This is a genomic window from Aeromonas sp. ASNIH4 (assembly GCF_002934425.1).
In the GTDB taxonomy this organism is placed as follows: domain Bacteria; phylum Pseudomonadota; class Gammaproteobacteria; order Enterobacterales; family Aeromonadaceae; genus Aeromonas; species Aeromonas hydrophila.
Map to the genome: position 1 here is coordinate 3,352,770 of NZ_CP026217.1, position 57,415 is coordinate 3,410,184.

The following is a 57,415-nucleotide window of genomic DNA, read 5'->3' on the forward strand; positions in this document are numbered from 1 at the left end:
CACAGCTATCGTCTCCCTGTTTAGCTGACCCATCAATATTAGTGGATAAAAAACAGCCTGCCGAATTCAGATAATATTTTTCTGCTGACAACATTCTCGGCCATGGCTATTCCAAGGCTATTTTCAGCACGATTGGTGACATGATTTGGTTATTTCACCGGCCCATGGCGGGAATGATTCACCCAAATAGGCTCGCGGCAGACACGGGTTGCTGCCAACAGGACGTTCAAACCCAGCAAGCAAGCTCCACAAGAAACCTACCTCCAATTTTCATAAACAAGATCGCGATCACACTATTTACTTAGCCTGCTAAACAACTACAATGCTTAGCAAGCTAAGTAAATGGAGAGCCTCATGATGAAGGATCTGGAAATGCTGCGCGAGCTGTCCCTCGCCGAGCGGGTCGGCCGACTGCATCGGCTGTGGCGCACCGTGGCCGATCTCGAACTGGCCCCCCTCGGCCTCACCCATCCCCGCTGGACGGCGCTGTGGAAGCTGAGCCGGCTCGGTGGCCACCTCAGCCAGAAGACCCTGGCCGAAGCGCTGGAGATCGAACTGCCCTCCCTGATGCGCACCCTGGGCCAGCTGGAAGAGCAGGGGCTGGTGGAGCGCCACTGCTGCAGTCAGGACAAGCGGGCCCGCATCGTCACCCTGACCCCGGCCGGCAAGACGCTGCTCGACCAGATTGAAGATCGCATCATGGAGATACGCCGGGAGCTGCTCGCCGGCATCAGCCAGCGGGAGCTGGAACAGTTTGAAGATATCGTGCATCGCATCTGCGCCAATGCCCTCGGCAAGATAGGTGCACAGAGTGAAGAGAGAGAGTGAAATGACCCCGGATCAACAATTCAAGCGCTGGATAAAATGGGCCATGGGCGCCTTCGTACTGGTCTTTGCCTACTTCCTGCTGGCCGACCTCAAGATGCCGCTCACCCCGCAAGCCATGGCGACCCGCGTCGTGACCAAGATGGCGCCCCAGGTCAGCGGCAAGGTGGTCGAGGTGGCCGTCGGCAACAACCAGCACGTCAAACAGGGCGACCTGCTGTTCGTGCTCGATCCCGCCCCCTTTGAGCTGGCGGTGGAGCAGGCCCGCCTCGCCCTGGCCCAGGCCGAGCAGCAGAATCGTCAGCTTGATGCCACCCTCAATGCCGCCAGCGCCGACTTCAGTTCGCTGCAGACCCAGGCCGCCCTCAAGCTGCGGGAAGCGGAGCGCATCGATGCCCTCTATCGCCGCCACATGGTCTCCGAGCAGCAGAAGGATGACGCCGACAGTGCGTTTCGCACCGCCCAGGCCAACCTGCTGGCCAGCAAGGCCCGCATGACCCAGGCCAGGGTCAACCGTGGTCTGCCCGGCGACGACAACCTGCTGCTGCGCCAGGCCCGCAACCGCCTCGCCCAGGCCGAGCTCAACCTCGCCTACAGCCGGGTCCACGCCAGCCAGGACGGCATCATCACCAACCTGCAGCTCAAGCCGGGCAGCTTCGCCGCGGCCGGTGCACCGCTGCTGGCGCTGGTCTCCGAGCAGGTGGACGTGATCGCCGATTTTCGCGAGAAGAGCCTGCGCCACGTCAATCAGGACAGCCAGGCACTGGTCGCCTTCGATGGCGAGCCGGGTCGCCTCTATCCGGCCCGGGTCACCAGCCTGGATGCCGGGGTCAGCGCCGGCCAGTTCGATGCCAACGGCCTCCTGGCCAGCCCCACCGAGTCGGATCGCTGGGTGCGCGACGCCCAGCGTCTGCGCCTGCACCTGGCGCTGGAACAGCTGCCCGCCCATCTGCCGGCCGGTGCCCGCGCCACCGTGCAGCTGCTGCCCGACAACGCCCTGACCGGACTGCTGGCCCGCGCCCAGATCCGCCTGCTCAGCCTGCTGCACTACATCTACTGAGGTGACGGCAATGACGTTATGGCACAGGCCCCTCACCGCCAACGAACTGCGCCAATGCCTGCGCATCGCCTTTGGCAGCACCACCGGCTTTCTGCTCTGCAAGCTGTTTGGCTGGAACTACGGTGTCTTCTACACCGTCACGCCGGTGCTGCTGCTGGGCATGGTGCCGGTGATGAACGGCCATGCCGCCCGCCAGCTGATCGCCGCCGCCGTGGTCTGCGGGCTGGAAGTGGGGCTGCTGGGGGGGCTGTTTGGCGGCCATCCCGGCCTGATGGTTCCCATCGCCTTCCTGCTGTTTCTCTACCGCTTCGCCGCCATGTCGCGGGGCAGCCTGTTCCTGTTCGGTGCCAACGGGGTGTTGAGTCTCAGCATCATGCTGCACTTTGCCAGTTACCCGCAGACCGATCTCAACGACCTTATCTTCAGCAACCTGTGGGCCAGCGTGCTGTCAGTGCTCATCGCCTACCTGATGACGGCATTGATCCCGGACGTGGAGGAGCGCCCCAAACCGGCTCCCTCCCCCAAGGCACCACACCGGATGCGGCACGAGGCGCTGCTTGGCGCCAGCATCGCCACCCTCTCCTTCATGGTGTTCCAGATCTTCGATCTGCGGGACTCCATGTCGGCCCAGGCCACGACCCTGCTGGTGCTCTTCCCCATGCATTGGGACGGCGCCCTGAGCTATGCCCGCAAACGGGCCATGGGCACCCTGCTCGGGGTGAGCTTCGGCCTGGTCAGCCAGCTGGTGCTCTACGACTGGTCGGGACTGCTGTTGCTGGTCGCCCCCATGCTCTGGCTCGGCGCCATGCTGTTCAGCCATGCCCACGTGAAGGAGGCGAGCGGTTCCGGGGTCGGCTTCGGTGCCCTCACCACCCTCGGCATCCTGTTCGGCCAATACCTGACGCCGGGCAACGATCTGGTGTTCAGCGCCCTCTACCGGGTCAGCAGCATCTTGTTTGCCATCGTCGCCACCCTGCTGGCCTGTTACCTCATCCACCGACTGCTTAACCGCTTCGAGGCCACTCGGTTCGGTTATTGACCCCCTGTTGTTAGCTCAAGGATGTGCTGCCTTTCGCCCCGCTATGCCTACCGGGGCGTTTTTTTGCCTTCCGTTTGGCGGCACCTGCGGCCAGCCCCAGCAACTATGCTTGCTAGGGCAGTCGGCAACAGGAGAGAGACCATGGCACGAGCAGCATACATCCACTGGTTGGCAATCACTCTGCTGCTGGGGATGACCTGTGCCCGGGCAGAGCAGGTGCTCATTGCCGCCGAGGATGACTGGGCCCCCTACTGCGCCCTCGACAAGCAGAGCGGCCAGCCCCAGGGGTTGGCCCCCGAGCTGGTGAAGGCGGCCTTTGCCGCCGAGGGAGTCGATGTCGAGTTTCGCACCATCCCCTTCGCCCGCTGCATGTACGAGGCGCGCAGCGACAAGGTGCTCGGCTGCTTCGATGCCACCATCACCGAGGAGAACCGCTACCAGTACTTCTGGCACGAGACCCCCATGTTCGAGGAGGATCTCGCCATCTTCGCCCTGGCCCGCGAACCACGCCGGGATCTCAAGCTCACCTCGCTGGAACAGAAGACGGTGGGCATCACCCTTGGCTACACCTACCCCACCGACTTCATGGAAAACCCCAGGATCACCCGCTTCCAGGCCAAGTCCGACGCCCAGATCATCGAGATGCTGGTGCGCGGCCGGGTCGACTACATCCTGATGAACGAGATGCCGGGCTACCTCAAGATCCAGCAAAAGCAGCTGAGCGGGAAGGTGGTCAAGGTGGGCAAGATCTCCACCGACGGTTTCTGGCTTGCCTTCTCCCGCGCCCATCCCCAGGGCGAGGCAATGGCCAAACGCTTCGAGGAAGGGCTGCAGAAGATCCGCAACAACGGCACCTACGAGGCGCTGGTGCGCGCCTTCGAGGCCAGACTCGGTCTGCATTGAGCCACTGCTCATTAGCGCTTCTTTTGACGCCCATGGACGCATATCGACGCAAGCCGGGTCGAGGCACATTGCGCCCCTTTGGCAAGCTGTTAGGATCACGCCCGGATGACACCGATGGAGAATCAACATGAAGCACGCCAACCTTCTGCTGCTGGGTATCGCGAGCCTGACCCTGCTGAGCGGCTGCGAACGCGGCGCCGGCACCCTGAGCGTGACCGGTGGCGACCCCGTCACCTATCTGTGTGAACAGGGCCAACGGGTGCAGGTACGCTACTTCGCCCTCTCCGATCAGAGCCTCAACTTCGTCAAGCTGGCGCTGCCAGATGGCAAGGATTACACCCTGCCGCAGAGCGTTTCCGCCTCCGGCGCCCGCTACACCGACGACCATGAGGCCGTCTGGTGGAACAAGGGAGATGAAGGCTTTGTCGAGATGCGCGACAAGGATGGCGAGTGGCAGAGCGTCTACAACGACTGCAAGCAGCAGTAAACAGCAACCCCGGCCAGGCCGGGGTTGTTCATTACTCCACTTCAATCTCGTAGCGACCCACCACTCGCACCGGAATGGCCTGCGGGTTCTGCTCCGACACTCGATAGCGGGTCTTGGCCAGCCCCGACAGGGCGATCAGGTCCAGCACGCCGGGCGGCTCCGAGGCCACAATCTCTGGGCTGAACAGATTGCCGTTGGAGTCGATGAGATAACGGATCTCCACATAGCCCTTGACGGGCAGCTTGGCTGGCGCGCCACCCACCGGTTCAAACGGGGGCACCTCGCCATCCTGCACCCAGTATTTGCCAAGCTCCGCCATGGTCACCTCCAGCGGCGGCTGGTTCAGTTTCACGGTGGGACTGGGGCTGGCACAGCCCCCCAGCAGACCGAGCACGGTGCCCAGCAGCAAGACCTTCAAACCCATTCAACACTCCTTGTTGAGTCAGATCAGAGGGATCGCCCCTCCCCGGCAGGGTTGCCGGCCCATTACTGTAACAATCGGAACCCGTTTGAGCAGCATAAAAAAAGCCAACCCCATCGGGTTGGCTTTTGGCAAAGCGGCTCAACGTCAACCGCGCTTGTCGCTGACCACCAGCCAGAGCGCATGCACCATGCCGGGCAGGCCGCCGAGCAGGGTCAGCACTATGTTGATCAGAAAATGCAGGCTGAAGCCCACCTGAAGAAAGGCACAGACCGGGGGCAGAAAGATGGCCAGCAGGATCTTGAGCAGATTGTTCATCTCGGATTTCCTCGTCAACGATGTCACAGGGATAGCAATGGGCTAACCATAAACATCCCTGGCTTCAACTGCAAACCAGACAGGGAATGCGCTCACCCCCTTCCCGCCAGGCGTTGAGGTCGTGGATGACCTGATTGCTGCTGCCGCGCCAGAGCAGGCCGGGATCCGCCAGGGCCTTCTCGAACTTGCCATCCACCAGCACGTCCAGCAAGGCCACCAGCTCGCGCTGGGCCGGGCTGAGCTCGCCAAGCAGATAGCCGGTCCAGCACCAGATATCCTTGCCGGGGCACTCGGCGCGCACCCGTTTCACCAGCGCCAGCACGTGGGGCACGTTGGTGGGGTGGAGCGGATCGCCGCCGGAGAGCGACAGTCCGCGCCGCTTGATACGCGTGTCGTTGAGATCCGCGATGACGCGATCGCTCATCGCCTCATCGAATGGCTTGCCGCCATCGAGCCGCCAGGTGCTCTGGTTGTAGCAGCCTGGGCACTGATGTTCGCAGCCCGAGACGAACAGGGTGGCGCGGGTACCGGGGCCGTTGATCACATCGACCGGGTAGTATTGGTGGTAGTGCATCGCTTGTTTCCTGCCTCCTTCACGGGTGTGCAAACGGTCGCCACCCCATGAAAATGGCCCCTTGCAACAGGGGCCAGCGTTTCATCGTTACCGCACTTACATATGTTTGACGCGACGCTTCACCTCTTCCTGCTTGCCCGCATTGAAGGGGCGCGCATCCGGGCTGCCGAGGTAGCCGCAGACACGGCGGGTCACCGACACCTTGGCCGGGTCGTGGTTGCCGCAGCGCGGGCAGGTAAAGCCCTTGGAGGTGCACTCAAACTCGCCGGTGAAGCCGCAGTCGTAGCACTCGTCGATGGGGGTGTTGGTACCGTAGTAGGGCACCTTGTCATAGCTGTAGTCCCAGACGTTCTCCAGCGCTTCCAGGTTGTGCTGGATGTTGGGGTACTCGCCGTAGCAGATGAAGCCGCCGCTGGCGATGGGCGGATAGGGCGCCTCGAAGTCCAGCTTGTCGTACGGATTGACCTGCTTCTCCACGTCGAGGTGGAAGCTGTTGGTGTAGTAGCCCTTGTCGGTCACCCCCGCCACCACGCCAAACTCCTTGGCGTCGATGCGGCAGAAGCGCGAGCAGAGGTTCTCGCTCGGGGTGGAGTAGAGGCTGAAGCCGTAGCCGGTCTCCTCCTTCCACTCGTCGGTGGCCGCCTTGAGCCGCGCAATGATGGCGATGGCCTTCTGCTGCAGCTCGGCACTGTCAAACAGGTGCACCTGATCGCCAAACAGGGCATTGATGGTCTCGTGTACCCCGATGTAGCCAAGGGAGATGGAGGCGCGACCGTTCTTGAAGATCTCGCTGACATTGTCGTCCGCCTTCAGACGCACCCCGCAGGCCCCTTCCATGTAGAGGATGGGCGCGACCCGGGCCTTGACCCCGTCGAGGCGCTTGATGCGGTACATCAGTGCTGTCTTGGCTACCCGCAAGGCGGCGTCCAGCTTGTCCCAGAAGTCCGCTTCATCGCGGGATTTCAGGGCGATGCGCGGCAGGTTGAGGCTTACCACCCCTAAGTTGTTGCGCCCTTCGTGGACCAGCTCGCCGTGCTCCTCGTAGGCACCGAGGAAGGAGCGGCAACCCATGGGGGTCTTGAAGGAGCCGGTCACCTTGACCACCTGGTCGTAGTTGAGGATGTCCGGGTACATCCGCTTGGAGGCGCACTCCAGCGCCAGCTGCTTGATGTCGTAGTTGGGATCGCCCTGCTTGTGGTTGAGGCCATCCTTGATGGCGAACACCAGTTTCGGGAACACGGCGGTCTTCTTGTTCTTGCCAAGGCCGGCGATGCGGTTGCTCAAGATCGCGCGCTGGATCAGGCGTGACTGCCAGCTGTCGCCGAGGCCAAAGCCGAAGGTGACGAACGGGGTCTGACCGTTGGCGGTGTGCAGGGTGTTGACCTCGTACTCCAGCGACTGGAAGGCGTCGTAACACTCCTTCTCGGTGCGGGCCATGGCGTAGGCATCCACATCGCTGATGCCCCACTCCAGCGCCACTTCCCGGTGCTTCTCCCAGCTGATGGTCACATAGGGAGCCAGCACTTCGTCGATGCGATTGATGGTGGTGCCGCCATAGATGTGGCTCGCCACCTGGGCGATGATCTGGGCCGTGACCGCGGTGGCGGTACTGATGGACTTGGGAGTGTCGATCTCCGCATTCCCCATCTTGAAGCCGTGGGTCAGCATCCCCTTCAGGTCGATCAACATGCAGTTGAACATGGGGAAGAAGGGGGAGTAGTCGAGATCGTGGAAGTGCAGATCGCCGCTCTCGTGCGCCTGTACCACATCGCGGGGCAGCATGTGACTGGTGGCGTAATGCTTGGCAACGATGCCCGCCAGCAGGTCACGCTGGGTCGGGATCACCTTGGAATCCTTGTTGGCGTTCTCGTTGAGCAGGGCCGCGTTGGTCTGCTCCACCAGGCCGCGGATCTCCTGGGCCAGCCGGCCGCGGGCCTCGCGAGCCTGATCCCGGTCGTGACGGTATTCGATGTAGGCACGGGCGATGGCCTTGTCGTCGGAGGCCATCAGGTGGTTCTCGACCCGGTTCTGGATCTCGTGGATGTCCACTTCCCCCCGTCCTTCCAGCTCCTGGGTGACGGCGGCGGCAATGCGCTCGGCCAGCGCCGGACTGGCCTGATTGACCGCCTCTGCCGCTCGGCCCACCGCCTCGGCAATCAGCTGGGCATTGAATGGTGCGCGACATCCATCACGTTTGATCACAACCGGTTTCATGGATTTTCCCCGTTAAAAAGGCCAGGCTCTCGCCCTCGGCTTACCCTTGTTTGGCCCCCTCCTCCACGCCTCGTCCTCGGCGCAAATAAATTCAGCCGAGGCTTGACAAGCCAGGGCTGACGATGAGAAGGGAACAGCTTGTACACAGCTTAATAACACAACATATAGGGATTAAAAACGAATGCAGCCCTATATGTGGTGTCTATTAGGCACCAAAGCGTGACCGTATTTCTTGATCCAGAACAGGTTTTGAGGTGAGTGGCGCAGTTCCCGACCAGTCACAAACGGCCCCATACAAGACCCAATTCAAGCCTGATGCGGGCTGGCGCCCGATACCGGCCAGAGGGAAAAAGATTTCCCTTCCGACAGTAATTGACCGGGACAGGTTTGCACCAAGATGGACATAATGAATGACAACTCCTCTTGTTCGATGGGAAGCGACATGACCAACCCGCTATTGCTGCTACTGCTGCTGTGTGCCCTCCCGTTGCGGTTGTGGGCGGCCGAGATTCTGGTGATCAGCAGCTACCACCCCGAATACCTGTGGGATCAGAGCTACAACGCCAGCCTAGCCGCCAACCTCAAGGGCAACCACCACATCAGCCACTTCTACATGGATACCAAACGCCGCCCCGCCGAGGAGTTCGATCAGATAGCCGAGCAGGCGCTCGCCTACTATCGCCAGGTGAAACCGGATCTGGTGGTGCTCGGCGATGACAACGCCATCAACTACCTGGCCAGCGACATCGCCTCCCTCGGCACTCCGGTAGTATTTCTCGGCATGAATGAGAACCCGCGCCACAAGGGGCTGGTCGGCCACCCCAAGATCACCGGCGTGCTGGAGCGCCCCCTGCTCAAACGCAACATCAGCGAGATGAGCCAGCTGATGGGGGGGATCAAGAAGGCACTGGTGCTGTTTGACTCGAGCAACGTGGCGCTCACCGCCATCGAGGATGAGTTCAAGACCCAGACCGAATTGCGAGTCGGCCAAACCCGGGTCAACAGCCAGCTCATTGGCGACTACAGCCTGTGGCAGGAGGCCGTGCTCAATGCCAAGCAGAGTGGTTATGAAGCCATCTTCATCGGCCTCTACCACACCCTCAGCGACGAACAGGGCCGCCATGTGGATGAGAACAAGTTGCTGGAGTGGACCAGCGCCCACAGCCCGGTGCCGCTGTTCTGTTTCTGGGAGTTTTCGGTGGGCAAGGGCAAGGCCATCGGTGGCCTGGTGCTGGATGGCCGCGATCAGGGGGCCAAGGCGGCCGAGCTGGTCAACGCCATCCTGGCGGGCGCCCAGCCCAAAACCCTGGCACCGCGCGCCGCCCTGCGTGGCGAGTATGTATTCAGCAAGAGCGAGCTGGCCCGCTGGCAGCTCACCCTGCCGGACAAGTGGCGCTACAAGATCCTCTGGCGTGATTGAGCGCTGCTCAGCGCCCCCATAACAAAGAACCCGGCCATGCCGGGTTCTTTGTTTATCTGATTGAAGCTGCGACTCAGCCCTGCAACGCCTGTTGCAGCTCTTCTTCACTCCAGACGGTGATGCCGAGCTCCTGGGCCTTGACCAGTTTGGAGCCTGCCGCCTCCCCCGCCACCAGCACATCGGTCTTGGCCGACACCGAGCCCGCCACCTTGGCCCCCAGCGCCTGCAGCGCCGCCTTGGCGTCGTTGCGCGACAAGGTGGTGAGGGTGCCGGTCAGCACGAAGGTCTTGCCGGCAAAGGGCTGCTCGCTTGCCTCCATCTTCTCGATGGCCGGCCAGTGGATGCCGGCCGCCAGCAGGGCCTCCAGCACCTCGATGTTGTGGGGCTGGCGCAGGAAGTAGTAGACGTGCTTGGCCACTATGTCCCCCACGTCGGCCACTTCCAGCAACTGCTCCACCGAGGCGGCGCGCAGGGCGTCCAGAGTCAGGAAGTGGTTGGCGAGGTTCAAGGCAGTCGCCTCCCCCACTTCGCGGATCCCCAGCGCAAACAGGAAGCGGGGCAGCGTGGTGCTGCGAGCCGCATCGATGGCCGCCACCAGATTGAGGGCCGACTTTTGCCCCATCCGCTCGAGCCCGGCCAGCTGAATGGCGTTGAGGCTAAACAAGTCCGCCGGGGTCTTCACCAGCCCCTTGTCCACCAGCTGCTCCACTATCTTGTCGCCAAGGCCGTCCACATCCATGGCACGGCGGGCGGCGAAGTGCTTGATCGCCTCCTTGCGCTGCGCCTCGCAGAACAGGCCGCCGGAGCAGCGGGTCACCGCCTCTCCCTCCAGCCGCTCCACCGCCGAACCGCACACCGGGCACTCGGTCGGGAACAGGATCGCGCGGGCATCCGCCGGGCGCTGCGCCTCCACCACCGCCACGATCTGCGGGATCACGTCCCCGGCCCGGCGCACGATCACGGTGTCGCCGATCATCACGCCAAGGCGCTCAATCTCGTCGGCATTGTGCAAGGTGGCGTTGGAGACGGTGACACCGCCGACGAACACCGGCTTGAGCTTGGCCACCGGGGTCACGGCGCCGGTGCGGCCGACCTGGAACTCGACGTTCTCAAGCTCCGTCATCTCTTCCTGGGCCGGGAACTTGTGGGCAGTGGCCCAGCGCGGTGCGCGGGCCACAAAGCCGAGCTCCTCCTGCAGGGGAATGGCATCCACCTTGTAGACCACACCGTCGATCTCGTAGGGGAGCTCGCCACGGCGCGCCAGGATGTCGTCGTGGAACGCCTGGCAACCGGCGGCCCCCTCCTTGAGCTTCACCTCGGGACTAAGTGGCAGCCCCCACTCTTTGAGCTGATTGAGGCGACCGAAGTGAGAGCCACCGAGCTGCTCGCCACCCACCCCCACGCCATAGGCGTAGAAGGCCAGCGGGCGGCTGGCGGTGATGCGCGAGTCGAGCTGGCGCAGGCTGCCGGCGGCGGCATTGCGCGGGTTGACGAACACCTTCTCGCCGGCGGCCAGCGCCTTGGCGTTCATCGCCTCGAACCCCGCCTTGGGCATGAACACCTCGCCACGCACCTCCAGCCGGGCCGGCCAGCCCTCGCCACGCAGGGACAAGGGAATGGCCTTGATGGTGCGCACGTTCTCGGTGATCTCCTCACCCGTGGTGCCATCGCCCCGGGTGGCGGCCTGCACCAGCTGACCATCCACATAGAGCAGGCTCACCGCCAGACCGTCCAGCTTGGGCTCGCAGCAGAAGGTAAAGCTCACCTCCCGCTTTAGGCGATCGCGCATGCGCTGCTCGAAGGCCTGCAGCTCCTCACCGCTGAACACGTTGTCCAGGCTCAGCATGGGGATCTCGTGGCGCACCTGTTTGAAGGCGGTCAGCGGCTGGCCGCCCACCCGCACGCTCGGCGAGGCCGGCGTCTTCAGCTCGGGATGCTCGGCTTCCAGCGCGATCAGCTCGCGCATCAGGCGATCGTATTCGGCGTCCGGCACCGTGGGGTTGTCCAGCACATAGTACTGATGACCGTACTCGATCAGCAGCTCACACAGTTGACGGTGGCGGGAGAGGATATCGCTCATGAAAAAGTCTCGAAGTGTGATGGAAAAACCGGCCAGCGGACCAATAAAAATGCGGCACCTGGGTACCGCACTTTTTATTCATTCGACCCGCATGGCGTATTAGTCGCGACTGGCCTCGTAGGCGGCCAGCTCATGCCGGTAACGGGCGATGGTTTCGTCGCTCAGCGGGCTGCGATCCATATCCGTCAGCATGGCATCGAGATCGCTGGCCAGCTGATCGGCGGCCTGCAGCATGTCCTCGAAGGCAAACGCAGCGTTGCTGCGCAGCGGCAGCTGCATGAAGAGCGACACGCCCGGGGTGGCGAACTGTTCCATCCGGTACGGGTTGAAGGTGCCCGGCTTGACCATGTTGATCATGGAGAAGAGCACTTCTCCCTTGCCGTTCGGGTCTTCGTGACGGTGGAAAATATCCATCTCGCCAAACTTGAAGCCCAGCGCCAGCAGGGAAGAGAGCAGGGTAGCCCCTTGCAGATCGTGACCCGGACGGCCCATCAGGTTGATGACATAGACATCCTGCCAGATCTTCTCGACCGGCGCGGCACGCACCGGCTCTTCATAGACGGGCTCCTCGTAGGCAGGCTCGGGGGCTGCATGACGGGGCTGCGCCTGGTATTCGGGAGCGGCAACCGGGGCCGGCTCGCGGGCACCGAAAGTGGGTGCGGTCGCGTAGGCGGGCTCGACCAGTGGCTCTTCGTCCAGCGGTTGCAGCAGCGGCTCGCGCTGGGGACGGGAACGGTGGACCGGGGTACGGCGAATGACCTGGGCGGGCTTGCGCACCGGCGCGGCAGGCACTTCCTCGACGGCTGCGGCAACCGGCTCCTCGAACTCCTCCTCGTCTTCTTCATAGACGGGGGGCGGCGGCACGGGGCGGGCGGCAGGCTTGCGTACCACGGGCGGCGGCAGATCGGCGTCGTCATCTTCATCATCGAAGGCGGGCGCAGGCGCACGACGGCTGACTTCCGGCTGGCGTGGCTCATCATGGTGGAGTTTGGGCTCGGCACGACGGCCACCGCTGACCACTCGCACCTGACCGATGCCATCGCTGTCGAAGGCGTCGTTGTCACGATCCCGTGATTTGGATTCCATCCGGCCCAGAGGTTTCTCTTTGATCGGTGCCTGACGATTCTTTCTGTTGCTCCACAACCCGTGAATGAGCAATGCCGCGATGGCAATACCGCCCAGGGCAACCAAGATGTAACGCAATTCCTGCATTAGCTGCTTCTCTTTCTAGTTTTGCTCAGCCAAAGCGACGGCTTCACCGATATCGACCGACACTATGCGCGAAACCCCGGGCTCTTGCATCGTGACGCCAACCAGCTGCTCAGCCATCTCCATGGAGACCTTATTATGACTGATGTAAACGAACTGTACTGTGCTCGACATCTCTTTGACAAGAGAACAGAAGCGACCGACGTTCACTTCATCGAGCGGTGCATCCACCTCATCCAGCAGACAAAATGGTGCTGGGTTGAGTCTGAAGATGGCAAAAACCAGCGCAAGTGCGGTTAACGCCTTCTCCCCCCCGGAAAGCAGGGCAATGGTAGCATTCTTCTTACCCGGAGGTCTCGCCATGATGCTCACTCCGGCCTCCAAAAGATCGTCGGAGGTGAGCTCAAGCCAGGCACTGCCCCCCCCGAACACTTTCGGAAAGAGGGATTTTAAATCTTCGTTGACCTTATCGAAAGTATCCCGGAACCGTATTTGTGTCTCTTTATCAATTCTTTTAATGGCTTGGCTCAAGGTTTCCAGCGCCTGTTCCAGATCCTGACACTGGTTTTCCAGGTAGCTTGAGCGGGTTTTCGCCTCTTCATACTCCTCGAGGGCCGCCAGGTTGATGGCGCCAAGCGCCTCCACCTGTGCCTCCAGGGTCTGGATCTCCTGGCGCAGCTTGCCGCGATCAGCGGCAATCAGCACTGCCTGATCGAGATCCACCAGCCGCACGCCCAGCTCTTCGAACTGCTCGTGCAGCCCCTGCCGGCGCGTCAGATTGCGTTCACGCTCCAGCCGCAGGGTCGCCAGCTTCTCCTGAATTTGCACCAGCTGCTTGTGATCGGCGCTTCTGGCCTGCTCCAGCTCGGTCAGCTGACGCTCCAGCTCCGCGAGCCGCTGATGACAGGCAAGCTGCTGCGCCTCAAGATTGCGCTGCTCGGCTAGTAGGGGCGACAGATCCTGACCCGGCGCAGCCCCCGGCTCCTTGAGCTCGGCCAGCTCCAACCCGAGGCGGGCCAGCTCCTGTTCGCGCAGGGCGATGAGCTGGCGCAGGTTCTGCTGCTCCAGTTGCAGCCGCTGGCAGGCGGCCTGCTGCTGCTCCCGGCGCAGGCGCGCCTCCTCCAGCGCCCGCTCCGCCCCGCTCGCCTGCTCCTGGGCGAGCAGCAGCGCCTCGGCAAGCGCCTCGCCCTGCTCCTGCAGCTCGCCAAGAGCCGCCTCACCTTGCTCAAGCCGCTCCCCGGCCGACGCCAGCCGCTCGGCCTCCTCGGCCTGCTCTTGCGCCAGTCGGGTCAGCTCTTCCCCCAGCTGGCCGAGGCGCTGCAACCGCTCCTGCCGTTGCCCCTCGCGCAGGCTCCAGGCTTCGCGCAGTTGCTGCCACTGCTGCTCCTGCTCGCGCAGGGTACGCTGAGCCAGTTCATGGGCGCCGTGCAGCTGGGCCCGCGTCGCATCGGCGGCGGCAAGCTGCTCATCGCGCCGGCGCAGCGCCTCCCGGCCTGCGACCTGCTCGGTGTGCAACCGCTCACGTTCGCCAAGCAGCGCCAGGGTACCGAGGGCCATGCCCTCCCCCAGATCCGCCCAGTTGGGACCAAACCAGTCGCCAGCAGGAGTGAGCAGCGACTCACCGGCCGCCAGGCTCGGCTGGCGGGTCAATGCCGCCTCCCGGCTCTCCACCAGCCAGATGGCATTGAGGAAAGAAGGAATGTGCTCGCCGCCCAGCTGCGCCGCCAGGGTACCGGCAACCGCCGGCTGGGCCAGGCCGATCCAGAGCCCGGATTGCGTCAGATTGCACTCATCCGCCGGGGTGGCGGTGAGCCAGCGGCCGAGCACCTTGTCCAGCCCTCGGGCCCACTCGGGGGGCACCTGCAGCCGATCCGCCAGGGTGGCGCCCGCCATCTGCTCTCCCAGGATCTGATCCAGGGTGGCGAGGCGAGCCTCCTGCTCGCGCAGCAAGCCCTGCTGGTGACTCAGCTCTGTCTTGAGGGCTTCGTGGCGGGTCACGGCGGCCTGCCACGCCGCTTCGGACTCCTCATGGCGTGCGCGGGAAAGCGCGAGCTCCGCCGCCAGCGCATCGAGCGCCGGTTGCAGGTTCTCCCCTTCCCCGCCAAGGGGCCCGGCCTGTTCATCTTCCAGCTTGAGACGGGCCAGCCGGGTCTTGGCCTGCAGCTCCTGCAGACCGTTCACCTCGGCGCGGGTCTGGTTGAGCCGCCCCTGTAACTGCCCCAGCTGCTGCTGCCACTGCTGCTGACGCTGGCGCGCCTGCTCGAGCCGCTCGGTCGCCGCCGCACGCACGCTCTGCTGGTCGGTAAGCCACTGCTCACACTGCTCCAGACGCGCCGACGCCACCTCGCCCTGCAACGTGCTTTCGCTCAGCTGTTCCAGCTGGCCGGCCAGCTGGGCCTTGAGCCCCTCGATACGCTCGCCGAGGGCTTGCCGCCTTGCCTGCCAGTCGCGGCCAAGCTCGCTCTGGTGCAGTTGCTGCTGCTCGAGACGGGCGATGGCCTGCCCGCCGAGAAAAATCTGTTGCTGGCGGCTGGCCTGCTCGGCCTGCGCCTCCTGGCGGGCCACCGACAGAGTGACGTGACGCCCCTCGTCAGCGGTGCGCTTGGCATCGAGCGCCGCCAGCGCCTGCTCGGTCTGGGCCAGTTCGGTCTTGGCCTCGCCGAGGCGCGTCTCCAGCGCCCACAATTCGGAGCCGATCAGCTCGGCGCGGGCGGCGCGCGAACGGCTCTTGAGCTGCTTGTAGCGCTCGGCGGTCTCGGCCTGGACCTTGAGATGCTCGAGGCGTGAACCCAGTTCGCCACGGATGTCGCCGAGGCGCTCCAGGTTCTCCTGGGTATGGCGAATGCGCTGCTCGGTCTCGCGGCGCCGCTCCTTGTAGCGGGAGACCCCGGCTGCCTCTTCCATGAACAGCTTGAGATCGGCGGGGCGGGACTCCACCAGCCGGCTGACGGTGCCCTGTTCGATGATGGCGTAGCTGCGAGGCCCGAGGCCGGTGCCGAGGAAGAGGTCGGTCACGTCCTTGCGGCGGCACTTCTGACCGTTGATCTGGTAGTGGTTGGAACCGTCGCGCAGCACTTCGCGGCGCACCGAGATCTCGGTAAAGCGGCCGAACTCGCCGGGTACCCGGTTGTGGGGATTGTCGAACACCAGCTCCACCGAGGCACGGCCGTGGGCGCTGCGGTTGACGGAGCCGTTGAAGATGACGTCGGTCATGTTTTCGCCGCGCAGATGGCGGGCGGAGCTCTCCCCCAGCACCCAGCGCACGGCGTCGATGACGTTGGATTTGCCGCAGCCGTTGGGGCCCACCACAGCGGTCATGTCGGCGTTGAGCTCGATGCGGGTCGGCTCGACAAACGACTTGAAACCGGCGAGTTTGATCAATTTCAGACGCATGGCGGCCTATGTGGGTAACGAAATAAAGAGGAGGCGGGCAGGCGACTTTACCAAATCAAAAGCTTGTTTGTAATATGCAGGCAGTTTCCCATGAACAGATGGAGCTCAGATGAGCCACTCACCCCGTATGGTAAAAGACTCGATCAGCGGCGCAGACTACTTCCTGCGCGGCTTCTCGCTCATTCGCCAGCCCGGCATCCGCACCTTCGTGCTGATCCCCCTGCTGGTCAACTTCGTGCTGTTTGCCGGGGCCTTCTACGCCCTGCTGCTGCAGCTGGACGGCCTGTTCGGCTGGCTGCACCAGCAGATCCCGAGCTGGCTCGACTGGCTGGATTATCTGCTCTGGCCCATCGCCCTCATCACCATACTGGTGGTCTTCTCCTTCCTGTTCAGCTCGGTGGCCAACTGGATAGCGGCCCCCTTCAACGGCCTGCTGGCGGAGAAGGTGGAACAGGCCCTCACCGGCGAGACCGTCAGCGATACCGGCATGCTGGACATCGTCAAGGACGTGCCGCGCACCTTCGGCCGCGAGTGGACCAAGCTCAAATACTACCTGCCCAAGGCCATCGGCTGCCTGATCCTGTTCCTCATTCCGGTGGTGGGCCAGACCCTGGCGCCGGTGCTCTGGTTCCTGTTCAGCGCCTGGATGATGGCGATCCAGTACGTCGACTATCCGTTCGACAACCACAAGATCGACTTCATCACCATGCGCGATGCCCTCAAGCAGCGGCGCGGCAAGTGCCTGAGTTTCGGTGCCCTGGTCACCCTCTTCTCCGCCATCCCGGTGGTGAACCTGTTCGTGATGCCGGTGGCCATCTGCGGCGCCACCGCCATGTGGGTCGATCACTACCGCGCCGAACAGCTCAGACGCTGAGCCGGTTGCTGGTGACAACGGGGCTCCCTTGGGGGCCCCGTTTCATTTTTGCATTATAAAAAATAATGCATAGCCTTCATTGCTTGTCCCCTATAGCGCGAGTTGATAGGATGCGGGGCTTTCTCGCACCCTGGGATATCTCATGTTACATGCACTCTTCTTGCTGGGCCTGGTGGCCGAAGGGATGACAGGCGCGCTGGCCGCGGGCCGGCGACGGATGGATCTGTTTGGCGTGGTGATCATCGCATCGGCGACCGCCATCGGGGGTGGCACCATTCGCGACGTGCTGCTGGGCCATTACCCCCTGCTCTGGGTCGAACACCCGGAGTATGTGCTGCTGGTCGCCGGCGCGGCCATGGCCGGCGTCATCTCGGCGCCGCTGATGCGCTACCTCGGCAAGCTGTTCATGGCGCTCGATGCCCTGGGGCTGGTGGTCTTCTCCATCTTCGGCGCGGCAAGGGCGCTGGAGATGGGTCACGGCGCCGGCATCGCCTGCATCATGGCGGTGGTGACGGGGGCCTTCGGCGGCGTGCTCAGAGACCTGCTCTGCCAGCGCATTCCGCTGGTGTTTCGCCGCGAGCTCTATGCCGCCATCTCGCTGGTGACGGCCGCCATCTACTGCCTGGCGCTGGATCAGGGCCTGCCCAACGACTGGGCCGCCTTCGGCGCCATCGGCATCGGTTTCGTGCTTCGCCTCCTGGCGGTGCGCTTCAAGTGGGGACTGCCTACCTTCCACTACCAGTACGCCACGCACTGAGCGCGCCAGCTTCTGACAAGCCGGTACGGATTGCAGCCAATAAAAAAGCGCCGGTCAGGCGCTTTTTTATATGGGCAACGGGGCTGTGACTGCCTCAGTTGATCCCTTCCGAGCTGAAGAAGGTCGCCTTGTCGGCGATGAAACGGATCTTGATGTTCTTGCCCTCGTCACCCCAGATGCAGCTGGTGGTCCCCAGCGCATCGTCACAACGCTCGGCCTTGCCGAGGATGCTGCTCGCCTCGGCGTAGCTGATCCCCATCTTAAGCTTGTCGTAGTTTTCACGGTTGAGCTTGCCGCAACCGGTCAGCAGCAGGGCAATCAGCCCGCCAAGCAAAATATGTTTCATCTGGTTCTCCTCTGCATGGTGTCCAGAGCCTACCAGCTCGGCCACCCCGCTGACCAGTCACCCGCCGGAAAGGTGCAGCCGGCAGCCGGCCGTTACCAGCTGCGCACCGGCCCGGTGTCGAGGTGCACGAAGTTGTCGCTCGGGTAGTAACCGACGCCGCCCACCTTGAGATGGAGCGCCGCCTTGCGCAGGTGCGCCAGCTGTACTCCGGGAATGCGCACATCCACCGCCTGCCCCAGGGTATGGTAGCTGTGCTTGGCCACGGCGCGGCTGCGGCTGCGCTTCTGGCGATTGGTCACCGGCGAGCGATAGCCCGAGATGAGCTGGATTTCACCGTGGCGACCCAGCTTGTGCTGCAGCAGGTAGAGCTGGTCGAACAGCTTGCGGTCGATGTTGAACACTTCGTTGCGACGGTAGTCGCGAAAGATGTGGTTGAGCTCGGCCAGCCCGTCTTTCAGGTAGCGGCCGTCTTCCCAATAGCTGGCGCGCACCCGCTCGCCGGTATTGAGATTGAAGAAGCTGAGTTCACGTCCTGCCGTACTGCGGCTCGCCATGGCGGGGAAGGACAGCAGCGAGCCCCCCAGCAGGCAACCGGCACCCAGCAGCAGGCGACGTCGGCTTATCTCTTGATCAAGCATCCCTTGTCCGTCCATCGCTATGTTGAGGTGAAACCGTTGAATGAATTTGATACAGGCGCTTGAAACTACCCGCCGAGCCAGCCGCTGTCAAACCGCAAGGGGTCATGAAAAAGCCCGGCGCAGGCCGGGCTTTTCACTCTGTGGCGAGGATCACAGCAAGCGACTCTGGTAGCTGACTCGATCAAATCCATAGATGTCGTTGCGCAGTTGCTGACGTCCATCCTCGTCGATCCAGCTGCTCCAGTAGACGGTGAACACCGGGATCGGGGTGGTCAGCGGCAGCCACTTGGTCTGGGTCTCTTTCAGGATGCTGGCCACCTTGTCCGGTTGATAGCGGGAGTCCGCCAGCAGCAGCTCGGCCAGATCGTCGGCATGCTCCACCCGGATGCAACCTGAGCTGAAGGCACGCGCGCCCTGCTCGAACAGCGCCTTGCGCGGGGTGGAGTGCAGGTAGATGGCCTCGTTGTTGGGCAGATAGAACTTGTAGCGGCCCAGTGCGTTGTGATCGCCCGGCTTTTGCCGCAGCCGGTAGGGGAAGCCGGACGCCAGCGCCTGCTGCCAGCCCTCTTCGGTGAACTGTACCGGATTGCCCTCGCCGTCGATCACCTCGAACTGCTCGCGATTGAGGTAGGCGGGATCCCGTCCCAGCTTGGGCAGAATGTCCTTGCTCAGGATGGAGCGCGGCACGTGCCAGGCCGGGTTCAGCACGATGGAGCGGATCTCGCTGGCAAGGATCGGGGTCGCCCGCTGCTCCTTGCCCACGATCACCCGGCTGGTGAATACCTCGTTACCGGATTCCACCACGCTCAGCCGATAGTCGGGGATGTTGACCAGCACGTAGCGGGCGCCGGAGAGCTGATCCACCAGGTCACGTCGCCACAGGTTGCGCAGCAGCAGGCTGGCGCGCACCTCGGGCCCGGTATTGAGCCAGCTGCGGGTCTGCCGGCCTATGATGCCATCGGCGGTCAGGCCGTGGCGGCGCTGGAACTGCTTGACGGCCTGCAGAGTCTCGGCGTCGTAGGTAGCGTCATCATGGCGCGGGGCCGTGTCGCCCAGCTCGTTGAGGATGGAGCGGATCTGACCCAGCTCCGGGGAGACCTCACCGGCCCGCAGGGTCGGCATGGTCAGGGTCGGCCACTTCTTGGCCATGGGCAGCGCCAGCAGCTTGCGCACTTCCTCCCGCACCGCGTCATATTCCGCGACCTGGGGTCTGAGCTGCCTGACCTGCTCCAGCAGGTTGTCACCGGCCGGCTCGTGTGTCAGCGGCTTGCTGAGGTTGAGCTTGAGGGTCTGCATCTGCTCGCGGGAGACCAGATCCATGGCCCGCCACGCCTGCTGGAACCGGGCCAGCTTGCCAAACGCCTCGTCATAGAGGGCGCCACGCTGATCCGCCGGCTTGGCCTGCAGCTTCTTCCAGAGCGTGTAAAAATCCGGGTGCAACTGGGCCAGCACGGCCTCCTGCAGCTGCAGCTCCAGCTCACGCCTGGCCTGCTCCGCCGTGCTGTTCTGATACCAGTCGTGCTGCATCGCAGCATTGCTCACCACCACCTGGCCCTCGCTGGCCTGTACCATGGCCGCCGGCCAGCAGCCCAGCCAGATCAGGTTTGCCAATGCCAGCCAATACTTCTTCCCCATGCTTACCTCAAGATCGGTTCACTTCAGCCTGTCAGACCCGGCGGTCAAGGCGCTCATGATGCGTGAATGCCCGCGACTTTACTAGCTGGCGGGCGCGTAGCGCCGCCAGATAATGTCATACTCATTTGTTGCTTTAAATTCAGCCAGCTCGCGATTGAACGCGCTGACAAATTCGGGTGACAGCCGCTTCTTGCTGAACATGAAGAAGGTCGGCGCTTCATATACGGCCATGGTGTGGGGGACGATCAGATCGCTCAGCCCCTCCTCCTTCAGGCCCCAGGGGGTGGCCAGCACATCGCCGAGAAAGCCGTCGATGCGCCCCAGTACCAGCTTGCCATAATTTTGCTCGTCATTGACCACGCTCACCTGAGCGGCATAACGGCGCAGCAACTCGCTGATCTCGGCCCCATAGTAGTAGTCCTTGGTGATGCCCAGGGTATGGCCGCTGGCCAGCCAGCTGGCCAGATCGGTTTCGGAGTAGGAGGATGACTTGCGGATCCAGAGCGCGCTGCGGCCCGGATTGTAGGCATCGGAGAACCAGGCATAGCGGGCACGATCCTCGTTGAAATAAGCTTCCATGGCGATGTCGACCGAGCCCAGCGACAGACCGTGCAGCACCCGCTTCCAGGGCATCTCCACATAGCTGGCCTTGCAGTCGAGCCGCTTGAGCATGGCGGTGAGCGCCTCGACGGCAAAGCCGCGCAGCTCCTTCTGCCCGGCCGCCGTGCCAGCGTAATAGTGATAAGGCGGCCAGTTGTCAAAACCGACCCGCAAGGGCGAGGGACACAGACTGTTTGCCGAGGCCAGCGGCGCCAGCAAGCAGAGCATCCAACAGCAGAGTTTCAGCTTCATGGGTCATCCTTGACTGCGTGATACGCCATCATAAATCGGCCTAGGCAAAATGGCGACAGATCCTGCCACAGCGATGCAGGCTCCCGACCGTGTGAGCAGCGCCCTCGTTTATGCTTGTCGAAGCCGGGCCTGAAATGCCCCCGGCCGGCGCCGGATCTCCGGCTCGCCAGGGCAGGTAAAATACGGGAACAGCAACATTTGGAACACCGGCCGGAAAGGGGTTAATATGTGACCAAATATATTTTTGTGATCCACTATGCTTTTTTTGCAATTGGATTAGCATATGCGCGAAATCAGCCTACAAACCGTGAGGCGCAGAGAGTGATATGACGTACAAAAAGTTTGGTTTTCTGACCGCCATCATGGCGCTGAGTGGTTTCTACCTTTATACCCTCTACCTGGCCGCCCACCCCAACGTGAGCCTGGCCTACAAGCTCTATTACCTGGAAGGTAAGACCCGCTTCTGGGAGCACAACTCCAGCATGACCTACCAGCCTGGCAACGAGCTCAATCTGACCAAGCCGAGCCGTTTCCTCTCCAGCGAAGGCTGGGCCAAGAAACCGAGTGCGGACGGCACCGAACTGAGCGGCCAGGGCGGCCTCTACTTCGTGCTGCCCAAGCAGCAGGCGCAGCCGGAACAGCTGACCATCCAGGCCCGGGTCAACAGCCCGCAGGCCGGTGCTCTGCTCAAGGTGGCACTGGGTCACGATTTCACCACCACCGTCAAGCTGGCCAAGGCCGGCATCAACGAGATCCGTCTCAGCCTGCCGGGCGAGTCGCTGACCTCGGACCCCAAACGTCCCAACTTTCTGGCGCTCTCCGCCCCGACTCCGCTCAATGTCCAGTCGGTGCGCTTGACCGTCGCCCAATAAGACGTATTCTCCAATACGCTGTTTTATAAAATAATTTTCCAAATAAGGAAGTTTTCATGTCGCATGCCGATTTTCGACTCTCTCTGATCGTTCCCGTTTACAACGAGGAAGAGAGCATAGATGCCTTCATCAACGCGATAGATAACGAACTGGCGCCGCTCAAGGATCAGCTGGAAATTGTATTCGTCAACGACGGCAGCCGCGACCGCACCCGTGAGGTCGTCGAACAGGCCATCGCCCGCGACCCGCGCGTCACCCTGGTCAACCTGGCCCGCAACTTCGGCAAGGAAGCGGCCATGACCGCCGGCCTGCATCACGCCAAGGGGGATGCCGTGGTGCCGATGGACGTGGATCTGCAGGATCCGCCCGCACTCATTCTCGAATTCGTCAAGCTGTGGCAGACCGGCGACTACGACACCGTCTACGGCATCCGGGTGGATCGCAGTGCCGACACCCCGATGAAGCGCCTCACCGCCGGCGGCTTCTACCGCTTCTTCAACGCCCTCTCCACCAGCACCAAGCTGCCGGAGAACGCCGGTGACTTCCGCCTGATCGACCGCAAGGTGGTCGAGGCGATCAAGCAGCTGCCGGAGCGCAACCGCTTCATGAAGGGCCTGTTCGCCTGGGCCGGTTTCCGTGCCGTCGGCGTGCCCTACGAGCGCCCCGCCCGCCACGCCGGCGAGACCAAGTTCAACTACTGGAAGCTGTGGAACTTCGCCCTCGACGGTCTGATGAGCTTCTCCAGCTGGCCGCTGCGAGTATGGAGCTACGTCGGCGTCGGCGTCTCCTTCGTCGCCTTCCTCTACATCCTCAAGATCGTCACTCAGGTGGTCTTCTTCGGCATCGACGTGCCGGGTTACGCCTCCCTGATGTCGGTGGTGCTGTTCCTCGGCGGCATCCAGCTGCTGTCGCTCGGCATCATCGGCGAGTACATCGGTCGCATGTTCGTGGAAGTGAAGCAGCGCCCCGTCTACCTCATCGAAGGGGTGTACGGCCAGTATGCCAAGCAGGATGAAGAGCCGAAGCAGGATGCCGCCACCGGCAGCAAGAAGAGCGCCGGCAAGAAGGCTGCTGCCGCGAAAGCCGCTGATGACCAGCAGGAGCAGGCTTCTCAATGATCTCCCGCGAGGAATTCTGGCGGCTGGTACGTTTCGGGTTTGTCGGCGGGGGGGCCACCCTCGTCGATCTGGGCACCTCCATCGCCCTGTTTCACACCTGGCCCACCATCTCGGAGCACCTGGTGACGACGCTGGCCTTTGCCATCGCCTTCTGGTTCTCCTTCTTCGGTCACCGTTACATCACCTTCCAGAAGCAGGGTGCCGCCAGCAAGTTCTTGCTGGTCGCCCTCTTCTCGCTGGCGGTGCGTAACCTGATATTGAGCGGTCTGCTGTTTGCGGGTCTTTCCGGTCTGTTGCCGGTGGTGATCGCCACCCTGACGGTCACCGTGCTCACCTACCTCCTCTCCAGGATCTGGGTATTTGCCTGATGAATGACATGACTACCTCCATCACCCCTGACAATGCGGGCCCCTATCGCCCGTCACTGGCCATCAGCAGCCGTGACTGGCTGATGATCATCGCCGCCTTCGTGCTGAGCCGGGCCGCCCTCTACGGCATGGGCTATTTCGGCGTCCAGCTCTACGGCTCCCCCGACATAGGCCCGCTGCAGGCCTATTGCCAGTTCGACTGCGTCTGGTTCCAGCGCATCATCGAGAACGGCTACGATCTCTACCCGCGCTGGCTGAGCAAGGGCAACGCGGCCAACTGGGCCTTCATGCCGCTCTACCCGATGATCTCCGGCACCATCTCCAACCTGCTCAACGTCGAGAGTCTGATCGGCCTGATGCTGGTGGCCAACCTGGCGTTTTTCATCAGCCTGCCGCTGATGCTGCTGGTGCTGCGTCAGCTCAAGCTGGGTGACGACACCGCCCGCTTCGGTGTCTGGCTGCTCGCCTTCTCCCCCTTCTCCGCCTACTTCGTCTCCGGCTATACCGAGTCGATGTTCATGGCGCTGATGCTGGGCATGTTCCTGTTCGCCTATCGCCAGCAGTGGCTGATGGTGGCGCTGCTCGGCGTGTTCATCTCCGCCACCCGCAACCTGGGGGTGATGATGGTGTTCCCGGTGCTGATCCTGGCGCTGCAGGCCTACGGCTGGCGCGAGTTCTTCCGCTTCACCGAGCGCGCCTTCAAGGTGGTGTTCACCCTCTGGATGATCCCGCTCGGCCTGTTCGCCTACATGTTCTATCTCTATCACCTCACCGGTGACGCACTGGCCTTCAAGCATATCCAGGTGGCCTGGGGCCGTTACATGGACAGCCCGCTGGACTGGTGGCTGAGCGGCTTCGAGCTGGGCGGACGCAAATCCTACCTCTCCATCATGGTGATGTTTGGCTGGGCTCTGAACCTCTATCTGTTCAGCCAGAAGCGCTGGGCCGAGGCGACCCTGATGTTCATCTGCTGCACCATTCCGCTGATGACAGGGCTCAACGCCATGCCGCGCTACATGTTCGGCCTCTATCCGACCATGCTGGCGATCATCCTGCTGACCCATCGCTGGCCGGCCATTCGCCCGGCCGTGCTCTGCCTGAGCGGCATGGTGGCCTCCTTCATCGCGGTGGCCTTCGTCAACTTCAAGTTCTTCACCGTGTGACGAAAGTGGCAATGCAACAAGCCGGTCTATCGACCGGCTTTTTTTAGGTTCATCGCGGCTTTCCGGGGAAGGCCGCCTTGATTTTCAGAAAAAAGTATTCTGAGTCCCTAAATCCATATGCCATACGCTTTATCACTTTGATCTTGTTGTTCACCCCTTCCAGCACACTCGTGTGCATCGGGTAGTTTGCACTCGCCAGGATCCCCCGCATATATTTCGATAAATTTCGACCAAATCGTTGCAGCGGCGCTAGCCCGCTTTCCTTCACCTGCCGCATCCAGCTCCGCCATCGTCGCCATCCTTCCCACACGCTCGGCGCATACCAGATGCCCTTCAACCCCTCTTTCAGCACGTACACCATCGCCAGCGGTTGATTCGCCGCCAACAGCTCCTGCAACTTCACATCCTGTTTTTCACTCAACTTCGCCCGATTACGTAGCAGCAACCAACGCGCACTTTTGACCACTTTTCGCGCCGGTTTATCGCTTTTCAGTGCATTCGCCTGCTCCACTCGCACCCGGTCCACCACCTCTCGGCCATAGCGAGCCACCACGTGGAACAGGTCGTAGACCACCTCCGCCTGCGGGCAGTGTTGCTTCACCTCCAGGTCGAACGCCGTGTTCATGTCCATCGCCACCGCTTCAATCTGCTGGCATCGCTCGCCGAGCTGCTCGAAGAAGGGACGGATAGCGGCCCGGCTGTTGCCGTGCCCCACCCACAGGACGCGGGTTCGCTCGGCATCCATGATCACGGTGGCATAGCGGTGTCCCTTGTGCAGGGCAAACTCATCCATCACCAGCCGCCGCACCTCCCCAAGTTCGATGGTGCCCACACTGGTCTGCAAACGGCGCTTGTCGATCTCCTTGATGGTGTGCCAACCGACCCCGGTGAGCTGGCTGACATGGCGGATGGGGAGGTACTGAACGAGCGCTTCAATCCAGCACTGCATGCGCCGGGTGAGGCGGGAGCCAGAGGGGAGCCAGTCGATATGTTCACTGACGCGACCACAGCGCAGACAGTCGACGCGGCGAACAGGCAGTTGTAACCAGACTTGTCGGTCAAATAGGTCTCGCTCACGCACCCGGCGGATACGTTGGTCGTGGATCAATGGCGTGGGTTGCAGGCATCGGCGACAACGGGGCAAGAAGTCGGCGCGAGGCTCAAGGGTAAACAGGGTGTGATGGTTGGCAGAAAGCGCTTGGGCGATGACGGTATAACCTGGCCAGAAGGAGGCAATATCAATATGATGCACGGCGACAGCAGGGTGATGGTGGTGGTGTGTTTGGAGACAGCCAGTTTACCAGCACCCTGTCTGTCAACTTCCACTTCCCCAAGATCCCGCGAAGAACCTTTTTTTATGGGCGCGACACCCCGCTCACACTTTTCCATTCTTGAAAACGTAACCATTTGAACTGATGTCACAAATCGACGGTTTGCCTGTCCAAGCCCGCCCTCATGCCTCCTAGAATGAGCGCCATTGACGGCAATCTGGTCCGCTTAACCCCAGCAAGGAATGGCTTATGCGTCGCACTCCCTCGGTTTCTTCCCTCTGGCTCGCCCTGCTGGCCAGCCCCCTCTTCCTCCATCAGGCCATGGCCGCCGAGGTACGCCTCTACGTGGATGACCAGCCGGTCGGCGCGCCGCTGACGCTGGACAAGGGGGCGGTGCAGATGACCCATCCGCTCACCAAGGGGAGCCACCAGATCCGCATCGGCGACGCAGGCAACAGCTGCGGCACCAGCTTCGGCCCGAGCGAGGTCAAACCGCTCCCCTTCGGCACCGCCCAGCCCATGGACAAGTGCAGCAAGGGGCAGCACTTCAACCTGCGGGTGATGCTGGCGGGGGATTATCAGTTCACCTTCAACCCGGATACTCCCAGCCTCAAGGTGCTGCGAGCCACCAAGAAGAGCGAGTTCAAACGCCAGCCGCCAGCGGAGCCCTGCATCAGCTGGGATGGCGGCCCGGTTACCGTATCCCTGAAAGGAGTCTGGCCCGACGGCACCCAGCTGCGGGACGCCTACTCCGGCCAGCAAGGGGTGGTCAAGGGCGGCAAGCTGACCCTGACGCCGAGTAAAGAGAGCGGCGGCCTGCTGCTGCTCGAGCCGGTCAAGGTGGCCACGGCGGCCCCCTTCAGCTGGGATCAGGCGAGCGTCTATTTCCTGCTGACCGACCGCTTCAACAACGGCGATCCCGCCAACGACCACAGCTTCGGGCGCCAAAAAGACGGTCAGGATGAAGTGGCCACCTGGCACGGCGGCGACTTCAAGGGGTTGACCGCCAAGCTCGACTACATCAAGCAGCTTGGCATCAACGCCATCTGGATCACCCCCATGGTGGAGCAGGTGCACGGCTTCATCGGCGGCGGCGAGGAGGGCAACTTCCCCTTCTACGCCTACCACGGCTACTGGGCGCTCGACTTCACCAAAATTGACCCCAACTACGGCGACGAGGAGAGCCTCAAGACCCTGGTGGACGAGGCCCACAAGCGCGGCATGCGCATCATCCTCGACGTGGTGATGAACCACGCCGGCTACGCCACCCTCGCCGACCTGCAAGATCTGGGGCTCACCGATCTCACCCAGAACACCGGCAAACTGCCGGCCCGCTGGAACCAGTGGCGCCCGAGCGGCGGCCTCAACTGGCATGGCTACAACCAGTTCATCGATTACCAGTCGCCGAAGTGGGACCAGTGGTGGAGCGGTGACTGGGTGCGGGCCGGCCTGCCCGGCTACCCGCAACCCGGCACCGACGACGTCACCGGCTCGGTGGCGGGACTGCCGGACTTCCTCACCGAATCCACCAAGCCGGTGGGGCTGCCGCCGCTGCTGGCGGCCAAACAGGACACCAGGGCCAAGGCGCTGGCCAACGCCACCGTGAGCGACTATCTCATTGCCTGGCACACCGACTGGGTGCGCCGCTTCGGCATCGACGGCTTCAGAGCCGACACGGTCAAACACCTGGAACCCGAGGTGTGGGCCCGCCTCAAGCAGGCTGGCACCGCCGCCCTCAAGGAGTGGAAAGCCGCCAACCCGGCCAAGAAGCTCGACGACCTGCCCTTCTACATGGTGGGCGAGGTGTGGGATCACGGGGTGGCCAAGGATTTCTGGTACCGACACGGCTTCGATTCCCTGATCAACTTCGACTATCAGCGCGAGTTCGCTCTGCCCCAGGCCCAGTGTCTGGCCAGCGCCGAGCCCACCTATGCCGGCTACGCCAGCCGCATCAATCAGGATCCCGAGTTCAACGTGCTGAGCTACATCAGCTCCCACGACACCAAGCTGTTCTTCGGCGACTATCAGGACGTGCCGCTGCAGCGCCGGGTCGCCAGCAGCTTCATGCTGCTGCCGGGCGGCATCCAGATCTACTACGGCGATGAGTCCGGTCGCGGGCTCGCCAAGGATGGCGGCGTGTTCGATCAGGCGCTGCGTTCCGACATGAACTGGCAGGAGCTGGCCGACGGCGAGAAGGCCGAGCTGGTCAAGCACTGGCAGCGGCTCGGCCAGTTCCGCGCCGCCCACCCGGCCGTAGCGGCGGGCAGCCACAAGAAACTGGCCGACAGCCCCTATGCCTTTGTGCGGGAGAAGGGAGATGACAAGGTGGTGGTGGTGTTCGCCGGCCGCCAGCCGTAATCCAGCTTAAGGAATCAAACCCAAACAGAGAGGGGAGCCAGTGGCTCCCCTCTCTGTTTACACCAGCCGTTCAGACAAGCTGTTTACAGCGGTTATGCCCGCAGGTTCACTGCGGCTGACGGGCGGCCGCCGGCCACTGCAAACGCGCCTTGACCAAGGTCTGTTGCCACAGCGGCCAGGCCAGCAGCGCCTGCTGATAGGCGCCCGCCTGCCCCGGCAGCTGGATGCCGTAGCTCGCCAGCCGGTAGGCCATCACTGCATAGAAGGCATCTAGGATCCCCGCCTCGCCAAAATAGAAGGGCCCCCGCGCCTGGGACCAGATGGTCTGCAGCCGGGCCAGCTCGCCGATGGCCTCCACCGGCGGTTCGCTGCGGGTGGGAGCGCCGAGGAAGAAGGGCAGCAGGGTACGAATTTGGCGAAAACCGGCGTGCAGCTCGGCGCAGAGACTGCGGGCCAGCGCCCGCTCGGCTGGCGCTTCGGGATAGAGCCGGCGCGCGGGGCAGAGCTCGTGCAGGTACTCGGCGATGGCCAGCGAGTCGTGTATCCGCACGCCGTCGTGATCGAGCCAGGGCACCAGGCCGGCGGGGGCCAGCCGCTTGAGCCGCTGCAGCTCCTTGGCATCCTCCAGGTCAAACACCTGCTCCTGCCACTCCAGCCCGCTCATGGCCAGCACCAGCGCCGCCCGCATCGCCCAGGTGGAGCCGGTGCCCACCGTCAATACCAGAGATCCCATCTATTGCCTCCTGCATGGGTTGCTCATGACCATCCCATCTGCCCCAATGGCACGACATCCGACGGTCGCTTCACATTTGCGCGCCGGCAGGTTTGACCCTCTCCGGGAGCGGTGCTAGTTTGATTTTCCAAAACAATCAGTTAGCAACAATGTGAGCAATGGACAGCCAATTTACCATCGTCATCGCAGATGACCACCCCCTGTTTCGGGGCGCCCTCTATCAAGCGGTGCACATGGCCATCGACGATGCCCAACTGCTGGAAGCGGACTCCATCGACAGCCTGGCCCACCTGCTGGGTGAGCACCCGGAAGTCGACCTGCTGCTGCTCGATCTCAAGATGCCGGGGGCCAACGGCTTCTCCGGCCTCGCCCACCTGCGCGGCCAGTATCCCGACCTGCCTATCGTGGTGGTGTCGGCTTCGGAAGAGCCCGCCATCATCCAGCAGGTACTGCGGCTCGGCGCGCTCGGCTTCATCCCCAAATCGGCGCCGATGAAGGAGCTGGTCAACGCCCTCAATACTGTGATCGGGGGTGACAACTGGGTGCCGGCCGGCATCTCGCTCCACCCCGAGCCTTGTGAGGGCGCCGATTTCGCCAGCAAGCTGGCCAGCCTCACCCCCCAGCAGTACAAGGTACTGGTGATGCTGCGCGACGGCAGCCTCAACAAGCAGATCGCCTGGGAGCTCAACGTCTCCGAGGCCACCATCAAGGCCCACATCACTGCCATTTTCCGCAAACTGGGCGTCAAGAACCGCACCCAGGCGGTCATCGCCCTGCAGCAAATGGATATCAAGGACGACTGAGCCCGCCTCATCCCCTCTTGCAGACCGATTCGCCGCTCGACAAATAGCACGGTCGTACTTTATGCTGCCCCGGTCAATGAAGGAGAGTGTGATGAGCAAGGGCCGGCTGACCCGCGACAACATTTTGCAGACTGCGTTCGAGCAGGCGAGCCAGCAGGGGCTGGAGAGCCTCACCATCGGCTCCCTTGCCAGCGCCTGCGAGATGTCGAAAAGCGGCCTGTTCGCCCACTTCCAGTCCCGCGACAACCTGCAGATCGCCGTGCTGGAGTACGCCGCCGAGGTGTTCCGGGAGCGGGTGATCCAGCCGGTGCGCCAGCAGCAGCACGGCAGCCAGCGAGCGAAGCTGACGGCCCTGCTGCAGGCCTGGCTGGCCTGGAACCAGTGCTTCGCCGGCCGCTGTATGTTCCTCGACGCCTGGACCTCGGCCCAGGAGGGGGAGGTGCAGCAGGCCGCCCGCCAGCTGGTACGCTTCTGGCTCGACTACCTGGCCCGTCAGGTGGTGCAGGGACAGAGCGAGGGCGAGTGGCGCAGCGACATGGATCCCTGGCGCGCCGTCTATCGCCTCTATGGCCTCTATCTGGCGGATCAGGTGTTCAATGCCCTCGATCTGTGTCAGGATCCGGCCCGCCACTTCTGGCCCGAAGTGGAGACGCTGCTGGATGGCTGGCGCTGATGGATTGACCTCTCTTTTTTAAAACCGACAAAAAAGCACGACCGTTCGCACATAAAAACCACAGGATGACCATGAGCAGCAAGATCTACTTCAACACCCGCCGCTTCAGCCCGAGCAAATGGCTGCTTGGCCTTGGCACCCGCTTGCATCACACCCTGGCCCCCGCTCATGCCAAGCGCACCGCCAGCAAGCTGCTGCTCACCCCCCAGCGCAACCAGCGGGATGACACAGCGCCGGCCGGACTGGTCAAACAGGCCGTACACACCAGCGAAGGTACCCTGATGAGCTACCGACTCGGCCAGGGGCCGGTCTGGCTGCTGATGCACGGCTGGTCAGGCAGCGCCGGCCAGTTCTACCCGCTGATGAGCCACATCGCGGCCCAGGGCTTCACCGCCATTGCCTACGATCACCCGGCGCACGGCCACAGCGCCGGCCATACCGGCCACCTGCCCCGCTTCGTGCGCGCCTTCGACGAACTGGTGGAGAAGATGATGGCTGAATACGGCCCGCTGCAGGGCGTCATCGCCCACAGCATGGGGGGCGCCGTCACCCTCTCCAGCCGCCGACGCGAGCTGGATGCCCTGCCGCTGCTGCTCATCTCGCCGGTGCTCGACTACGTGCCCCAGCTCTACGGCATGGTGGCGCGCTCCGGCTACTCCATCCGGCTGTTCGATGCAGTGGTCAAGGAGATTGAGCAGGAGTACCAGCACCCCTTGAGCACGGTCGATCCGCTGGGGCGGCTCGCCGGCCGCAGCGGGCCCGCCATCATAGTGCACGACGAGGAGGACCGCTTCGCCCCGCACGGTGATTCCCTGCGCGCCACCCAGGATGGTCGCACCCGGCTGGTGAGCACCCGCGGCCTCGGCCACGGCCGCATCCTCGCCAGTGCCCCCGCATTCGCCGCGTTCGATCAGCTGAGCGCCGCCCGCCGCGCCAACTGAACAGCCTCAAAAAGGGCCTGCAAAAAATGGTTGGCAGGCCTGTTTTTATATTTGATACAGCGTCTTATAGTTAAATTGCTCGGTGGCAACACCCCCAGTGGCATGCATAAGGCGCAGTATCATGGCCAAACCCAACACAGCTCTTCTGTTGACCGGTGGTGGTGCCCGCGCCGCCTATCAGGTCGGCGCCCTCAAGGCGATCGCCGAGTTCTATCCCCGCAATCTCGGCATTCCGTTTCCCATCCTGTGCGGCACCTCGGCCGGCGCCATCAATGTCACCGCGCTGGCCTGCTACGCCTCCTGCTTTCATCTGGGGGTACGCAAGCTGGAGTGGGTCTGGCGCCGCTTCGAGACCCACCACATCTTCGACTTTCACCCGGGGCGCCTGTTGTGGCGACTGATGTATGAGGGCTCGGCCGGGCTCATCAACCCCCACACCAACCACGCCTTTCACCTGTTCGACAACGCGCCGCTGCGCCGCCTGCTGGATCAGCTCATCGACTATCACCGCATCGACGACAACATCCTCTATGGCAGCCTGGAGGCACTGGCCATCACCGCCTCCGACTACGACGATGGCCTCTCCACCACCTTCTTTCAGGGGCGAGCCGAGCACCTGCCGTGGGAGCGGGCCAGACGGCGCGGGCTGCGCACCCTGCTCACCTCGGATCACCTGCTCGCCTCCTCGGCGCTGCCGTTCGTCTTCCCGGCCACCCACATCGGCGACAAGTTCTACGGCGACGGCTCCATCCATCAGTTGAGCCCACTCAGCCCCGCCATCCACCTGGGGGCGGAGCGGATCCTGCTGATCACCTTGGATCCGCCGGCGCACACGGCCCCCACCTTCCACCATGGCCACCTGACCAGCTCCAACATCGCCAGCCACCTGCTGGATACCGTCTTCACCGACACTCTCAACTCGGATCTGGAGCGGTTGTGGCGCATCAACCAGACTCTGGATCTCATCCCGGAGCGGGAGCGCAACCGGTTGAAACTCAAACGGGTGGAGACCTGCGTGCTCAAGCCGAGCCAGGATCTCGACCTGCTGGCGCTGGCCTATCTGCGCAAGCTGCCGGTGCACCTGCGCCGCCTGCTGCGGGTACTGGGAGTGACGGGGGACGAGACCAGCAGCCTGGCCAGTTTCCTGATGTTCTATCCCGGCTACTGCCAGCAGCTGATCAAGCTGGGCTACCTGGACACCCTGAACGAGCGCCGGCGGGTCGAAGCGTTTCTGGGGATAGAAGAGATGGTACCGGTCGAAGCCTGAAATGGGCCCTTGAGGGTGGGCCGACACGCCCGCCCGCAAGCGACTCACTCACCTGTGGCAAGGATTAATACACCTTGAGGGAGGGCTAACGCCCCTCCAGCAGACGCTGCTCTGCCTGCTCCACCGCCACCCCATTGCCGAACAGCACCAGCCGATCCCCTGCCGCCAGCACCAGCTCAGGCTTGGGCTCCAGCCGCAACTCGCCGCGCTGTACCTCCTTGATCCGCACCGTCTCCAGCGCCAGGGTCTGCACGCTGCGCCCCACCGCCCAGGCCTGCTCGTGCAGCAGCACGGGGTGCAGCCGCTCGAGCAGCTGATCCGTCTCCAGATTGCCGGCGCTTTGATCCCCCCAGTAGAAACCGTGCAGAAAGCGGTACTGGCTGCTGCGCTCGTGCTCCATGCGCCGGATCACCCGGCCGATGGGGATGTCGCAGTTGAGCAGCAGGTGGGAGACCAGCATCAGGGCCCCTTCCTGGGATTCGGGGATCACCGCAAAGGCGCCCGCCCGCTTGAACGCCTCCAGAAAACTGTCATCCCGAGTGCGCACCAGCACCTTCACCTCCCCCGCCAGCTCCCGGATCAGCGCCAGCATGGCCTCCACCCGCTTGTGATCGTCAAAGGTGATGATCACCAGCCGGGCCCGCAGCAGGCCGGCGGCCAGCAGGATGTCGCGCCGGCTGGCATCGCCAAACGCCACCTGCTCCCCCGCCGACTTGGCCTCGCTCACCCGCTCCGGATCGAGATCCAGCGCTAGGAAGGGGATCTCCTCCTGCTTGAGAAAACGGGCGCAGGTCTGGCCGGCCCGACCAAAGCCCGCGATGATCACGTGCTGACTCTTGCTCAGGCCCGACTGGGCAACCTCGGAGCGGGTGAGCAGGGCCGGATCGGTGAGGGAGCGGGCCAGATGATGGGCCTGCAACACCAGCCAGGGCGTCATGGCGATGGAGGTGACGCCGATGCCGATGAGCAGGGAGACCAGCCGATGGTCGAGCAGACCGTGGTGGTTGGCCAGCGCCAGCAGCACGAAGCCGAACTCCCCCACCTGGCTCAGCATGATCCCCGCCGCCATGGCATCGCGCTTGCGCTCCCCCATCAGCCGGCCGGCCAGCAGCACCAACAGGGACTTGAACATGATCAGGCAGAGCACGCTGGTGGCCACCAGCCACCAGTCCTGCGCCACCCGCTGCCAGTCCATGGCCATGCCGATGGTGATGAAGAAGAGCCCCATCAGCACGTCCCGAAACGGCCGGATGTCCACTTCCAGTTGATGGCGATAGTGGGACTCCCCCAGCATCATGCCCGCCAGAAAGGCCCCCAGCGCCATGGAGAGCCCCATCCACTGGGTCAGCGAGGCCGCCAGCAACGCCACCAGCAGGGCGCTCAGCACGAACAGTTCGTCGGAGCGGGCCCGTGCCACCTCGTGAAACAGCAGCGGCAGCAGCCACTTGCCCACCGCCAGCAGGCTCAGCAGGGCAAACAGTCCCTTGAGGGTGGCCCAGGCGATCTCCACCAGCAGGGCGCTGCCCTGGATCTCGGGCCTGGCCAGGATGGGGATCATCACCAGCAGCGGCACCACCGCCAGATCCTGAAACAGCAGCACGCTCACCCCGAGCTGGGCGCGGCGAGTGTGCAGCTGCTTCTGCTCCCCCAGCTGCTTGATCACCACGGCAGTGGACGAAAGCGCCAGGGTGCCCGACACCACCAGCGCCTGGGGCAAGCTCAGGCCCCACCACCAGGCGATAGCGAAAAACAGCAATGACGTGAGCAGCACCTGCAGGCCACCCACCCCGATCACCAGCCGGCGCATGGCGATGAGCCGGGGCAGCGAGAATTCGAGGCCGAGCGAGAACATCAGAAAGACGATGCCGAGCTCGGCGATGGTCTGCATGATCGCCTGGCCGGTGATCACGGCGACGCCATAGGGGCCGAGCAGTACCCCGGCAAGCAGGTAAGCGAGGATCACCGGCTGGCCGAGGCGCCGGAAAATCGCCACCAACAAGACGGCGGCAAGCAGCAGGATCAACACATCTGCGTACAATATTTCCTCCCTTTTTATCTACTTAAGCCTAGCCAGCCACTCTTGTTCGCATCGAACATATTTTGGGCACAAGGATTGCAAGTAAGTGTCAGGAAGTAGGTTGTTTGAGGGCTGTACCGTGGAAAACACATCATCATTGAATGGTCTGGGACATGGCATCGAGCAGTGGGTTCGCCAGATGGAGCGGCTCACGCCGCTGGCCAGTCAGGATCGCAACCAGTTGCTCGAGTTGTTGTTGGTGCAGATGGACCTCGGCAGCCTGCTGGCAACCTTTGCCGATCGTGCGGCAAGAATTGTCCGGATCCACAGCCTGCACTTCGACTGCGGCCAGTCTCACACCCTGATCCAGCATCCGCCCCAGGCCAGCCTGACCCTGCACAGCTACCCGTTCGAGCTGCGCGGCCAGCATGGCCAGCTGATCGGCCAGTTGCACTACACCCTGGAACATGCCCTGAGCGGCAGCCAGCAGCGGATCCTGCAGCAGTATCACCAGCTGCTCTGCCTGCCCCTGCCTCTCTATCTGCGCCTGTCACAGCTGGAGCTGCAGGTCAGGCTCGATCACCTGACCGGGCTCGGCAACCGCTCCTACTTCGACGAAGCCATCGGCCGGGCGGTAGAGCAGCACAGCCGGGAATCCCACGGCCTGGTACTGGTGCTGCTGGATCTCGACAATTTCAAACAGATCAACGACACCTGGGGTCACCCGGTTGGCGATCTGGTGCTGAGCCGCTTCGCCCAACTGCTGACCCACTGCATCCGCAGCACGGATCAGGCGTTTCGCCTCGGCGGCGACGAGTTCGCCCTGCTGCTGCAACCCGCCGAACCCGAGGCCTGGCGCCCGGTCTGGCTGCGCCTGCAGCACATGCTGATGATCCACAAGGAGCTCAGCACCTTCTCGGTCGGCTGCAGCCTGGGAGCCGCCAGCTGGCAGTCCGGGGTGGACGTGCACAGCCTGTACGAGGCCGCCGATGCCCACCTCTATGCCCGCAAGAAGGCGGGCAAGGCCGGCCTGCTGGACTGAACCGGCCAGCCGCTGAATATGACAAGGCCGGCATATGCCGGCCTTGTCATTTGCAACGGATAGGATCAGGCAGGAGGCTGACAGGCCGCCGCCGGCAGCCAGTGCCAGTCCAGACCGGCGCCCTGCGTCATGAATCCGTCACAGAGGAACAGCTCACCCACCGCCGCCACCTGCTCGCCGTAATAGAGAATGGGAATGCGGCCACGCTGCCAGGAGGGAACCCCGTACTCCTGCAGCAACTTCTTGAGGCGCCGGCTGCCGCCACGCCCTACCGGCTTGAGCATGCTGCCGGCAGCCACCCCGAAGCGCACCGACAGCGGCTCGTCCGCCCTTGGCTGTCGCAGCCCCTCGCCTTCCACTCGCGGCAGCAAGCGCACCTCCCCCAGCCCGTCCGGCAGGATCAGCGTCTCCCCCACGGCCAATGTCAGCTGTTCGTGGCGAGGCTGCAGCCCGGGTCGCACCAGATGGAGCCGCCCCTGAAAGCGGCGGCAGCTCTGCCCGCCCCAGTTGAGCTGGGGATTGGCGTCTTCCCGTGCCAGCGCCACCTCCTGCCAGAGCAGACCGAGCTGCTCGCGGGAGGGCATCTCGCCCCCCTGGCGGCGGATCCAGTAACGCAGCAGGTTGTTGCGCCGGGTGCCTGACAGAGCCAGCAGCGGCGCGATCTGCAGCGCCTCTCCTGCCGCTGCCAGCCGCCAGTCGGCCTCTGCCAGCTCCTCCAGCAGCGCCTCCTGCTCGGCGCACAGCGCCATGCTGCGCGCCGCCGTCTGGGCCATGGCGGGCCAGCGGGCCTTGAGCTGGGGAATGAGCCGTTGGCGCAGGAAGTTGCGGTCATAACTCTCATCCTGATTGCTCTCATCCTCCACCCAGCCATAGGGGAGGCTGGCCGCCGCCTCGGCCAGCTCGGCCCGACTCACCTCGAGCAAGGGGCGCAGCAACAGGCCACCGGCAAAGGGCTGGCTCGGCACCATGCCCGCCAGCCCGCGCAGGCCGGCGCCGCGCTTGAGCGCCAGCAGCAGGGTCTCCAGCTGATCGTCCTGATGGTGGGCGGTGAGCAGCCACTCCCCCTCCCCCAGCTGAGCGGCAAGGCGCAGATAGCGGGCCTCCCGCGCCTGCGCCTCCAGGCTGTCGCCACTATCCCGCTGCAGTTGCACCCGCTCGACCAGCAGCGGCACCGCCAGTTGCTGACACACCGTTTCGCAGTGAGCCACCCACTCGTCGGCATTTGGGCTCAGGCCGTGATGGACGTGCAGAGCGCGCAGGGCAAGGCCGTGGGCGTGGGCAAAGCGTGCCGCCAACACCAGCAGCACGGTGGAGTCGAGCCCACCGCTGAAGGCCACCAGCAGACCACGGGAACCTTCCGGCGCGGGCAGAGTCTGAGAAAAACGAGAATAAATACGAGAAATCATAGGCTTCCCCAATACGACCAGGCCGATCTTAGCAGACTCGGGCTTATCAAGCGCTAACCCGACTGCTAGAGTGAGACGCTCCCTGCGTGGGCAAGGAAGCCGCATAACCCGAATTGGAATCCAACATAATGAACAACAAAAAAAGCATACTGGCCGCCCTCGTCGGGCTGGCCCTGCTGGCCGGCTGCAGTCAGGCCCCGGACGGCGCAGACAAACACTCCGGCCTCGCGCTGGCCAACATGGACACCAGCGTCAAACCCGGTGACGACTTCTTCCGCTACGTGAACGGCCACTGGCTCGCCACCGCCAAGATCCCGGACGACAGGCCCGCCGACGGCGCCTTCTACATGCTGCGCGACAAATCCCTGGCGGACGTGCGGGTGCTGGTGGAAGGGCTGGACGGCAAGGCCGCCGCCGGCACACCGGCCCAGCAGATCCACGACCTTTACCAGAGCTATCTGGATCAGACGACCCGCAACGCCAAGGGCACGGCGCCGCTGATGCCGATGCTGAGCGAGATCGAGCAGATCCGCAGCCCTCAGGATCTGGCCCGGGCCTTCGCCCAGAGCGGTCGCAACGGCGGCGGCGCCCCGTTCGGTTTCTGGGTCGATGCCGACGCCAAGGCGCCGGACAGCTATGCGGTCTACCTCTACCAGGCCGGGCTCGGTCTGCCGGATCGGGACTACTACCTCAAGACGGATGCCGCCAGCCAGGCACTGCGCCAGAAATACGAGCAGCACATCGCCACCATGCTGGGCCGCTTCGGCGAGGCGGATGCGGGGGCCAAGGCCAAACGCATCCTGGCGCTTGAGAGCAAACTCGCCCGGATCCAGTGGGACAACGTCACCCTGCGGGATCGGGAGAAGAACTACAACAAGGGGCCCCAGAGCGAGCTCAAACGCCTCGCCCCCGCCATCGACTGGAATACCTACCTGACCCAGGCCGGCCTCGCCGGCCAGAGCAGCCTCATCATCGGCCAGCCCACCTATCTCGCGGCCCTCAACGAGGTGATGCAGCAGACTCCGGTCGGCGACTGGCAGGCCTACCTCAAGTGGCATCTCATCACCGATTACGCCCCCTACCTCGACAGCCAGACCGATGCACAGAACTTCGCCTTCTTCGGCACCACCCTGAGCGGCACGCCCAAGCAGCGCGCCCCCTGGGAGCGGGCCCTCGGCGTACTGGACGATCATCTGGGCGAGGCGGTAGGCAAGCTCTACGTGGAGCGCTACTTCCCGCCAGAGGCTAAGGCTCGCATGGAGCAGCTGGTGGAGAACCTGCGCACCGCCTACGGCCAGAGCATCGAGGAGCTGGACTGGATGTCGCCGGCCACCAAGGCCCAGGCCCAGGCCAAGCTCGCCAAGTTCCGCCCCAAGATCGGCTACCCGGACAAGTGGAAGGATTACAGCGCCATCGCGATCCGTGCCGACGATCTGATGGGCAACCTGCAGCGGGCCCGTGCCTTCGAATACGCCGACAACCTGGCGCGCCTCGGCAAGCCGGTAGACAGAGACGAGTGGCACATGTCGCCGCAGACGGTAAACGCCTACTACAACCCGAGCAACAACGAGATCGTCTTCCCGGCCGCTATCCTGCAACCGCCCTTCTTCGACATGACGGCGGATGACGCGGTCAACTACGGCGCCATCGGCGGGGTGATCGGTCACGAGATGGGTCACGGTTTTGATGATCAGGGCGCCAAATCCGACGGTGACGGCGTGATGCGCGACTGGTGGACGCCCCAGGATCTCAAGGAGTTTCGCTTCCGCACCAGCCGGCTGGTGGCCCAGTACAACCGCTTCGAGCCCATCAAGGGGCAGTTCGTCAACGGCCAGTTCACCCTGGGGGAGAACATCGGCGATCTGGGCGGCCTCACCATCGCCCACAAGGCCTACCTGCTGTCGCTGGATGGCAAGGAGGCCCCGGTGCTGGACGGCTTCACCGGCGAGCAGCGCTTCTTCCTCGGCTGGGCCCAGGTGTGGAAAGGCATGTATCGCCCCGAGCTGATGCAGATGCTGCTCGCCTCGGATCCCCACTCGCCGCCGGAATACCGGGTCAACGGCGTGGTACCGAACATCCCCGCCTTCTACGAGGCGTTCAAGATCCAGCCGGGGGACAAGCTCTATCTGGACCCGGCCAAACGGGTCAAGATCTGGTAATGACCGCCCCGATGAGGGGCGGATGACGCGAACCGGCGGGGATTGCCCGGCCGGTTCGCACAGTGACACAGGTGGCGGGCAACCGCCGCCGCAGTAACAAGGGTCAAACCGATGAAAGCCTTGCTCATGACACTCGGCCTGCTCACCCTGCCCCTCGCCAGCCAGGCGGCGGACGGGTTCTTCAAACAGCTGACGCTCCCCTCAGGCCAGGTAGTGACTGTCAGCGAAGGGCGCGGCGAACCTGCCTCCACCGGCAGCTACGACGTGCGCCTCTACTCAGGCGCCAACCCCCAGTTCCCGCTGGATCAGTTCATCGACGGCAAGGTGCTGCCGCGCGATGGCAGTATCAAGGAGCTCAAGCTGCTGGATCTCAACGGCGACAAGCAGCCCGAGCTCATCGTCGTGGTCGAAAGTGCCGGCAGCGGCAGCTACCTGAGCGCCGACGCCTTCACCATCAACCCGCAGGAGGGGCTGGACAGCTTCAACCACGTGGAGGGGCTGGCCCCCAATGAAGATGTGATCCAGGCGCTCAAGACCCCGCGCGACTGACATCCCCATCACCACGCCCCGCCCAGCGGGGCGTTTTTTTGTCCCGCCGCTGACAAAGCGCCTTCCCGCCTCACCCGCAGGGCACCGCCATGGATAGACGGTTATTTTTTCTGCGCTTATAATCGCCGCACCGTGCCATCACGAAACACAAGGAGGTAAAAAATGGTTATCCAAGCGTGTCCGATGTTCTCGGCTCGCCTGTTCGGCACATTCGCGTGCTCTTGCCTGCATACCATCGCGCTGCGATAGCGGGTTCGAGCAAAGCCGACTCCCTTCCATACCGAGACCTTTCTCGACTCTGCCGTTGTCGCCAGCGCTCCTGATGGCAGGGATTTCTGATCCCGCGATTTAAGAGAGCAAGAGCATGACAACCCTGATGAGTACCCATTCCCTGCAGATGAGTGCGGGGCACCTTCCGTTATTTGACCACCTCGAACTCGGCATCCGCGCAGGCGACCGGCTCGGCCTTGTCGGTGCCAACGGCTGCGGCAAGAGCACCCTGCTGGCACTGCTGGCGGGCGAGCGCACGCCCCAGGCCGGCCGGGTCGTGCAGGCGGCCGCCTGCCGCTGCGAGTTCGTGGCCCAACAACTGCCAGCCAGGCTTTCAACCCTCAGCACCCGCGCCGTGCTGCTGGATGCGCTGGGCAACGACCTGAGCGCCGAATGGCAGGTGGACAAGCTGCTGGCCGAGCTGCAGCTGGAGGCCCAGGCCGCGCTGCCGGTCAGTGCGCTGAGCGGCGGCCAGCACAGCCGGCTGCAGATAGGCCGTGCCCTGCTGCGCCAACCCAACCTGCTGCTGCTCGATGAGCCCAGCAACCACCTGGATCTGCCCGCCCTGCTCTGGCTCGAGCAGTTTCTGCTGGGCTGGCGCGGCGCCTTCGTGCTGGTCTCCCACGACGGTCGCCTGCTGGACCGGGTCACCGAACAGACCCTGATCCTGCGCGATGGCCAGCTGCACCGCTTCGCCCTGCCCTGCAGCCAGGCCCGGGTGGCGCTGGCCGCCGAGGATGAGCAGGCCCGTCTACGCCGGGCCGACGAGCAAAAGGAGATCGACCGCCTGAGCGCCAGCAGCAAACGCCTCGCCATCTGGGGGCGGGAGCATGACAACGAGAAGCTGGTGCGCCAGGCCAAATCCATGGAGAAGCGCATCGCCCGCCTGCAGGAGGAGCAGAGCCAGGTGGCAGCGCTGGCCCCCTGGCGGCTCGAGCTGCGCGGAGTGAGCCTGCCTGCCGACACCCTGCTGCGGCTGGAGACCCTCGACGTATCGCCAGCACCCGCATTGCCGCCGCTGCTGCGGGCCGAAGGACTCTGGCTGCGGGCGGGGGACAGGGTCGCCCTGCTCGGTGCCAACGGCACCGGCAAGTCCTCCCTGTTGCGCCAGTGCTGGCGCGAACTGGCCGCGCAGAGCCCGCAGGCAGGCTGGTACTGCCACCCCGGTGCCAGCATCGCCTATTACGATCAGTCCCTGCAGCAGCTCGCTGACGACGCCACCCTGAGCGACGCGCTGTACCCGTTGGCCCCTCTGCCTGAGGTGACGCGGCGACAGGCGCTGATCCGGGCGGGCTTCCCCTATACCCGCCACGGCCAGCAGGTGCACAGCTTGAGCGGGGGCGAGCGGGCACGGCTGCTGTTTCTCGCCCTGTCGCTCGGCAGCCACCACATGCTCTGGCTCGACGAACCCACCAACCACCTGGATCTGGCGGGCAAGGAGGAGCTGGCCGAGGCCATTGCCGCCTTCCCGGGCGGCGTGCTGCTGGTCTCCCACGACCGGGAGCTGATCGAGCGCAGCTGCAACCGCTTCTGGCTGATCAGGGACGGTCGCATCCAGGAGGCTCACAGCGCCGAGCGGGCCTATGCCGAGCTGCTCGGCGATGCGCCCTCGCCGGCAGCAGACGAGGCAAGCCTGGCTACCCCCGCCATGGGGCTGGCCCCGGCCGGCCCGGCGGATGACGAAGAGGCGCTGCTGGCACGCTGGTATGAACTCGATTCCCTGCTCGCCGCCGATCTGGCCCGCAAGCCCAGGCACCAGACCCCGCGTCTGCAGCAGCAGTGGCGTGACGAGCTGGCCAGGCTCACCGACCAGCTCGGGCTGGTCGGATCATGAGCAGAGCCATAAACCGGCTTTGCCAGCCATCCCTGTTTGACTCACCACTCGCGGCCAACTCCGGTTGGCCGCAAGGAGCTACCATGACAGCAACGCAACAACCTCACATCAGGCTGGATCCGGTCAGCGACGCCGACCTGCCCCACATCTTTCGCGGCCTGTCGGATCCGCGGGTCGTCGCCTACTACGGCGTCAGCTACGACAGCCTGACGGCGTGCCAGGCCCAGATGGATTGGTATGCCGAGCTGACCCGCACCGGCCGTGGCGCCTGGCACCTCATTCGTGACCGGCACACGGGCGAACCGCTCGGCGCCATCGGTTACAACGATGCCGACCCGACTCACCGGCACGCCGAGCTGGGCTACTGGCTCTATCCCGAACACTGGGGCAAGGGGGTGATGAGCGCGGCGCTGCGGCTGTGGCTGCCGCTCACTTATCGCACCAGCGAGCTGCACCGGTTGCTGGCGGTGGTGGAGGAGCCCAACCTCCCCTCCGCCCGCCTGCTGGAGCGGGCGGGCTTTCACTACGAGGGCACTGCGCGGGAGTGCGAACGCAAGGGGGATGGCTTCATCTCCCTGCGCCACTACGCCATCTTGCGCAGCGACCTGCCCGCCAGCCTGTGACCTGCAACAAAAAGCCCCGCACTGCGGGGCTTTTTTTCGGGTTACTTGATGGCGCAGACACCCTCATCGGACGCCGAGCGGCGGCGTCTGCGCCGCCACAACGAGAAACAGCCGTACCCCAGACTGAGCACGACGGCATAGAGCACCTGGGAGGCGAGCGCCACCAGCACCAGGGCACAGAGCAGCACGCTCACTCCCGCCAGCCCCTTGCCCACCCCGCCAAGCAGGCGCCAGCCCGCCGCCATGCAGAGCAGGTAGACCAGCACGAAATTGCCGTTGGCGTAGCGGATCAGCTCATCGAGGGGCAGTCGCAGCCAGATGATCAGGGTGATGCAGACCAGACAGATGGCGAGCACCAGACTCAAGGCCCGCAGCGGCGCGCCGCGGGCGGTGAGGCGGGCCAGCGAGACCGGCAGCTTGCCTTCGCGCGCCATGCTCCAGATCAGCCGGGCAAATCCCTGCAGGTAGATGTTGATGCTGGCAAAGCAGGAGAAATAGCCGAGCACCGCCACCAACCACTTGGCGGTGGGGCCGAACAGCAGCAAGAGCAGGGCCGGAATGGCGGTGGCGTTGGTCGCCTCATCGCCGTAGAGGCCATATTTGAGCACCACCAGCGAGTGCACCCAGTAGATGAGCCCCGCCAGCAGCACCCCGCCGAGCAGGGCGATGGGGTAATCCCGCTCCGGTCGCTTGAACTCCTCCCCCATGTGGGCGAAGGCCTCGAGCCCGACGAAACACCAGAACATCACCGCCAGCGCGGTGGCCATGGCGGGCCACTCGTCCGTCGTCGGCAGCGGCCGGGCGGCGTCGCGCCAGCTGATATCCCCCTTGAACCAGATGAGCAGGGTGAGCCCCAAAATGGCGAGCGCGATCAGCAACTGCAGGTTGCCGGAAGAGCGCGCCCCGCGCAGCCCCAGCAAAAATACCCCGAGCAGAGTGAGCAGCTGGATGCCCCACAGGGTCCACTCCCCCAGATCGAACAGGGCGTGCCAGAAGCCGGCGGCAATCATCAGGGCGGCGGGCAAGCCCACCGGCAACACCGCCAGAAACAGGAAGGCGGAGAAGCGCTCGGCGCCGTTGCCAAAGGCAAGGCCGATGAGGTGTGGCGCCCCGCCGGCATGGGGGTAGCGGCGGCCGAGGCGAGCGAAGGTAAAGGCAATCGGCAGCACCAGCGCAATCAGCAGCAGCCAGGCCCACAGCGAGGCCCCACCCGCCAGCGAGGCGGCTGTCGCCGGTACCACGAAGATCCCGGTCCCCAGCAGCGAGGTGGCGAGCAGCCCCATTCCCTGCCAGAGCCCGAGATCCTTTTTCAACCCAGACATATCCTTTTGTCCCGACTAGAAAAACATCCCGCCATGTTAGGCCTCCCCCGCCCCTTTGTTAAGCACGATGGCAAGAATATGCAGCGCTTTATTCAGGCACTGCGTCCGGTTAGCGCCTCGGCAAGAAAATCCCCCAGCAGGGTGATCTTGAGCACCTGCCGGCGCGCCGCCGGGTAGATGAAATGGAGGGTCTTGTCCGGAATGCGGTAGGTATCGAGCAGGGGCAGCAGCCGCCCTGCAGCGATATGCTCTTGCACCTGATCGGCGGGCTGCAAGCTGATGCCAGCCCCCGTGAGTGCTGCCGTCAGCAGCGCCGGCCAGTGGTTGATGCGAAGACGCGAGGCCACCCGCACCTCCTCGCTCTGGCCATCGCCCCCGACAAACTGCCAGCGTTCGTGCTCGCCCCAGTTGCCGTGCAGACACTGGTGGCGAGCGAGATCGGCCGGATCACGGGGCACACCGTGGCGAGCGAGGTAGGCGGGCGCGGCGCAGAGGCGGTAGTGCTGGGCCAGCAGCGGGCGGGCGACCAGCGCTTCATCCTGCGGGCGCAGGGTGCGGATGGCGGCGTCGAACCCCTCCTCCACCAGATCGACCCAGCGCGGGGTAAGCTGCAGATCCACCTCCAGCCTGGGGTAACGGTCGAGAAAGGCGGGCAGCAGCGGCACCAGCCGATGGTGGCCAAAGCTTAAGGGGGCGGCGATGCGCAGCCGCCCGGCGGGCTCGGCCAGCAGGTGCTGGGTCAGCGACTCGGTCAGCGCCAGCTCCTCCAGCACCCGCTGGCAGCGGGCCAGAAAGAGCTGGCCCAGCTCGGTCAGGGTCTGCTGGCGGGTGGTCTTGTGAAACAGCTTGCCCCCCAACCACTGCTCCAGCCCCTGCACATGCTTGCCCACCATCTGGGCGCTGATCCCCTCTTCGCTTGCCACCGCGCTGTAGGAGCCGAGATCCACCACCCGGGTGAAGATGCGCATGCTGGTCAATCGGTCCACAACCCCTCCTTTGCCCCGTTCCGGGGCCATTTGGCCCGCAGCAAGCGGCCCACATTCACAATCAAAAGTTTAGTAAGAAATGGTTTTTGGCCAATTTATCGCACTTTTGGTTGCCAATATAGTGATCAGCGACCTCACCCATCAGGACATACATCCATGAAAAGTACCTATCTGGCCGCCCTGCTGGTCGGTCTGCTGGCCACCGGTGTCAGCCAGGCTGCCGAGAGCAGCTTTATCAACCCGCAGCAGAACGCCCCCGTCAGCGCGACCCTGGCCGCGACTCAAGCCCAGCCCGATATCTTCCGGGTCAGCCTGCTTGGCACCGGCACCCCGGTGCCCCAGATCAGCCGCGGCGGTTACAGCACCCTGGTCGAGGCGGGCAACCAGAAGCTGGTGTTCGACTTTGGCCGCAACTCCGCCACCCGCTTGTGGCAGCTGCATATCCCCATCGGCCGGGTCAACGCCTTCTTCCTCACCCACTTCCACTCGGATCACACCAACGGGCTGGCGGATCTCTGGCTGACCGGCTGGCTGCAACCGGCCTATGGCCAGCGCCACGCGCCGATGGAGCTTTACGGGCCCAAAGGCACCAATGCCCTCGCAAGCGGCCTGCAGCAGGCCTACGCCACCGATATCGCCACCCGGGTCAAGGATGAGGGGACGCCGCTGGACGGGGTGAAGATCAACAGCCACGAGGTGACCGCCGGGGTGGTCTACGACCAGGATGGGGTCAAGGTGACCGCCTTTGACAACGACCACGGGGTCAACATCAAGCCATCGTTTGGCTATCGCATCGACTACCACGGCCACAGCGTGGTGCTATCCGGCGATACCCGCTACAGCCCGCAGGTGGTGAAAGAGGCCAAGGGGGCCGATCTGCTGGTGCACTGCGTCTCCATGACCTCCGCCGTCCGCATGAAGGCCAACCCGGGCTACCGGGCGATCGCTGGTCACCTCGCCTCCCCCGAGCAGGTCGCCCGGGTAATGAATGAAGCCAAACCGGCGCTGACCGTGTTCAGCCACATCGGCCTCAACGGCCAGATCGGGGTGAAGGATCTGGCGCAGAGCCTGAGCGCAAGTCACTCGGGCCCCTTCGTCATCGGCAATGACCTGATGCAGATTGACCTGCCCACCACTGCCTCCGGCAAGGGCTACGCCCTCTGGCAGGCGGAGAACATCGACAACGCCCAGCCCTGAATCCCGGCCATAAAAAAAGCCGCCTCTTGCGAGGCGGCTTCTTCATTCAAGCGGGTAACCCGTGTTATCAGGCAATCAGCTTGTAGATGATACCGGACATGGCGATCAGGCCGATGATGGTCACGAACACGTTGCTGATGTTGCCAGCGTATTTGCGCATGGCCGGCACCTTGGTGATGGCGTACATCGGCATCAGGAACAGCAGCATCGCGATGATGGGGCCGCCCAGGTCTTCAATCATGCCGAGGATGCTCGGGTTGATGGTGGCGATGGCCCAGGTGGTCAGGATCATGAACACTGCGGTCACTTTGTTCAGTTGCTTGACGTCAACGTTCTTGCCTTTCTCACGCAGGGACTTGGCCATCAGACCGTTCATGCCCTCTTGTGCACCCAGGTAGTGACCCAGGAAGGATTTGCTGATGGCAACCATGGCGATCAGCGGAGCCACGGTGGCGATAACCGGGTTGTCGAAGTGGTTGGCCAGGTAGGACAGGATGGAGATGTTCTGTTCCTTGGCAGCAGCCAGGTCAGCCGGGGAGAGGCTCAGTACGCAGCTGAATACGAAGAACATAACGGTCATCACCATCATGACGTGGGCGCCCAGCAGGATGTTGCTGCACTTCTTCTCGGCACCTTCACCGTAACGACCTTTGTTGTCCACCGCGAAGGAGGAGATGATCGGGGAGTGGTTGAAGGAGAACACCATGACCGGGATGGCCAGCCACAGGGTCTTCAGGAAGTCGCCGTTGAAGGCATCACCCAGCGCCGGAGCTTCAGTGATGATGGCACCGTTCCAGTGCGGGATCAGGTAGAGCGCCAGGCCCATCAGGGTGATCACGAACGGGAATACCAGCACGCTCATCGCTTTGACGATAACCTGGCCGCCGAGGCGAACGATCGCCATCAGACCCAAGATCAGCGCCAGAGACAGGATGGCACGGGGAGGTGCAGTCATGCCCAGCTGGTGCACCATCAGGCTCTCGACGGTGTTGGTGATGGCTACCGAGTACATCAGCAGGATCGGGTAGATGGCGAAGAAGTAGAGCAGGGTGATGAACTTGCCTGCGGTCTTGCCGAAGTGCTCTTCTACTACCTCGGTGATGTCGCCATCACGGGTGGAGCCGGACAGCACGAAGCGGGTCAGGCCACGGTGTGCGAAGAAGGTCAGCGGCAGGGCCAGGACCAGCATGGCAACCAGCGGCCACAGACCACCTACACCGGCGTTGATCGGCAGGAAGAGTACACCGGCACCGATGGCGGTACCGTACAGACCCAGCATCCAGACCACATCGGCCTTGTTGATGCCACGGGAAGACGCATTACTGGCTAAGCTGCCTTCTACTGCAATGTTCATGTCAGACATAGGGGTGTTCCTGTCATCAAGGAAAATAGAAAATTTCTAGTCAACCGGGCGCAATGCCCTGTTCCATCTCCCTGGAACTCCTGCAGTCCATCCCTGTTATTCTCATCCCGTCGGCCCGGCAAGCTGGTCATCACTCCATGTAACAACCAAATTGCAACAAACAAGCCGGCGGGTCATAGGCCCGAGGGCCACAAACGCGTCAGACTTTACAACTCGCTAACACGCTTTTGTTCCGATGCGCTGACTCTAATTAAATCCCCTTAGCGATCACAGTGTTTTTTTGAATTAATCAACCAAAGTTTGACTGGAATCGCCTTTCTGGCGTCAGAGATCACGTTACGAGCCCAATTTTGTGAACAGCCGTTAACAAATAGAGGTAGTTTCACCCGTATCTATATCCTTGTAGGTACAACAAATTGCTTACATTCGCTCATTTGTTGCTCAGGTTGTGCCCCGCCGTCCGCTGACGTACCCTGTTGCTCAACATTTTTTCGCTGAATTAATATGGCCATCACCCGTACCGATCTCGCCGAACTGGCGGTGTTTGCCGCCGTCGCCCGCCACCAGAGTTTCAGCAAGGCCGCCCTCGAACTCGGCGTGTCTGCCTCCGCCCTAAGCCACAGCCTGAAAGGGCTGGAGACCCGTTTGGGGGTACGGCTGCTCAATCGCAGTACCCGCGCCGTGGTACCCACAGATGCGGGTCAGCGCCTTCTGACCCAGTTGCTGCCGACCTTGAGCCATCTGGAGAGTGCGCTGGGTGAACTGGCCCGTCACAGCGACGAACCGGTAGGAAGGCTGAAGATCAGCGCACCGCGCGGCGCCATCGATGAGTTGCTGGCCCCGGTGCTGATCGATTACATGGTGCGTTACCCGCGCATGCAGGTGGAGGTGGTGGAGCAGGAGTTGATGCCGCGCCTCATCGAAGATGGCTATGACGCCGCCCTCTTTTATGGGGATCTGCTGCCCAAGGAGATGATCGGGGTACCGCTCGGCCCACCCCAGCGCTATCTGGTGGTGGCCGCCCCCGCCTATCTGGCCGAGCACGGCACCCCGCAGCACCCGCGCGAATTGACCCGGCACGCCTGCATCGGCTATCGGCTCACCCCCTCCCATCACTATCGCTGGGCCTTTGCCGGCGAGGAGGGCTCCATGCTGGAGATAGAAGTGACCGGGCCGCTCACTACCAGCACGCCGGCCCTCTACCTGGGAGCGGCCGAGGCGGGGCTGGGACTGGCCTACTGTCTGGAAGAGGAGGTGAGCAGGCAGCTGGCCGAGGGTACCCTGGTGAGCGTGCTGGAGCCCTGGTGCCCCACCTTCGTCGGTTTCTCGCTCTTCTATCCCAGTCGCCATCAGCTGGGCAACGGGCTGCGCGCCCTCATCGACATGCTTAAGGGACACTACCAGCCACGCTGATTGATGAATATGACTCATCAATTCATCAAGTAGAAACCGGATTATCGATAAAAAAATATTAATCTAGACTATCTGCTCGATAATCGAACTCCCCAAGAGAACAGATATGTCTGCCTACTTCACTCTGCGCCAGCGGGCGATGACCCGCCGTTTCTGGGGCTATGCCCTCCCCTCCATCATGGCCATGCTGGTATCCGGCGCCTACTACCTGGTCGATGGCATCTTCGTCGGTCACTACGTGGGGGCCGCCGGCCTTGCCGGCATCAACCTGGTCTACCCGGTCATCATGGTGCTGATCGGTCTCGCCGCCATGATCAGCATGGGGGCGGCCACCGCCATCTCCTTCCAGCAGGGTGCCAGAAATTTCGGTCTGGCCCGCCAGGCGCTGGTCAATGCGCTCTGGCTGCTGGGGCTGCTGGGCGCCGTGGCGCCGCTGCTGCTGCACTACTGGCACGTCGACATCCTGCTGGCACTGGGCATTAAACAGGGTACCGACACCTGGCAACAGGCCAGTGACTACCTCTACTGGATCGGTGGCGGCACCCTGTTGCTGGCCTGCAACCTGGCGGTACCCTATCTGCTGCGCAACGACGGCCGCCCCCGTCTCGCCATGCTGCTGGTGAGCAGTGGCGCCATCCTCAACATCATCCTCAACTACATCATGGTGGGCCGGCTGGGGCTGGGACTGATCGGTACGGCGCAGGCTACCCTCATCTCGGAAGGGGTCGTCAGCCTGCTCGGGCTGGGTTATTTCTTTACCCGCCATGCCAAGCTGCGCATAGAGTGGCGCCACTTGGTGCCCGACTTCCCGGCCATGCCGAACCTGCTGTTCACCGGCCTGCCGAGCCTGATCGCCCAGTTCAACCTCGGTCTGCTGCTGCTGCTGCACAACAGCCAGCTGATGGTGCACGGTTCGGTCAAAGATCTGGCGGGCTTTACCGTGGCTGGTTACACCGAGGCGGTGTTCATCGTCATCCTGCAGGGGCTGGCCTTCGGCATTCAACCGCTGGTCAGCCAGGCGGCCGGCGCCAAACGCCATCGTGACCTCAAGTTCCTGATGGAGATGGGGCTCAAGATCACGCTCGTCTACGGTCTGGCGGTCTGGCTGCTGATCCAGCTGCTGCCGCGCCAGGTGGCCATGCTCTACACCGGCGATCAGGATGGCGAGCTGCTCGCGGCCGCCATCAGCAGCCTGACCCTCAACCTCGGCGCCATCCCGCTGGAGGGGATCATCATGTTCGGCATCGTGCTGTTGCAGTCCATGGCCCGTACCCGCCAGGCACTGCTCATCTCGGCCGCCAAGACCCTGCTGCTGCTGCCGCTGATCTTCATGCTGCCGCTCTGGTGGGGCCGGGACGGCGTGCTGCTGGCCCAGCCCACCACTGTGGTGTTGCTGACCCTGCCGCTGTGCTGGCTGCTGTGGCGCGAGTGGCGCCGCCTCAAGCTGGCCTGTGCCCCGCTGAGCCGGCCCGGTCGCAAACCGCTTGGCGCGCGCCAACAAGTGCAACTGGCCAGGCGCGCCGGCTAAGCGCCGCCATCAGGCCGGCAGCCGGCGGGCACAGGTGCGGATCTCGGGCTCGACCATCGCCTGCTGGGCGGCCACCAGCTGCAGCTCGTAGGCGCCCGCCAGCCAGGTCTGGGCCAGCACCGCATCCACACTGGCATTGGTGCGCTCGAACGCCGCCACCGGCGTGAAGCCCGCCAGCAGGTTGGCCAGCATGGTGGCGCTCAGCAGATCCCCCACCCCGATGGGCTGACGCTGAAACTCATAGAGGGGGCGCGAGATATGAAACGCCCCCTCTTCACACACCAGCAGCATCTCGAACCGGTCCAGGCTCAAGCCGGCGCGGCCCAGATGCTTGACCATCACCAGCTCCACTCCCCCTTCACGCAGTTGCTGGCAAGCCGCCAGCGCCTCGCTCAGATTGCAGATCTCGCGGCCGGTCAGCTGCTCCAGCTCCAGCAGATTGGGGGCCAGCAGGTCGGCGCAGGCCAGCGCCCGGTTTTTCAGAAAATCGGCTACGCCGGGCGCGACTATGCACCCCTTGTCGGGATGCCCCATCACGGGGTCGCAAAAATAGCGGGCGTTCGGATTGAGCGCCTTGAGGTGAGCCACCGCCGCCAGGATCTCCTCCCCCTGCTCGGCCGAGCCGAGATAGCCGCTCAGGATCGCATCGCACTGCCCCAGTACGCCGATGTCGGCCAGCCCCGCCATCAGCTGGCGGATATGACCGCTTGGCATCACCATCCCCTGCCAGCCTGCGCTGTACTGGGTATGGTTGGAAAATTGCACCGTGTTGACGGGCCACACCTCCAGCCCCATGCGGCGCATGGGAAACACGGCGGCGCTGTTGCCGGCACAGCCGAACACCACGTGGGACTGGATGGAGAGAACTCGCTTCATGCTGACTCGCAAAAAAATGGATGAACCCAGATGGGAAAAACGGGCCTTGCGGCCCGTTGTTGTCACTCTCGCTTAACGCAGCACCTTGACGGTGTAGCTGCCATCGGCCTGACGATAGAGGCCGTGGATGTCGGTCTCGAAGCCCGGGTAGTGGGCCCCGATCTCGCACAGCATCTCGAGGAACTCGAGCACCGGCAGGGAATCCTGGGTCACCATCTCGCCCGGCAGCACCAGCGGTACTCCCGGCGGGTACGGCAGGATCATGTTGGCGCTGATGCGGTCCACCATGTCGCGCAGCGGCACTTCCACCACGTTGCCGGCCAGCTCCTGCTGCCAGGCGGCGTGCGGGGTCATCTTCATCTCCGGCAGTACGTCGAACGCCTTGAACATCAGCTCCGGCAGACGGTACTTGCTGGTCAGCTCGTGAATGCGCTGGGCCAGCTCCTGGATGCGCATCCCTTCGTAGAAGCTCGGGTCTTCGCGATAGAGGCTCGGCAGTATGCTCTTGATGGTCAGGTTCAGATCGTAACCGCGCTTGAACTCGGTCAGGGCGCGCAGCAGCTGCATCGCCTTGGATTGATCGATACCGATGGAGAACAGGAACAGCAGGTTGTAGGGGCCGGTCTTCTCCACCACGATACCGCGCTCGTCCAGGAACTTGGAGACCAGCGAAGCCGGGATGCCGTTCTCCAGCAGCTGACCATTGCGGCCCATGCCCGGGGTCAGCAGGGTGACCTTGATGGGATCCAGGTACATGTGGTCATCGTCGATGTCCTTGAAACCGTGCCAGTCATCTTTCGGATCCAGCTTCCAGCACTCGACGGTGTCGATGTCGTCCGGCTGCCATACGTCGAAGAACCAGCCTTCGCTCTGCTCGCGCAGACGCTTGATCTCTTTGCGGAAGGAGATGGCGCGATCGATGGAGTCCTTGATCAGCCGCTTGCCGGTGTTGCCACGCATCATGGCGGCGGAGATCTCGGTAGAGGCCACGATGCCGTACTGCGGCGAGGTGGAGGTGTGCATCATGAAGGCTTCGTTGAAGGTCTCTTCCTCCACATCGCCCTTGATGTGGATCATCGAGGCCTGGGAGAAGGCCGCCAGCAGCTTGTGGGTGGACTGGGTTTCATAGAACACCTTGCCCGGCATGGCTTCGCCGCTCATGCCGCACTTGCCTTCGTAGATCGGGCTGAAGTTGGTGTAGGGCACCCAGGCACTGTCGAAGTGGATGTAAGGGGTGTCCAGCGCCTCCTTGATGAAGCCGGTGTTGTAGAGCAGGCCGTCATAGGTGGAGTTGGTGATCACGGCGTAGCGCGGCGCCTGGGCACCCGGGGTGGCGGCGACCTTGGCGGCGATGGTTTCGCGGCTGAATTCGCTCTGCGGGATGCCGCCCAGGATGCCGTAGGCGTTGCGGGTCGGACGGAAGTAGAGCGGAGTCACGTCGTTCATCATCATCAGGTGAGTGAGCGACTTGTGGCAGTTGCGATCCACCAGCACTGTGCTGCCGGCCGGCGCCGAGTACATGCCGACGATCTTGTTGGCAGTGGAGGTGCCGTTGGTGACGATGTAGGAGCGATCGGCGTTGAAGGTACGGGCGATGTACTCCTCGGCTTCCTTGTGCGGACCGGAGTGATCCAGCAGGGAGCCCAGCTCCGGCATGGAGATGGAGACGTCGGCCTTGAAGGCGTTCGGGCCATAGAAGTCATAGAAGATGCTGCCGGCCGGGCTCATCTGGAAGGCGGTACCGCCCATGTGGCCCGGGGTACAGAAGGTGTACTTGCCCTCTTCCACGTACTTGAACAGCGCCTTGGTGAAGGGCGGCAGGATGGCGTCCTGGTACTCCTGGGTGGCCTGACCCATCTTGAGGGCGATGTCGTCGGCCATGCCGAGACGATACTCGAAGAAGTGGACGTTCAGACGCAGGTCGGTCAGGTGAATGTCCAGAGTGGACTGGTCGTTGGCAAAGGCGAAGATCGGCAGCTTCTCGTTGCGATCGTGGATCTCCTTGCACAGACCCAGCGAGTATTTGTCCCAGTCGAAGATGGCGCCGCAGACGCGGGGGTTCTTCTCAATCAGTTTCAGCAGGTCGGCGACGTCGACCGGATAAACAACCTCGAAACCCTTGCGCTCGAGGGAGGCTTGCAGCTGGCGAATGGGTTCTTCTTTAAAGAAAACGCCCAGGTGGTTGAGGATGGCAATGATATTCATCGTAATGCTCCACACGTAAAGGGGCGCTCTCCATCAGGGATGGTGAGTGAAGAGCGCTCGGAAAAGGAAAACGGAATTAGTGGCTGGTCTGCTCTTTGAGCAGGGCGTCGTGCTGACGCAGACCCTGTTTCTTGGCGTAGAACATCAGGATGATGAGCGACACCACGAAGGTAGCGGTGAGGTTGGAACCCTTGGCCCCCATCAGGGCCACCAGGCAGAACACGCAGGCGACACCGGAGAAGATCATGGCGCCGATGCTGCGGGAGGTCATGCCTTCAAAACGGATCAGGTTAATGCTGGAGTAGAAGTAAGGCAGCATGGTCAGCAGCACCGCATCTGTGGTCAGCACGTTGAAGAGATCGGCCGCGTGGGCGGACTGGGAGGTGAAGGCGGTCAGGCCGACCATCAGCGCAGTCATCTTGAGGGAGCCCAGGATCAGACCCTTCTTGGCGACGCCGTTCTTGTCCACTTCGCCGTAGATTTTCGGGAAGTTGCCGTCGTGGGCGGCACGCTTGCCCGCCTCGCCCACCAGCATCATCCAGGAACCCAGCGAGGTGAAGCAGGCCAGGGCGGTGAAGGCGGAGACGAACGGTGCAGACCAGCTGCCGAAGATGGCGGAAGAGGCCATGGCAAACGGGGCACCGGAGGCAGCCACTTCACCGGCCGGGAACATGCCGCTGATCACCTGGGTAGAGAGGATGTAGATGACGCCAGCGATACCGGTGCCCAGCATGGTGGCGAGCGGTACGGTGCGCTTGGGGTTCTTCACCATGCCGGAAGAGACGGCGGCGGACTCCACGCCCACGAAGGACCAGAGGCAGATCAGCACGGCGCTGATGACCGCATGCAGGTCGCTGCCGCTGGTGGTGTTCCAGTTCTGGCTGTAGACGGTGGCATCAAAGTGACCCCAGCCCATCACGGCAGTACCCACTACCGGCAGCAGGATCAGCACCAGACCCAAAGTACAGAGCCGGCTCACCCAGCTGCCGCCAAGCAGGTTGACGAAGGTGAAGATCCAGACGGCGGCGATGGTGGCCGCGGCGGCCGGGATCGGGCTGTTGAGAATGGGGAAGAACACGGAGAGGTAGGAGACGCCGGTAATGGCGATGGCCAGGTTGCCGATCCAGTTGGCGTGGTAGTAGAGCACCCCGGTCTGGAAACCGAACACCGGAGAGATCTCGCCGGCGTAGGCGATGGGGCCGCCCTCTTGCGGGTTCTTGGTGGCGAGGCGGGCAAACACGAAGGCCAACCCCATGGCGCCGACCAGGCAGATGGCCCAGCTGAACACAGAGATGGAACCTATGGTGGCCAGGGCCGAGGGCAGCAGTGCAATACCGCTCCCCATCATGTTGCCGGCCACCACACCTGTACAGGCGACAAGGCCGATCTTCTTGCTCGTATCTAGGGACATAAAATCTCCGGGTCGATATTAAGGCATCAAACACACGCTTGGCGGAGCCTCCCGCCAACCAATGGCCACAGACTAGGCTCCTCGGCCCCGGAAAACATAAAGACCAGCTAAGGGATAAAAACATGAGTGAACTTTTTCGACCGGGCGACCGAAGTCGATAAAAACACTTTAAAAACAAGCAGCTGACTAATGCGTCATCGAGCACCTTGATAAAACCTTGATATCCGCCGCCCTCCTTGATGCGGCCGATAAGTGCCAGTCGGCACGCCTTGATATTTTTCTGAGGGGCGCAGCGGCATAAAGCGCGTCATTCATGCCCCATAGTGTCTGGCCATGCCCGGCAGACGGGTTCGCACGGTCCCTTCTGCTGGATGTTTTTGCTCTTCCCTCTGCCGTGGGCACGCTCTCGCCTTCGGCCGGTAGTGCTGGGCCGCCGCAACAGGCACCGGCTGGCGACCACAACCGCGCCGATCTCCAGGCTCAAGACAATATCAAGGCTGAGGTCGGGCACCTTGAGTGCCTGCAGCACGGTAAACACCGGCGCCAGCTCGGCTGGTTCGGCGGTTCAGAGGTTCGGCGGGGAGACAGAGAGACAGTTCGATGCTGGCGCCAAGGATGGCGGCAACCATGGGTCATGCCTGCACAGGGCAGACCTGGGATGGGGACGGCTGAGAGATGATGTCAGACGGCGCACCCGCCGGCGCCCCTCAGGCAACCGGCAGGGATCGCCACCTTGGCGACAGGGCCTGGATGGCCCCGGCAGGAATCAGAACAGCTTCACCTTGCTCTGGCCAAGGGCATTGAACAGGGCCGGGGTGAGGGTTTCCATATTGCTGTAAAAACCGAGCTGCTGGCAGAGCAGATAGGTCTGCTCGGTCGCCTCCATCAGGAAGGCCTGGCTGTAGGCATCCCCCGCCGCCTCGGGGCGGCCATCCAGCTCGGCCAGCTTGCCGCGCAGAATGTGATAGAGCACGGAGCGGCCCCGGCTGGCGGCCTCGGCCAGCAGGCGGGTAGCCTCCTGCTGCTGTCCGTTCAGGATCGCCTGCAAGGTGAGGGCCTCCCAGACCCGGGCCGGCAGGGCGGCCTGATCCCGTACCACGCTGGCCAGATGGGTCCCTATGCCCTGCAGGCGCTCGCTCTGGGGCGTCCCCGTCAGGGTCGCCAGCGCCTCCCCGGCCAGATAGCGCTCCGCCAGCAGCAACGGCTGATCCGGCTGACTGGCCAGCGACTTGTCGAGCAGCTCGACGCCGCGCCTGAGGGCCACCGGATCCTGGCTGTTGATGTAGTAGTGCGCCTCCATCATGGCCATCAGCGCCCCGTCATCCGTCGGCCAGCCCATGCCGGGCAGCACGTCCGGCTGATCGAGGGCGCGCAGCAGATCCTGACTGCTCGCCTGCAACACCCCGTGCACGTTGTGACGGCTGAGCTGGTACTGGTGGCTGAACAGCACCCGGTTGGTGTTGATATTGCGGTACTCCAGATCGAGATAGGTGCCCCCCGGCTGGCGGGAGACCCGCACGCTCAGCTCCTTGCCGGGCAGGATGCCCCCCATCAGAGTGTTGGCACCATACTGCACCCGCAGCGGCGTGGCGGCGGCCACCTCCCCCATCAGGGCGCGGGTGATGCCGTCGGCCAGGCGCACGTTCTCGTTGCTGCCATCCATGCCGGAGTGAAAGCGAAATACCAGCAGGTCGGGATCCAGCATGGAGTGCACCTGGGGGCTGGCGTGCTGATAGCTGAGCAGGCTGACGATGGAGACCAGGATCACCGCCACGAAGACATCGAAGCCGATCATCTTCCAGCGGCTGCGGCCATCCTGGGCGTGACTCGAGATGGCCCGGGTCAGCGGGCCGGCCGGGAAGGGGGCTGCGGTGACCACAGCCTCCGCGTCCTCCTCCGCCAGCGGCGGGCTCGGATCGCTCTGGATCTCGTCGCCGGCTGGCGCCATCACCACCGACACAACTTGCAGCGGCCGCACCGGCGCCACTAGCTTGTAGCCGCGCTTGGGCACGGTGACTATGTAGTCGGCGGCATCGTTGCGACCGTCTTTAAGGATCTTGCGCAGCTCGAAGATGGACTGGGTCACCACCTGATCGGTCACTTCGGCGCCATCCCACACCTCGTTGATCAAGCAGTCGCGCCCAAATACCGTGCCGGCATTGCTGGCCAGGAAGCGCAACAGATTGACCAGCCGGGGCTCGAGGTAGACCTCGCGGTCGGGACGACACAGCATGTTGTCGTCGACGCTCAGGGTCCAGTCATGGATCTCAAAAACCGATTCGCTCATGATTCACTCGCTGCAGATGGAGACGATGCACGATGAGAGTGACGTAACACCGGGGCGGCTGGACGCAGCAGGGTGCTGCACAAGACTGGGCCGCCGGGAAGGTGAACATTCCTGTGAGTCAGGCCGGGCTGGCCTGTTTACGTCCGCAGAGCGTCCTTGCGGGCATGCCGATCGGGTCGATCGGAAACAATCACTTTAAGCAAAACGGGAGCGGGATCCCACTTTTTTTGGCCACAAATCGCCGTTGAATTGATCCAACAGGGGGGTTTTCGGCAAACATCGTGCCAATAGGTATCCATATGAACAGGATTTTTC

48 protein-coding genes (1 of these 48 running past the window's edge) are annotated in these 57,415 nt (G+C 63.4%); 25 read left to right on the forward strand and 23 right to left on the reverse strand.

Features of this window, described 5'->3' with window-relative positions; genetic code table 11:
• Positions 1–36 carry the start of a hypothetical protein gene (locus C2U40_RS15380; protein WP_103828581.1) on the reverse strand. The gene continues 156 nt to the left of window position 1, outside the view, so 36 of the gene's 192 nt are visible here — the first part of the coding sequence; its start codon is at positions 34–36; the stop codon falls past the left edge of the window.
• 318 nt (positions 37–354) lie between these two features.
• On the opposite strand from C2U40_RS15380, the gene slyA reads away from it, so the two are divergent.
• The 5 genes from slyA to C2U40_RS15405 all read left to right on the forward strand — a co-directional run bounded on the left by slyA (position 355) and on the right by C2U40_RS15405 (position 4,314).
• Complete coding sequence (slyA, locus tag C2U40_RS15385; protein ID WP_103828580.1) at positions 355–828, forward strand: transcriptional regulator SlyA; 474 nt, start codon at positions 355–357, stop codon at positions 826–828.
• Between the two features lies 1 nt (position 829).
• Entirely contained in the window at positions 830–1,885 is a 1,056-nt protein-coding gene (locus C2U40_RS15390) for an HlyD family secretion protein (RefSeq protein WP_016349913.1), read from the forward strand.
• Between the two features lie 10 nt (positions 1,886–1,895).
• Positions 1,896–2,924 (forward strand): DUF2955 domain-containing protein, encoded by a 1,029-nt coding sequence (locus tag C2U40_RS15395; protein ID WP_011705154.1) that lies wholly within the window; start codon positions 1,896–1,898, stop codon positions 2,922–2,924.
• A 141-nt stretch (positions 2,925–3,065) separates the two neighbouring features.
• Entirely contained in the window at positions 3,066–3,827 is a 762-nt protein-coding gene (locus tag C2U40_RS15400) for a substrate-binding periplasmic protein (protein ID WP_029301550.1), read from the forward strand.
• Between the two features lie 127 nt (positions 3,828–3,954).
• Complete coding sequence (locus tag C2U40_RS15405; protein WP_042065413.1) at positions 3,955–4,314, forward strand: MliC family protein; 360 nt, start codon at positions 3,955–3,957, stop codon at positions 4,312–4,314.
• A gap of 31 nt (positions 4,315–4,345) precedes the next feature.
• On the opposite strand, the gene C2U40_RS15410 is transcribed toward C2U40_RS15405, so the two are convergent.
• The 4 genes from C2U40_RS15410 to nrdD all read right to left on the reverse strand — a co-directional run bounded on the left by C2U40_RS15410 (position 4,346) and on the right by nrdD (position 7,841).
• Positions 4,346–4,738 carry an energy transducer TonB gene (locus tag C2U40_RS15410; protein ID WP_011705150.1) on the reverse strand — a complete coding sequence of 131 codons (393 nt, stop codon included), beginning with the start codon at positions 4,736–4,738 and terminating at the stop codon, positions 4,346–4,348.
• Positions 4,739–4,882: 144 nt separating this feature from the next.
• On the reverse strand, positions 4,883–5,053 hold the full coding sequence (locus tag C2U40_RS15415) for a YqaE/Pmp3 family membrane protein (RefSeq protein WP_005303354.1): 171 nt from the start codon (positions 5,051–5,053) through the stop codon (positions 4,883–4,885).
• Between the two features lie 64 nt (positions 5,054–5,117).
• Positions 5,118–5,627, reverse strand: a complete 510-nt coding sequence (gene nrdG, locus C2U40_RS15420) for an anaerobic ribonucleoside-triphosphate reductase-activating protein (RefSeq protein ID WP_103828579.1) — start codon at positions 5,625–5,627, stop codon at positions 5,118–5,120.
• A 96-nt stretch (positions 5,628–5,723) separates the two neighbouring features.
• Positions 5,724–7,841 carry an anaerobic ribonucleoside-triphosphate reductase gene (nrdD, locus tag C2U40_RS15425; RefSeq protein WP_049048370.1) on the reverse strand — a complete coding sequence of 706 codons (2,118 nt, stop codon included), beginning with the start codon at positions 7,839–7,841 and terminating at the stop codon, positions 5,724–5,726.
• Between the two features lie 442 nt (positions 7,842–8,283).
• On the opposite strand from nrdD, the gene C2U40_RS15430 reads away from it, so the two are divergent.
• Entirely contained in the window at positions 8,284–9,261 is a 978-nt protein-coding gene (locus tag C2U40_RS15430; protein WP_103828578.1) for an ABC transporter substrate-binding protein, read from the forward strand.
• A 73-nt stretch (positions 9,262–9,334) separates the two neighbouring features.
• Here the strand turns inward: C2U40_RS15430 and ligA are convergent, their stop codons facing one another.
• From ligA to C2U40_RS15445, 3 genes are all read right to left on the reverse strand, one after another.
• Complete coding sequence (ligA, locus tag C2U40_RS15435) at positions 9,335–11,341, reverse strand: NAD-dependent DNA ligase LigA (protein ID WP_103828577.1); 2,007 nt, start codon at positions 11,339–11,341, stop codon at positions 9,335–9,337.
• A gap of 99 nt (positions 11,342–11,440) precedes the next feature.
• Complete coding sequence (gene zipA, locus C2U40_RS15440; protein WP_011705144.1) at positions 11,441–12,553, reverse strand: cell division protein ZipA; 1,113 nt, start codon at positions 12,551–12,553, stop codon at positions 11,441–11,443.
• Between the two features lie 15 nt (positions 12,554–12,568).
• Positions 12,569–15,943, reverse strand: a complete 3,375-nt coding sequence (locus tag C2U40_RS15445; RefSeq protein WP_103828576.1) for an AAA family ATPase — start codon at positions 15,941–15,943, stop codon at positions 12,569–12,571.
• Between the two features lie 109 nt (positions 15,944–16,052).
• Here C2U40_RS15445 and cysZ point away from each other — a divergent pair, with 109 nt between their 5' ends.
• Positions 16,053–16,817 carry a sulfate transporter CysZ gene (gene cysZ / locus C2U40_RS15450; RefSeq protein ID WP_011705142.1) on the forward strand — a complete coding sequence of 255 codons (765 nt, stop codon included), beginning with the start codon at positions 16,053–16,055 and terminating at the stop codon, positions 16,815–16,817.
• Positions 16,818–16,959: 142 nt separating this feature from the next.
• On the forward strand, positions 16,960–17,574 hold the full coding sequence (locus C2U40_RS15455) for a trimeric intracellular cation channel family protein (protein WP_011705141.1): 615 nt from the start codon (positions 16,960–16,962) through the stop codon (positions 17,572–17,574).
• Between the two features lie 94 nt (positions 17,575–17,668).
• Here C2U40_RS15455 and C2U40_RS15460 read toward each other — a convergent pair whose 3' ends face one another.
• The 4 genes from C2U40_RS15460 to C2U40_RS15475 form a co-directional block, all read right to left on the reverse strand.
• Positions 17,669–17,920, reverse strand: coding sequence for a hypothetical protein (locus tag C2U40_RS15460; RefSeq protein WP_005303367.1), 252 nt, complete (start codon positions 17,918–17,920; stop codon positions 17,669–17,671).
• A gap of 92 nt (positions 17,921–18,012) precedes the next feature.
• Positions 18,013–18,558: a DUF882 domain-containing protein gene (locus C2U40_RS15465; RefSeq protein ID WP_011705140.1), complete on the reverse strand. Its 546-nt coding sequence runs from the start codon at positions 18,556–18,558 to the stop codon at positions 18,013–18,015.
• A 150-nt stretch (positions 18,559–18,708) separates the two neighbouring features.
• Positions 18,709–20,193 (reverse strand): L,D-transpeptidase family protein, encoded by a 1,485-nt coding sequence (locus C2U40_RS15470; RefSeq protein ID WP_102989173.1) that lies wholly within the window; start codon positions 20,191–20,193, stop codon positions 18,709–18,711.
• Positions 20,194–20,274: 81 nt separating this feature from the next.
• Positions 20,275–21,045, reverse strand: a complete 771-nt coding sequence (locus C2U40_RS15475) for a substrate-binding periplasmic protein (protein WP_103828575.1) — start codon at positions 21,043–21,045, stop codon at positions 20,275–20,277.
• 326 nt (positions 21,046–21,371) lie between these two features.
• On the opposite strand from C2U40_RS15475, the gene C2U40_RS15480 reads away from it, so the two are divergent.
• The 4 genes from C2U40_RS15480 to C2U40_RS15495 are packed head-to-tail and all read left to right on the forward strand — an operon-like array spanning position 21,372 to position 24,566.
• Entirely contained in the window at positions 21,372–21,917 is a 546-nt protein-coding gene (locus tag C2U40_RS15480; RefSeq protein WP_016349902.1) for a hypothetical protein, read from the forward strand.
• Positions 21,918–21,973: 56 nt separating this feature from the next.
• Positions 21,974–23,035 (forward strand): glycosyltransferase family 2 protein, encoded by a 1,062-nt coding sequence (locus C2U40_RS15485; RefSeq protein ID WP_029301561.1) that lies wholly within the window; start codon positions 21,974–21,976, stop codon positions 23,033–23,035.
• The gene (locus C2U40_RS15490; protein ID WP_005303379.1) at positions 23,032–23,403 is read left to right on the forward strand and encodes a GtrA family protein; all 372 of its coding nucleotides are present in this window, start codon (positions 23,032–23,034) and stop codon (positions 23,401–23,403) included. Before C2U40_RS15485 ends, C2U40_RS15490 begins: the two co-directional genes overlap by 4 nt.
• The gene (locus C2U40_RS15495; protein ID WP_011705134.1) at positions 23,403–24,566 is read left to right on the forward strand and encodes a membrane protein; all 1,164 of its coding nucleotides are present in this window, start codon (positions 23,403–23,405) and stop codon (positions 24,564–24,566) included. Before C2U40_RS15490 ends, C2U40_RS15495 begins: the two co-directional genes overlap by 1 nt.
• A gap of 49 nt (positions 24,567–24,615) precedes the next feature.
• Here C2U40_RS15495 and C2U40_RS15500 read toward each other — a convergent pair whose 3' ends face one another.
• A complete protein-coding gene (locus C2U40_RS15500; protein ID WP_081000878.1) occupies positions 24,616–25,818 on the reverse strand; it encodes an ISL3-like element ISAeme19 family transposase in 1,203 nt (400 codons plus the stop codon).
• A 268-nt stretch (positions 25,819–26,086) separates the two neighbouring features.
• On the opposite strand from C2U40_RS15500, the gene C2U40_RS15505 reads away from it, so the two are divergent.
• A complete protein-coding gene (locus C2U40_RS15505; protein WP_103827228.1) occupies positions 26,087–28,195 on the forward strand; it encodes an alpha-amylase in 2,109 nt (702 codons plus the stop codon).
• A gap of 106 nt (positions 28,196–28,301) precedes the next feature.
• Here the strand turns inward: C2U40_RS15505 and C2U40_RS15510 are convergent, their stop codons facing one another.
• Positions 28,302–28,928 carry a glutathione S-transferase gene (locus C2U40_RS15510; RefSeq protein ID WP_103827229.1) on the reverse strand — a complete coding sequence of 209 codons (627 nt, stop codon included), beginning with the start codon at positions 28,926–28,928 and terminating at the stop codon, positions 28,302–28,304.
• Between the two features lie 158 nt (positions 28,929–29,086).
• Between C2U40_RS15510 and C2U40_RS15515 the strand changes: the two genes are divergently transcribed.
• The 4 genes from C2U40_RS15515 to C2U40_RS15530 all read left to right on the forward strand — a co-directional run bounded on the left by C2U40_RS15515 (position 29,087) and on the right by C2U40_RS15530 (position 32,612).
• Positions 29,087–29,731: a response regulator transcription factor gene (locus C2U40_RS15515; protein ID WP_005303387.1), complete on the forward strand. Its 645-nt coding sequence runs from the start codon at positions 29,087–29,089 to the stop codon at positions 29,729–29,731.
• A gap of 91 nt (positions 29,732–29,822) precedes the next feature.
• The gene (locus C2U40_RS15520; RefSeq protein ID WP_017408581.1) at positions 29,823–30,404 is read left to right on the forward strand and encodes a TetR/AcrR family transcriptional regulator; all 582 of its coding nucleotides are present in this window, start codon (positions 29,823–29,825) and stop codon (positions 30,402–30,404) included.
• A gap of 71 nt (positions 30,405–30,475) precedes the next feature.
• On the forward strand, positions 30,476–31,345 hold the full coding sequence (locus C2U40_RS15525; protein WP_164927574.1) for an alpha/beta hydrolase: 870 nt from the start codon (positions 30,476–30,478) through the stop codon (positions 31,343–31,345).
• A 121-nt stretch (positions 31,346–31,466) separates the two neighbouring features.
• Positions 31,467–32,612: a patatin-like phospholipase family protein gene (locus C2U40_RS15530; protein WP_024946021.1), complete on the forward strand. Its 1,146-nt coding sequence runs from the start codon at positions 31,467–31,469 to the stop codon at positions 32,610–32,612.
• An 85-nt stretch (positions 32,613–32,697) separates the two neighbouring features.
• Here C2U40_RS15530 and C2U40_RS15535 read toward each other — a convergent pair whose 3' ends face one another.
• On the reverse strand, positions 32,698–34,650 hold the full coding sequence (locus C2U40_RS15535; protein ID WP_181014739.1) for a cation:proton antiporter domain-containing protein: 1,953 nt from the start codon (positions 34,648–34,650) through the stop codon (positions 32,698–32,700).
• A 100-nt stretch (positions 34,651–34,750) separates the two neighbouring features.
• On the opposite strand from C2U40_RS15535, the gene C2U40_RS15540 reads away from it, so the two are divergent.
• Positions 34,751–35,671 carry a GGDEF domain-containing protein gene (locus C2U40_RS15540; protein ID WP_233768846.1) on the forward strand — a complete coding sequence of 307 codons (921 nt, stop codon included), beginning with the start codon at positions 34,751–34,753 and terminating at the stop codon, positions 35,669–35,671.
• A gap of 65 nt (positions 35,672–35,736) precedes the next feature.
• Here the strand turns inward: C2U40_RS15540 and tilS are convergent, their stop codons facing one another.
• Positions 35,737–37,077 (reverse strand): tRNA lysidine(34) synthetase TilS, encoded by a 1,341-nt coding sequence (tilS, locus tag C2U40_RS15545; RefSeq protein WP_103827231.1) that lies wholly within the window; start codon positions 37,075–37,077, stop codon positions 35,737–35,739.
• A gap of 128 nt (positions 37,078–37,205) precedes the next feature.
• On the opposite strand from tilS, the gene C2U40_RS15550 reads away from it, so the two are divergent.
• The 4 genes from C2U40_RS15550 (at position 37,206) to C2U40_RS15565 (ending at position 42,512) form a co-directional block, all read left to right on the forward strand.
• Positions 37,206–39,236, forward strand: a complete 2,031-nt coding sequence (locus C2U40_RS15550) for a M13 family metallopeptidase (protein ID WP_181014741.1) — start codon at positions 37,206–37,208, stop codon at positions 39,234–39,236.
• A 111-nt stretch (positions 39,237–39,347) separates the two neighbouring features.
• On the forward strand, positions 39,348–39,785 hold the full coding sequence (locus C2U40_RS15555; RefSeq protein WP_016349890.1) for a PliI family lysozyme inhibitor of I-type lysozyme: 438 nt from the start codon (positions 39,348–39,350) through the stop codon (positions 39,783–39,785).
• 364 nt (positions 39,786–40,149) lie between these two features.
• On the forward strand, positions 40,150–41,889 hold the full coding sequence (locus tag C2U40_RS15560; protein WP_103827233.1) for an ABC-F family ATP-binding cassette domain-containing protein: 1,740 nt from the start codon (positions 40,150–40,152) through the stop codon (positions 41,887–41,889).
• 83 nt (positions 41,890–41,972) lie between these two features.
• A complete protein-coding gene (locus C2U40_RS15565) occupies positions 41,973–42,512 on the forward strand; it encodes a GNAT family N-acetyltransferase (protein ID WP_103827234.1) in 540 nt (179 codons plus the stop codon).
• A 41-nt stretch (positions 42,513–42,553) separates the two neighbouring features.
• On the opposite strand, the gene yjeH is transcribed toward C2U40_RS15565, so the two are convergent.
• Together yjeH and C2U40_RS15575 are read right to left on the reverse strand one after the other, a co-directional pair.
• Positions 42,554–43,834: an L-methionine/branched-chain amino acid transporter gene (gene yjeH, locus C2U40_RS15570; protein ID WP_103827235.1), complete on the reverse strand. Its 1,281-nt coding sequence runs from the start codon at positions 43,832–43,834 to the stop codon at positions 42,554–42,556.
• Positions 43,835–43,926: 92 nt separating this feature from the next.
• Positions 43,927–44,820, reverse strand: coding sequence for a LysR family transcriptional regulator (locus tag C2U40_RS15575; protein ID WP_103827236.1), 894 nt, complete (start codon positions 44,818–44,820; stop codon positions 43,927–43,929).
• 156 nt (positions 44,821–44,976) lie between these two features.
• On the opposite strand from C2U40_RS15575, the gene C2U40_RS15580 reads away from it, so the two are divergent.
• Positions 44,977–46,017, forward strand: coding sequence for an MBL fold metallo-hydrolase (locus tag C2U40_RS15580; RefSeq protein WP_103827237.1), 1,041 nt, complete (start codon positions 44,977–44,979; stop codon positions 46,015–46,017).
• A gap of 67 nt (positions 46,018–46,084) precedes the next feature.
• Here the strand turns inward: C2U40_RS15580 and C2U40_RS15585 are convergent, their stop codons facing one another.
• Positions 46,085–47,380 carry an HAAAP family serine/threonine permease gene (locus C2U40_RS15585; protein WP_024946034.1) on the reverse strand — a complete coding sequence of 432 codons (1,296 nt, stop codon included), beginning with the start codon at positions 47,378–47,380 and terminating at the stop codon, positions 46,085–46,087.
• Between the two features lie 504 nt (positions 47,381–47,884).
• Between C2U40_RS15585 and C2U40_RS15590 the strand changes: the two genes are divergently transcribed.
• Positions 47,885–48,793, forward strand: a complete 909-nt coding sequence (locus tag C2U40_RS15590; RefSeq protein WP_045790426.1) for a LysR substrate-binding domain-containing protein — start codon at positions 47,885–47,887, stop codon at positions 48,791–48,793.
• Between the two features lie 106 nt (positions 48,794–48,899).
• A complete protein-coding gene (locus C2U40_RS15595) occupies positions 48,900–50,321 on the forward strand; it encodes an MATE family efflux transporter (RefSeq protein ID WP_103827238.1) in 1,422 nt (473 codons plus the stop codon).
• A 9-nt stretch (positions 50,322–50,330) separates the two neighbouring features.
• Here C2U40_RS15595 and pdxY read toward each other — a convergent pair whose 3' ends face one another.
• From pdxY to cadC, 4 genes are all read right to left on the reverse strand, one after another.
• Complete coding sequence (gene pdxY, locus C2U40_RS15600) at positions 50,331–51,197, reverse strand: pyridoxal kinase PdxY (protein ID WP_039213392.1); 867 nt, start codon at positions 51,195–51,197, stop codon at positions 50,331–50,333.
• Positions 51,198–51,269: 72 nt separating this feature from the next.
• Positions 51,270–53,402 (reverse strand): lysine decarboxylase CadA, encoded by a 2,133-nt coding sequence (locus tag C2U40_RS15605; RefSeq protein WP_011705110.1) that lies wholly within the window; start codon positions 53,400–53,402, stop codon positions 51,270–51,272.
• A gap of 76 nt (positions 53,403–53,478) precedes the next feature.
• Complete coding sequence (gene cadB / locus C2U40_RS15610) at positions 53,479–54,813, reverse strand: cadaverine/lysine antiporter (RefSeq protein ID WP_024946039.1); 1,335 nt, start codon at positions 54,811–54,813, stop codon at positions 53,479–53,481.
• Positions 54,814–55,579: 766 nt separating this feature from the next.
• A complete protein-coding gene (cadC, locus tag C2U40_RS15615) occupies positions 55,580–57,100 on the reverse strand; it encodes a lysine decarboxylation/transport transcriptional activator CadC (protein WP_103827239.1) in 1,521 nt (506 codons plus the stop codon).
• Positions 57,101–57,415: the final 315 nt, after the last annotated feature.

What these genes read in the sequence shown, in the direction of transcription:
- C2U40_RS15590 (WP_045790426.1), top strand. Translation starts at nt 47,885, where the DNA reads ATGGCCATCACCCGTACCGATCTCGCCGAACTGGCGGTGTTTGCCGCC.
- C2U40_RS15490 (WP_005303379.1), top strand. Translation starts at nt 23,032, where the DNA reads ATGATCTCCCGCGAGGAATTCTGGCGGCTGGTACGTTTCGGGTTTGTC.
- C2U40_RS15595 (WP_103827238.1), top strand. Translation starts at nt 48,900, where the DNA reads ATGTCTGCCTACTTCACTCTGCGCCAGCGGGCGATGACCCGCCGTTTC.
- C2U40_RS15560 (WP_103827233.1), top strand. Translation starts at nt 40,150, where the DNA reads ATGACAACCCTGATGAGTACCCATTCCCTGCAGATGAGTGCGGGGCAC.
- C2U40_RS15515 (WP_005303387.1), top strand. Translation starts at nt 29,087, where the DNA reads ATGGACAGCCAATTTACCATCGTCATCGCAGATGACCACCCCCTGTTT.
- C2U40_RS15400 (WP_029301550.1), top strand. Translation starts at nt 3,066, where the DNA reads ATGGCACGAGCAGCATACATCCACTGGTTGGCAATCACTCTGCTGCTG.
- C2U40_RS15580 (WP_103827237.1), top strand. Translation starts at nt 44,977, where the DNA reads ATGAAAAGTACCTATCTGGCCGCCCTGCTGGTCGGTCTGCTGGCCACC.
- C2U40_RS15485 (WP_029301561.1), top strand. Translation starts at nt 21,974, where the DNA reads ATGTCGCATGCCGATTTTCGACTCTCTCTGATCGTTCCCGTTTACAAC.
- C2U40_RS15465 (WP_011705140.1), bottom strand. Translation starts at nt 18,558, where the DNA reads ATGCTTGATCAAGAGATAAGCCGACGTCGCCTGCTGCTGGGTGCCGGT.
- zipA (WP_011705144.1), bottom strand. Translation starts at nt 12,553, where the DNA reads ATGCAGGAATTGCGTTACATCTTGGTTGCCCTGGGCGGTATTGCCATC.
- ligA (WP_103828577.1), bottom strand. Translation starts at nt 11,341, where the DNA reads ATGAGCGATATCCTCTCCCGCCACCGTCAACTGTGTGAGCTGCTGATC.
- C2U40_RS15480 (WP_016349902.1), top strand. Translation starts at nt 21,372, where the DNA reads ATGACGTACAAAAAGTTTGGTTTTCTGACCGCCATCATGGCGCTGAGT.
- C2U40_RS15410 (WP_011705150.1), bottom strand. Translation starts at nt 4,738, where the DNA reads ATGGGTTTGAAGGTCTTGCTGCTGGGCACCGTGCTCGGTCTGCTGGGG.
- nrdD (WP_049048370.1), bottom strand. Translation starts at nt 7,841, where the DNA reads ATGAAACCGGTTGTGATCAAACGTGATGGATGTCGCGCACCATTCAAT.
- slyA (WP_103828580.1), top strand. Translation starts at nt 355, where the DNA reads ATGATGAAGGATCTGGAAATGCTGCGCGAGCTGTCCCTCGCCGAGCGG.
- nrdG (WP_103828579.1), bottom strand. Translation starts at nt 5,627, where the DNA reads ATGCACTACCACCAATACTACCCGGTCGATGTGATCAACGGCCCCGGT.
- C2U40_RS15520 (WP_017408581.1), top strand. Translation starts at nt 29,823, where the DNA reads ATGAGCAAGGGCCGGCTGACCCGCGACAACATTTTGCAGACTGCGTTC.
- C2U40_RS15470 (WP_102989173.1), bottom strand. Translation starts at nt 20,193, where the DNA reads ATGGGGAAGAAGTATTGGCTGGCATTGGCAAACCTGATCTGGCTGGGC.
- C2U40_RS15585 (WP_024946034.1), bottom strand. Translation starts at nt 47,380, where the DNA reads ATGTCTGACATGAACATTGCAGTAGAAGGCAGCTTAGCCAGTAATGCG.
- C2U40_RS15525 (WP_164927574.1), top strand. Translation starts at nt 30,476, where the DNA reads ATGAGCAGCAAGATCTACTTCAACACCCGCCGCTTCAGCCCGAGCAAA.
- C2U40_RS15530 (WP_024946021.1), top strand. Translation starts at nt 31,467, where the DNA reads ATGGCCAAACCCAACACAGCTCTTCTGTTGACCGGTGGTGGTGCCCGC.
- C2U40_RS15475 (WP_103828575.1), bottom strand. Translation starts at nt 21,045, where the DNA reads ATGAAGCTGAAACTCTGCTGTTGGATGCTCTGCTTGCTGGCGCCGCTG.
- C2U40_RS15510 (WP_103827229.1), bottom strand. Translation starts at nt 28,928, where the DNA reads ATGGGATCTCTGGTATTGACGGTGGGCACCGGCTCCACCTGGGCGATG.
- C2U40_RS15405 (WP_042065413.1), top strand. Translation starts at nt 3,955, where the DNA reads ATGAAGCACGCCAACCTTCTGCTGCTGGGTATCGCGAGCCTGACCCTG.
- C2U40_RS15445 (WP_103828576.1), bottom strand. Translation starts at nt 15,943, where the DNA reads ATGCGTCTGAAATTGATCAAACTCGCCGGTTTCAAGTCGTTTGTCGAG.
- pdxY (WP_039213392.1), bottom strand. Translation starts at nt 51,197, where the DNA reads ATGAAGCGAGTTCTCTCCATCCAGTCCCACGTGGTGTTCGGCTGTGCC.
- cadC (WP_103827239.1), bottom strand. Translation starts at nt 57,100, where the DNA reads ATGAGCGAATCGGTTTTTGAGATCCATGACTGGACCCTGAGCGTCGAC.
- C2U40_RS15415 (WP_005303354.1), bottom strand. Translation starts at nt 5,053, where the DNA reads ATGAACAATCTGCTCAAGATCCTGCTGGCCATCTTTCTGCCCCCGGTC.
- C2U40_RS15430 (WP_103828578.1), top strand. Translation starts at nt 8,284, where the DNA reads ATGACCAACCCGCTATTGCTGCTACTGCTGCTGTGTGCCCTCCCGTTG.
- tilS (WP_103827231.1), bottom strand. Translation starts at nt 37,077, where the DNA reads ATGATTTCTCGTATTTATTCTCGTTTTTCTCAGACTCTGCCCGCGCCG.
- cadB (WP_024946039.1), bottom strand. Translation starts at nt 54,813, where the DNA reads ATGTCCCTAGATACGAGCAAGAAGATCGGCCTTGTCGCCTGTACAGGT.
- C2U40_RS15390 (WP_016349913.1), top strand. Translation starts at nt 830, where the DNA reads ATGACCCCGGATCAACAATTCAAGCGCTGGATAAAATGGGCCATGGGC.
- C2U40_RS15555 (WP_016349890.1), top strand. Translation starts at nt 39,348, where the DNA reads ATGAAAGCCTTGCTCATGACACTCGGCCTGCTCACCCTGCCCCTCGCC.
- C2U40_RS15605 (WP_011705110.1), bottom strand. Translation starts at nt 53,402, where the DNA reads ATGAATATCATTGCCATCCTCAACCACCTGGGCGTTTTCTTTAAAGAA.
- C2U40_RS15495 (WP_011705134.1), top strand. Translation starts at nt 23,403, where the DNA reads ATGAATGACATGACTACCTCCATCACCCCTGACAATGCGGGCCCCTAT.
- C2U40_RS15455 (WP_011705141.1), top strand. Translation starts at nt 16,960, where the DNA reads ATGTTACATGCACTCTTCTTGCTGGGCCTGGTGGCCGAAGGGATGACA.
- cysZ (WP_011705142.1), top strand. Translation starts at nt 16,053, where the DNA reads ATGAGCCACTCACCCCGTATGGTAAAAGACTCGATCAGCGGCGCAGAC.
- C2U40_RS15550 (WP_181014741.1), top strand. Translation starts at nt 37,206, where the DNA reads ATGAACAACAAAAAAAGCATACTGGCCGCCCTCGTCGGGCTGGCCCTG.
- yjeH (WP_103827235.1), bottom strand. Translation starts at nt 43,834, where the DNA reads ATGTCTGGGTTGAAAAAGGATCTCGGGCTCTGGCAGGGAATGGGGCTG.
- C2U40_RS15395 (WP_011705154.1), top strand. Translation starts at nt 1,896, where the DNA reads ATGACGTTATGGCACAGGCCCCTCACCGCCAACGAACTGCGCCAATGC.
- C2U40_RS15505 (WP_103827228.1), top strand. Translation starts at nt 26,087, where the DNA reads ATGCGTCGCACTCCCTCGGTTTCTTCCCTCTGGCTCGCCCTGCTGGCC.
- C2U40_RS15565 (WP_103827234.1), top strand. Translation starts at nt 41,973, where the DNA reads ATGACAGCAACGCAACAACCTCACATCAGGCTGGATCCGGTCAGCGAC.
- C2U40_RS15460 (WP_005303367.1), bottom strand. Translation starts at nt 17,920, where the DNA reads ATGAAACATATTTTGCTTGGCGGGCTGATTGCCCTGCTGCTGACCGGT.